Genomic DNA, 57,143 nt, shown 5'->3' on the forward strand with positions numbered 1-57,143 from the left:
CCTGTCCCTCGACCCGGCCATGCGTGGCTGGATGAACGAGGGCAAGTCCTACATCCCACCGGTCGGCATCGGTGAAGTCATGCGTGCGCTCGGCGTAGGAAAAGTGCTCGCGTCGAACAACCCGGGCTTTGCCGTCGGGGACTACGTCAACGGAGCCATCGGCGTGCAGGATTATTTCCTCGGCGAGCCAAGAGGTTTCTACAAAGTCGATCCGAAACTGGCGCCGCTACCGGTTTATCTGTCGGCACTGGGCATGACCGGGATGACCGCCTACTTCGCGCTGCTTGAGGTGGGCGTGCCTAAGGCTGGCGACACGGTGGTGTTGTCCGGGGCTGCGGGCGCAGTGGGCAGCATTGCCGGACAGATCGCCAAGATCAAAGGTTGCCGTGTGGTGGGCATTGTCGGTGGCGCCGACAAGTGCAAATTCCTCATCGATGAACTGGGCTTCGACGGCGCTATCGACTACAAAAACGAAGACGTGGTGGCAGGGCTTAAACGCGAATGTCCGAAAGGTGTGGACGTTTATTTCGATAACGTCGGTGGCGACATCCTTGACGCTGTGCTGAGCCGCCTGGCGCCGAAAGCGCGAGTGGTGATCTGCGGCGCCATCAGTCAGTACAACAACAAGGAAGCGGTCAAAGGCCCGGCCAACTATCTGTCGCTGTTGGTCAATCGTGCGCGCATGGAAGGGTTTGTGGTGATGGACTATGCCGCGCAATACGCCAGTGCGGCACAGGAAATGGCCGGCTGGATGGCCAAGGGGCAGCTCAAAAGCAAGGAAGACATCGTCGAAGGCCTGGAGACCTTCCCCGAGACGCTGATGAAATTGTTCAGCGGTGAGAATTTCGGCAAGTTGGTGCTGAAGGTTTAAGCCACCAGAAACCAATGTGGGAGCGGGCTTGCTCGCGAAGGCGGTGTGTCAGTCAACATCTGTGTCGACTGATACGCCTACTTCGCGAGCAAGCCCGCTCCCACATTTTGGATCTTCAGCGTTTGATCAGGCGATTTCGGCCACGACAGCGGCCAGCGCCCTGGCCGGATCTGCCGCCTGGCTGATCGGACGGCCGATCACCAGATAATCGGAGCCGGCATCCAGCGCCTGACGCGGGGTCAGAATACGGCGCTGATCGTCCTGCGCGCTACCCGCCGGGCGAATTCCGGGGGTCACCAGTTGCAGCGACGGATGCGCGGTTTTCAGTGCGGTGGCTTCCAGCGCCGAGCACACCAGACCGTCCAGCCCGGCCTTCTCGGCCAGTGCCGCCAGACGCAGCACCTGCTCCTGCGGCTCGATATCCAGACCGATACCGGCCAGATCTTCGCGTTCCATGCTGGTCAGCACGGTCACGCCGATCAGCAACGGTTGCGGGCCGCTGCGCTTGTCCAGTTCTTCACGGCAGGCGGCCATCATGCGCAGGCCACCGGAGCAATGCACGTTGACCATCCACACACCCATCTCGGCGGCGGCTTTCACGGCCATCGCGGTGGTGTTGGGAATGTCGTGGAATTTCAGATCGAGGAAGACTTCAAAACCCTTGTCACGCAGGGTGCCAACGATTTCGGCGGCGCAACTGGTGAACAGTTCCTTGCCCACTTTGACCCGGCACTGCTTCGGGTCCAACTGGTCGGCCAGCTTCAGTGCGGCGTCACGGGTGGGAAAATCCAGGGCGACGATGATAGGAGTCTGGCAGGCGGACATGGATGGGCTCTCAGGCAAGTCGAAATCGGCGCGCATTGTAGCGGAACCGGCGGCGGCGCGGCACCCGATGATCGGTAATTCGTCGCGCCAAACGTGATCAGCATAGCGTTCGACGCTATTGTGTCGACTCCGATACACAACCGACATGTCGCCAACAAGCGCCCGCGCTAGCCTCGCCAGCCGAAACACGTCCTTACATCAGCACTTCCCGCTTCGCGGCCGGACACCTATGCTGAAACCACAACCTCGCAGCCCATCTTTGTGGTTGGCGGCCTACTGGCAGATGAACAGCCCCATGCACAACACCCAAACCACCGGAACGGATGAGCCCAAAGACGACAAGCGCTGGAGCATTCGCGCCCTGATCGTCGACGATGACGTGCCGATCCGCGAGCTGATGATCGATTACCTTGCCCGTTTCAATATCCACGCCAGTGGCGTCACTGACGGCGCGGCGATGCGCCAGGCGATGCAAGCCGAACATTTTGATGTGGTGGTGCTGGACCTGATGCTGCCCGGCGAAGACGGTTTGTCGCTGTGCCGTTGGCTGCGCGCCGAATCGGACATCCCGATCCTGATGTTAACCGCCCGCTGCGAACCCACCGATCGCATCATCGGCCTGGAACTGGGTGCCGATGACTACATGGCCAAACCGTTCGAGCCGCGTGAACTGGTCGCCCGGATTCAGACGATTCTGCGCCGCGTGCGCGACGATCGTACCGAGCAGCGCGCCAATATTCGTTTCGACAACTGGCGCCTGAACAGCGTTCTGCGCCAACTGATCGCCGACAATGGCCTGGTGGTGCCGCTGTCCAACGCTGAATTCCGCCTGCTCTGGGTCTTCATCGAGCGCCCGCGCCGGGTACTCAGCCGCGAACAATTGCTTGATGCCGCCCGAGGCCGTTCGATTGAAGCGTTCGACCGCAGCATCGACTTGCTGGTCTCGCGTCTGCGACAGAAACTCGGCGACGATCCGAAAGCACCGCAGTTGATCAAAACCGTGCGCGGTGAGGGTTACCTGTTCGACGCACGAGACATCGGCTGATGCGGGCGCGCTTCGACACCCTGTTCGGCCGCCTGTTTGGCGTGTTGTTCGTGGCGATCGTCCTGGCGCACCTGCTGGCGTTCACCTGGTTTCACCTCTACGGTCCGCCGCCACCTCCGCCGCCCCCGGCGTTTTCCCCAAATGCCGAGGGGCAACGGCCTCACCAGGATCCGCGCTATCCGCCACGGCCAGCGCGACCCTGGTTCGGCGGCCCCGTGGTGCCACTGACCTTTCAGTTCATTACCTTGATGATCGCCGCTTGGTATGGCGCCAAGCTGCTCAGTCGCCCGATCCAGCGCTTGAGTGACGCCGCCGAGCGCCTCAGTGAAGACCTCGACAGCCCACCGCTGGACGAATCCGGCCCGCGGGAAGCCCGGCAAGCAGCGCATACCTTCAACCTGATGCAACAACGGATACGCGAACAAATTCAGCAACGCGCGCGAATGCTCGGCGCCGTCTCCCACGACCTGCGCACACCGCTGTCGCGATTGAAACTGCGCCTGGAAAACATCAGCGACGACAAATTGCAAAGCCAGATGCGCCAGGATCTGAACGACATGATCGGCATGCTCGATGCCACCCTTACCTATTTGCACGAACAGCGCACCAGCGAAGCCTTGCAATTAATGGACGTGCAGGCGCTGGTCGAATCTCTGTGCGAAAACGCCCAGGATCAAGGCTCGGATGTGCAGGTCAGCGGCCATTGCGCACCACTTGCGGTACAGCCGATGGCGCTGCGCTCATGCATCAATAACCTGATGGACAACGCCCTGCGCTATGCCGGGCAGGCATGCATCGAACTGCTGGATCGGCGCGGCCAACTGCTGATCCGCGTGATCGACCATGGGCCGGGAATTGCCGAGGACAAGCGCGAGGCAGTGTTTGAACCGTTTTATCGCCTGGAAGGCTCGCGCAACCGCAACTCCGGCGGCGTCGGCCTGGGCATGACCATTGCCCGGGAAGCCGCGCAGCGTTTGGGTGGAGATCTAAACCTGGAACAAACCCCCGGTGGCGGCCTCACGGCAGTCATCCGCCTGCCTCGACCCTGAGAACTCCACCCTCGTGTGTACTCACCTGCCCCTTGAGGCTGCCTGCGCCGGTACACCCACCGGTTTTCCAGTTCAGGAGTGAGCCCGATGATCGGTAGCGTCAGCAGCTACACGAGCTATACCAGCACCCGCAGCGCCTCCACGCAAAACGCCCGAGGCCAGCAACTGCAAAAGCAACTGTTCGCCAAATTCGACAGCAACAGCGATGGCGCGGTGGATCAGGACGAGCTGAAACGTGCGGTGCCCACAGTCCGGACTGGGGACTCCTGCCAGAGACAGGTCAGTCCTCAGGCCCGCGCATACCGTCCCATTCCAAAAAACTAACGGCGGTCTTCAACCCGAGCCTGACTCTTGCTCCAGTCCGTCAGCAAACTATAAGCAACAGCCAACAGCGTAGGTCCGATAAACAACCCGATAAACCCAAACGCAATCAACCCGCCAAAGACACCCAGCAATACAATTACCAGCGGCAGATTCCCCCCGCGACTGATCAGGTACGGCTTGAGCACGTTGTCCACGCCACTGATGACGAACGTCCCCCAGATCCCGAGAAACACCGCCATCCCATACTCACCCTTCCAGGCCAGCCAAGCCGTGGCCGGCACCCATACCAGCGGTGGTCCCATCGGAATCAGGCTGAGCAGGAACGTCACAACCCCCAATACCAACGCCCCCGGTACGCCGGCAATCAGGAAGCCGATCAACGCCAGAATCGCCTGCGCCGCCGCCGTACCGATCACGCCGTTGACCACCCGCTGAACCGTGCCAGCGACCAATTCGATGTAGTACCCGGCGCGTTCGCCAATCAAGCGTTCCAGCAAGCGATGAGCAAACGCCGCCAGCCTCGGCCCGTCGCGATAGAAAAAGAAGACAAAGACAATGCTCAACGTCAGTTCGAGAATCCCGCCGCCGATCTGCGCACTGCGCGCCAGCAACCAGTTACCGACCTGCCCCAGATAAGGTTTGATCGACACCATCAACGCGGCGCCCTGCTCATCAATGCTGTTCCAGAGCCCGACCAGCCGCTCACCCACAAACGGCAAACCTCCCAGCCACGTCGGCGCCTGCGGCAAACCATCGACTTGCACATCCTTGATGAATGCCGTGGCATCGCGCACGTGATCCGCCAGGTTGAACCCCAGCCAGACCAGCGGCGCCGCCACCAGCAACATCCAGCCCAACGTCAGAATGGCGGCGGCCAGCGATTCGCGGCCATTGAGCCAGCGGGTCAGAAGACGCATCAGCGGCCAACTGGCAAACGCCAGCACTGCGCCCCAGAACAACGCCGACCAGAACGGCGCCATCACCCACAGGCTGGCACCAAACAGCACCAGCAGAAGGATTTGCACCAACAGCCGATCGTTATTGAGCATGTAAGGTCTCGAAAAAGTCAGTCAGACAAAAAAAAGGCGAACACACAGCGTGCCCGCCCGATACACCTTATCGCAACAGATTAATGTGCAAGCCAGGGCCTTCGACACTGCCGGCTTCCAGCCGCCTCGCGCGCACGCCCTGCTCGATCAGTGCTTGTCGCCAAGCCTCGGCCTTGGGGCCCGACACTGTCACCCGTTGCGTAATATCCAGGTTCAAGCCACGGGAAATCAGCCGCAGCCAGGTGTCGTCCGGATCGCCAACCAACTTTGGAAAGTCCAGTTCACCGGTGCTTTTGAGCTGCCGCAACAAGGTCGCAGACGTCGGCAACAACTCGCCCAGCGGCGCTTCGGCAACGAACTGTTCAACATGTAGATAAGCCCTGCGATTGCCGCGCGTAATGCTGTAGAGCGCTATCAGCGTGTTATCCCTTGGAGCCGCCAGCCTTAGCAACAGATAGGCCTGCTGCTCATCGGAACCAAACAGTTTCGAATTACCAAAGACCTCATTGGCCCACAGGCTGCTTTCGCCACAATCACGGGACTCGCACCAATACAGCAACTCGGCGCCCTGTTTTTTTTGCAACGCTTCACGGGCGGCAGTGAACGCTTCGTTGGCGGAGTGTTCCGGTGGCAGTTCGTAGGTCACTGACGTGGTTTGGCCTCTGGCACTGACCTGCCCTTCGAAGCGCAGCTTGCCGCTGATTTTGCGGATCGATCCGAGCGGATAGACACGCTCCAGTTCGGTCGGGGCACGATAGTCGACGATTTGTGCATCGGCCAGACGCGGCACGATCGGTAGATCCTGACTGCCCGGTACATCGTCGGCGATTGAAAAGGAACTGAAACAGCACAGTGCCAAGAGACTGAGTGAACGCATGGATAGGTTCATCGGACAGACATGGCCTGGGTGCCGCTTTGGCCATTCGGGGTCGTAGCGGTGTAAAGATCCATCATGGTTATCTCCCATTTCAACCCGCCCAGCCTCGACAGTTGCCCGCAGCAAGTCAAGGAATGGCGAAGAACCGATTGAAACAGTCTGCGACAAGATCGGCACCGGCCTCATCGTTGAGGTGCAAATGGTGTCCGCCGGGCAGCTGTTCCCGGTTAAAGGGTAGACGCTCCAGCAGTTCTGGGTGTTTGGCCAGCATGCCGTCGGCCGCGACGACCAATTGCGCAGGACAGTCGATGCGCTGGACGAAAGCCATCGCCTGTTCCAGGGTCAGGCGCAGCGGCGACGGCAGCGTCAGGCGATTATCGGTGCGCCAGGTGTAACCGCCGGGCACGGGCATCAATCCCCGTTGCGCCAACAGTTCCGCCGCCTCACGACTGACCGCCACCAGTCCTTTCATCCGCGCTTCGATGGCTCGGTCGAGGCTGTTGTAGACCGGTTTGCGCTTCTCGCGCAGTTCCAGTTGCGCTTGCAGGGCCATGCCCATGCGTTCGGCAGCGTTTTCGCCTTTGTCTGTAGGAGGAACCACGCCGTCGATCAACGCCAGATGCGAGATACGCTGCGGCAACGAACCGGCCAGCACCAGCGACACGATGGCGCCCATCGAATGCCCGAGCAGGCCGAAACGTTTCCAGCCCATCTGCTCGGCAACCTGCAGCACGTCATGGGCGTAGTCCCACAACGCGTAACCGGCGCCACTCGGTCGATGCCCGGAGTGCCCATGCCCGGCCATGTCCAGGGCCATGATGCGCAAGCCTTTGAGCTTCGGCGCCAGGCGGGCAAAGCTGTTGGCATTGTCGAGCCAGCCATGCAGGGCGATGACCGGCAAACCGTCCTCGGGACCGAACAAGTGCGCAGCCAACTCGATATGCGGCAGGTTCAGGCGTACTTCTTCGAAGGTCGGGCTCATGCGCAATCCTTGTCCTGAGGGTTTTCCCAGCGAGTGAACAGGCTCTTGAGCAACCGCGCCGTGTCTTGCGGGCGTTCAAGCGGAAACATATGGCCACCGGGCATGCTCAGCGCCTCGCCCTGGGCAAGACGCGAAACGAAACGGGTGTGATGACGCATCACCACCCGACTCTTGTGCCCTCGTACCACCGCCAGCGGCACTTGCAACTGTCGGGTAAGGCCGGGACTGGTGTGCGGCACCCCGCGATAGATGCTGATCTCGGTGGCCGGGTCGAAGCGCAACCGCAGCTTGTCGCCCACCTGATGCAAACCGTGTTGCAGATAGGCATCGAAACATTCGGGATCGAAACTGCGAAACAATGTCTTGCCGGCAAAGTAGCTGCGTGCGCTGTCGAGATCGGCAAACTCTTCGCGCCGGCCCAGGGTGCGTCCAGCCGGAGTCAGTCTGTCGATGAAGCCGAAGCGCTTGGCCGCACGGATCACCCATTGATCGGTACGGGTCAGCACAGGGGAATCGAGCATGACCACGCCGCGATACAACTCAGGGCAACGCAGCGCCGCATGCAGGTGCAGCACGCCGCCAAACGAGTGGCCGACGCCCCACACCGGTTGATCCTGCTGCTGCAAATGGTGAATCAACTCATCGACAAGGTTGTACCAGTTATCGTCCGCGGGAAATCGCGGGTCATGGGCATGCTGCTCCAGATGCGCGACCCGGTACTCGGGCGCCAGCGCCGCGAACAACTTGCCATAGGTACCCGAAGGAAATCCGTTGGCGTGGGCGAAAAAGATCGGTTGCGACATGCGGGTAGATCCATGAGCGGGAAACGTGGCGTTGATTGTCCGCAAGAGTGCGCCTCACAGCAATGACCGTAACGGCCAGGAATGATGACAGTCGCGCCATGGCTATATCCGACGCACCGCCGTGTGGGTGTTTTTGTCAACTGTCAGTTCTGTCAGTTGACCCACGCCGTGTTCAGGCTGATAAGAGGATTACCCTCATCAAAGCTGCCGGCGCCCATGACTCACGCGAATACACCCGCCATCCAGGCCTTCGACGCTCGAGGCCTGGTATTACGCAGCGTGAATTACCATCGTCGCGATGAGACTTTGGCACCCGAGAGTTACATCACTCACCAGACGCATGATGCAGCGGGGCGCACGGTATTGAGTCGCGATCCCAGACTGTTCCGCGAGCACACACCTGAAAAACCCGGCCCGGCGAATCAGAGCAATGTGTTCAGCCTGTCAGGCGCCATGCTGTCGAGTGAAAACAGCGATGCAGGCTGGCGCCTGAGCTTGCTCGCAGAGGACGGCGCTCACATTGACGGATGGGATCAGAAACGCAACCACAGCCGTATCGTCCATGATGCTCTGCGACGACCGAGCGCCACTTTCGAGCAGTCTGGCGACGAGCCTGAACACTGTACGGAGCGCTTCACCTATTTCGATGATCCGGATGAAGTCCACCATAACCGCCGTGGCCGATTGATTCGGCATGACGACACCGCAGGCACCCTGCACTTCACTGAACTCAGTATGAGCGGGCAACCACTGCAACTTTGTCGCACCTTCAGTGCCGATCCCGCGTGGGCGGTGGACTGGCCGGAAGTGGAAGTCGATCGCGATTTTTTTCTGGAAACCCGATCGGCCGCGACCCACTTCAGCTACAACGCCCTTGGCGAGTCGGTTGGTCAGACAGATGCCTTGGGAAATCGGCAGATACAGCTTCAAGACGTGGCGGGCCATGTGAAAGAAACCCGTCTGACACTGGCCGCAAACGACGACAGCCAGACGCTGGTCAGCGATATCCACTACAACGCCTTTGGGCTTATTGAGCAGCAACGCGCGGGAAATGACGTGATCTCCCAAGCGACATTCAGCCTCGACGATGGCCGCCTGCAACGTCTGAGGAGCCAGACCAGTCATGGCTCGATCCTCCAGGATCTGTCCTACGCGTACGACGCAGTCGGCAATATCACTCGCATCAGCGATAGCGCAGAGGCGGCTGTCTATCACCGTAACCAGCGAACAGACGCGATCTGCCGCTACCGTTACGACAGCCTCTCGCGCTTGATCGAGGCCAGTGGCCGGCAGATCCGCAACGCTGCGGGCGGGCCACAGCTGCCGGCATTTGCCTCTCCTGCCGACCCGGGTCAGTTGGAAAACTACACGCGCACTTACACCTATGATCCGTCCGGCAATCTGCTGTTGATGGAGCACCGCGCCGCCAGTGGAAACCGCACCGAGCGCACGGTTGTGGCCAGCGCCAGCAATCGCAGCCTGCCGGAAAGCCCCGACGGCCATCTGCCCGATGAGCAGGCGATTGCCGCCGCTTACGACGCCAATGGCAACCGCGTGTTTCTCCAAGACGAAGGGCAAACGCTGCAATGGGATCGACGCAATGAATTGCAACAGGTTGATCAGGTGGTTCGAGAGGGTGAACCGAATGATTGCGAGTTCTACATCTATGACGGCAGCGGTCAACGCCTGCGAAAAATCCGTCAGGCCTGTACCGCATCGGTGCAACGACTCAGTGAAACGCGCTACTTGCCCGGTCTGGAAATTCGCACCGATCCGAATCAGACCGTACACGTCATCACCGTCAAGGCCGGTCGCGCGACAATCCAGATGTTGCACTTTGAAAAACCGCCACCACACGGCATACCCCAGCATCAGCAGCGCTACAGCTTCACCGATCAATTGAACTCCAGCACCATTGAACTGGACGCCCAGGCACAGATGATCTCCCGGGAAAGCTATTACCCGTTTGGCGGTACCTGTTGGTGGGCGGGCCGAAGCCTGGTCGAAGCGAGCTACAAGACCCTGCGCTACTCGGGCAAGGAACGGGATGCCAGTGGCCTGTATTACTACGGTTTTCGTTACTACACGCCATGGCTTCAGCGCTGGCTCAATGCGGACCCGCTGGGGGTGCAGGACGGACTGAATCTGTTTGCCATGGTGCACGGCAACCCTGTCGGGAACGTGGACTTCCAGGGACTGGTCACACTGAAAGAAGGCGTGGGCGCCGCTCTGGCAACCTTTGGCCGGGACAGTGTGAGTGCACTGGCCGCAGGAGCGGTTAAATATTTTGCTGCAAGAGGGTTGGAGCAATGGGCAACCGGCGATCCGGACTCACCGCCAGACCCGGGTGTCAATCTGGGATTGACCCTAGCAGGCAGCATGGTGGGTGCGTTGGCCGGTGGTTCCATGGGGATAGGAGCAGGCAGTCGTATTGCCAGCAGCCGCAACTACAACCGCACCACACAGAAAGTCATGGCCGGTATCTTGGGGCTGGCGGGCGCTGCGGCGGGAGCCGCCGCTCCACTGTATGCGTACCTGTCTGAGCGGGAAACCTTGAACATGACAGCCATCAGCATACTTGCCAGTGTGCCCAAGAGCATGACAAGGGAAGCAGGCCAGCGCGCGTTCGCCAGCGTCGGCCCCAGTGTCACGATTGCGCCAAGCGGTACCACGACCGCTTGGCGCACCGCCTTCTATGGAGCCGTTCTTTTTGCTGACGGTGCGCTCGGGGCAAATCTGCCACCTGGCCTGGATATCACTGTCGCCGCTACCGTGGAAGGCCTGGATGGAGCGTCCACAACCACGATCAACTCATTGCGTGGAGGTGACTACAGCAGCCCGGAACGCAATCGGCTTTCTGTGCCGAATGCAGCGGAATGGCTATACGGCGTCGTAACACGTACCGCCGGCTCAACCTTGACCGCCTCACTGACATTGCTCGCCGAACCTCTAACGAACACAATCGAAAACGCCCACTTACAATCAGCAGTCGTCGAAAGCCTGGCCACCCCCACCGAGGCCCGCACATACCTGGGCCAGCATGTGCAGCGTGGCGCCTTCGAGCTGGCCAGGTACGACGATGGGGACTTCACTCTGGATCGTTTCACTCCAGCGAACCGGATTTGGAGAGATGCGACACCCGCCGGTTATCACTCGGAAACACCCGACGCGGGCGACCTGCCCATGAGTGTTATCAGACGACGTAGCGTATGACTCAACTCAAGGGTGGTGTCTGCCCCAACGGCACCACTGCCATGGTCAAGCGCGAGACACAACTGGCCTTGCCTTCATCGCTGGTCAGTCGAATATCCCAGACATGCGTGGTGCGACCGATATGAATCGGCTTGGCCACAGCCGTCACCCGGCCACTGCGCAAACCACGCAAATGGTTGGCGTTGATCTCAAGCCCCACGCAATAAAACTGGCTGGCATCGATACACAAATAACTGGCCATAGAACCGACAGTTTCAGCCAGCACCACCGAGGCGCCGCCGTGCAGCAGGCCGTAAGGCTGGTGGGTGCGATGGTCGATGACCATGCTCGCGGTCAGTGATTGTTCGTCGAACGCCTCGAAACGGATATCCAGCACTTCGCCGATGGTGTTTTTCTGGATTGCGTTCAACTGCTCGATGTCGGGAGTGGTGCGCCACAGGCTCATCACAGACTTCCTTTGTTGTTTTAGTGGTCGCTCAATCCTGCCACAGCACCGCCTCGCTGCGCTCGCTCCATTCTTCGAAGCGCGCGCCGTAGGTGTCTTCGATGACGTTGCGTTTGATTTTCAGGGTCGGCGTGAGAAACCCGTTCTCCACCGCCCAACTGTCCTTGACCACCACCAGTCGACGCAGGCGCTCGTGCTTGTCGAGCACCGCGTTGACCTCCTCCAGCAGTTTTTCCAGGCTCGAATGCAGACTCGCCCGCCCCTCTTCCTGATTGACAATGGAGAGCACGCACAAGCCCAGCGGCGCGCTCAAACCATCGCCCACCACGCAGACCTGTTCGATACGCGAATGCACCGCCAGCCGATTTTCGATCGGTGCCGGCGCCACATATTTGCCTTTACTGGTCTTGAAGATCTCCTTGAGTCGACCGGTCAGGCGCAGGCGCCCTTCGGCATCCTGCTCGCCCTTGTCACCGGTGCGCAGAAAACCGTCCTCGGTGATCGTTTCGGCGGTTTTCTGCGGCTCCTTGAAATAGCCGAGCATGTTCGCCTGACTGCGTACCTGCACTTCACCGGACTCATCGATACGCACTTCAACATCCGGGCACGGTTTACCGATCCAGCCCTGCTTGTATTGACCCGGCAGGCAGATGTGCGAATAGCCGCAGCTCTCGGTCATGCCGTAGACCTCCAGGACGTCGAGCCCGAGTTTCTGATACCACGCAAGCAAGGTTTGCGGCACTGGCGCGGCGCCCGACAGGGCGACGTGCAAGGCATCCAGCCCGAGGCCAGCAAGCACTTTGTGCCCGACCCGCTTGCCGATGAACGGCAGGCCGAGGAGCAAATCCAGGCGCTTTGCCGGAATCTTGCTGTAAACGCCCATCTGGAATTTGCTCCAGATTCGCGGCACACCAAACATTGCGGTCGGCCGCGCACGCTGCAAGTCAGTGATAAAAGTCTCGAGGCTTTCGGCAAAGAACACCGTCTGCCCGGTGTAGATCGACGCCAACTCTACAAACATCCGCTCGGCGACGTGGCACAGCGGCAGGTAGGAGAGCAATCGATCATGCTCGTTAAGCCCGAATAACTGCGTGCCATGGGTCGTCGCAAACCCGAGGTTGGCGAAACTGTGCATCACGCCTTTGGGCAGGCCAGTGGTGCCGGAGGTGTAGATGATGGTGGCCAGTTGCTCGGCGGCGGGACGCGGGTCGTCCTGGATCGGTGAACTGCGTTGCAGGTCGGCCCAGCTGAAATCGAAGTCGCCGGCCGGATGCAGCGGCAGGCTGATGGTCGGCAGGCCCAAAGGCATGCCTTTCGACATGCCGGGCCAATCATCCAGTTTGCCGATAAACGCCAACACACTTTCCGAGTGGTTGAGCACCTGAGCCACGGAGTCGGCGGTCAGGTTGGGATACAGCGGCACAGAGACGTGCCCGGCCATCCAGATGGCGAGGTCGGCGATGATCCAGTGCGCGCAGTTTTTCGAGATCAGCGCGATGTGGCTGCCCTGCGGCAACTCGCGCGCTCGCAGCCAATGCGCGGCGCAGCGGGCCTGATGGCCGACGTCGGCCCAGGTCAGCGTTTCGACCTGCCCGCCCCCGACTGGCTGTACGAGGAAGCGTTGGCGCGGGTGCCGCGCCTCGCGTTCGTAAAACACGTCCAGCGGCAAACGGAATGCGGCAGACATGCGACTCGCTCCTGTTTTTTAGGTCTGGAGCAAGCGTAGTCAACCAAGCAAGTGCTTGGTTGGAAAATTCAAACAAATAATTTCCACCGACACAGCGAAATGTGGGAGCGGTGTTTACAACGTTATGGATGCTTGAGGCTATTGAGCTTCATCGAGCCGATCAGCAACTCACTGTGTTCAAGCTCCGCAAGCCCGGCCGTGCTGACCCTCTCGGGCGGATACCCGGCGCCATGCTGCAGATAGCTGAGCAAATTGCCCACCAGCGGGTTATGGCTGACCAGCAGCACATTGCTCACCGAGACCAGTTGATCGGTGACCTTGTCCGGATCGACCTCTGGCGTCAGCCACTCGACCGTGCGAATCGGCGGCTCGAAACCCAGCGCCTCACGGACAATCTGCGCGGTCTGTTGCGCGCGCAGATAGGGGCTGGCGTAGATCGCGGTCAACGGCTGGCCCATCAGACGGGCCGCACTGCTCAAGGCTTCCTGGCGGCCATGCTCGGTCAGCTCCCGCTCGGCATCGGGGCACGCGCCATAAGGCACGGCTTCACCGTGACGCAATACCCAGAGTTTCATAGCTTGGGTTCCTCATCTCGGGCCGGATGCGGTGCTGGCGGCACGGCATGCGGCGCTTCGCCTTCGGGGGTACGCGGCGCAGGCCAGTCGGCGAACGGCCATGGTTTCTGGTCGCTGTGAAAGCTGCCGAAACGGCCGATCTGTGCCAGAAACTGGCTCAGGCTGTCGCCGAAATTCATCAGGCCGGCGCTCGGAGCGCCATAGATCAAACGATAGATCAGTTGCACCAGCACCACTGCGCCAAGGATGAACTGCGCCACTTGCCAGACCAGCACGTAAATGAGCATCCACAACACCCGCAGGAGGATGGACTCGTACTTGGTGTCGATTTTTGGATCGTTCATAGGTCGTTCCCTGCTGATTCAGTTGAAACCACTGGTGGAAATAAAGTCGACGTCGGTTTTCGGCTCGGCCCGCATCAACAACGCGATGACCTGGTCCAGCGTGCGCCCTTCGAACAGAATGGCGTGCAGCCCGGCGACCAGCGGCATGTAGACACCCACCTCCTGGGATTTGGCCTTGAGTACTTTCAAGGTATTCACCCCTTCGGCGACTTCACCAAGGCGCGACACCGCTTCGTCGAGGCTCAGCCCCTGACCGAGGGCGAAACCGACCTGATAGTTGCGGCTCTTGGGCGACGAACACGTCACGATCAAGTCACCGACGCCGGCAAGCCCCAGGAAGGTCATGGGGTTGGCACCCTGATTCACCGCAAACCGGGTCATCTCGGCCAGGGCCCGGGTGATCAGCATGCTCTTGGTGTTCTCGCCCATCTCCAGAGCCACCGCCATGCCGGCGATGATCGCGTAAACGTTTTTCAACGCACCGCCCAACTCGACACCGAAACGATCGGCGCTGGCGTAGACGCGGAAGGTGCGGCCATGCAGCGCGGCTTGCACTTGTTTGCACAGGTCTTCGTCTTCACTGGCAACCACGGTGGCGGTCAGTGCGTGCTCGGCGATTTCCCGCGCCAGATTCGGCCCGGACAACACGCCGATGCGCGCTTGCGGAGCGATCTCTTCGAGGATCTGGCTCATCAGCTTGAAGGTGTGGGCTTCGATACCCTTGGTCAGGCTGACCAGCATTTTGCCGCTCAGCCGTTCGGCGTGGGCGGCCAGCACCGTGCGCAACGCGCTGGACGGCAGGGCGACAAAGCACAGGTCACAGGCATCGAGGGTGGCTTGCAGGTCGGTGACGGCGGTCACGCCCGGCACAATCTTGATGCCTTTGAGGTAACGCGGGTTTTCGCGATTGACCCGGATGGCCTCGGCCTGCTCGGGGTCACGCATCCACTGCAAGACTTGATGGCCGTTCTCGGCCAGAAGATTGGCCACGGCGGTACCAAAACTTCCGCCTCCCAGGACCGCAATCGGGCGCTGTTCAGTCATATGCAATCCGTTAATCCATACCAGTGGCGATGTCGGCATTATACGGGGCGACCCCGTCGCGGCCAGCCCCCGCGTCAATTACCGATACTTGTAGGAAGAAGACCAACAAAACCTAGGAAAATGCCTATAACGTGACTGGAAAAGTCGCTGCCCTCGGTTAACATGCCCGCCAATTCTTCGCTCTATAGGCTGTGTCGTGCTCTTTGCTTCTCCCTCATCGCGCTCGTCCCTGTTGCTCGCGCTGCTGTTCAGCCCGGTCGTGCAGGCCGATGACCTGTTCATGGACAGCGAGTCGCTACCGCAGGTGCTGACGGCCACACGCCTTAAACAGACACCGGCGCAAGTGCCGGGAAGCATGACCGTCCTCGACAGCGAATTGATCAACGCCAGCGGCGCCCGCGACATCAGTGAACTGCTGCGCCTGGTGCCCGGGATGATGGTCGGCAACGTCAGCGGCAATCAGGCTGTGGTCAATTACCACGGCACCAACGCCAGCGAAGCGCGGCGCATGCAGGTGCTGATCGACGGCCGCTCGGTTTACCGCGCGGGTCTGGCCACGGTGGACTGGAGCGATATTCCGGTGGCCGTGGAAGACATTGAGCGCATCGAAGTCTTCCGAGGCCCGAACACTGTCAGCTACGGCGCCAATGCACTGATGGCGGTGGTCAACATCATCACGCGCCACCCGGCGAACAGCCACGGCACACGGCTGAAGATCACTCGAGGCCAGCGCGGCATCAACGATTTCCATGCCAGCCAGGGCACGGGCTGGAATGGCGGCGACCTGCGTCTGTCGCTGTCAGGTCAAGAAGACGACGGTTTCGACAGCGATCGCACAGGCGCCGATTACCGCGACAGCCGCCGCTTGAACCGTTTCAGTCTCGCGGTCAGTCATACCCTGAGCGACAGCCAGAGCCTCGACTGGCAGGTCAACGCGAAGGACGGCACCAACCAGCGGCCCTATACCTACCGACCGGTGTTCTCGGGGATTACAGACGCGGGGAACAACTCCGACGTGGTGGCCAAGGACTACGCCGGGTCGGTGCGCTGGAATCTCGACATCAATCCCGAACATAGCCTTTATGTACAAGGATCGGCGCAGCACTGGGACCGTCAGCAAACCTGGCGAGCTTGCGACGCCGAAGTGTCGTTCAGCCCGGAACTGACGCAGCTGTGGCAACTCGACCCCAATTACACCGAGCGCCTGGCGCGCAACATCACCCGGTTCACCGGCCCCGGCGCCGAGCCCGGCAGCCCGCAGAAAATGGCGCTGGCCAATCAGGTGCTTGATCAATGGCGCAACGGCGCCAGCCAAACCCTGTGCGGCGATATCGACCAGAGTGCCCGGGAGTCGCGTTACGACCTCGAATTGCAGGACACCCTCAGCCTGTCCGACAGCCTGCGTCTGGTCAGCGGCATGAACTATCGTTACGACCGGGCCGATTCCGAGACCTACTTCAACGGCACGCTGGACGACACCACTTGGCGCGCCTTCGGCCAACTGGAATGGCGCGCGACCGAACACTGGCTGTTGCAGGGCGGTGCAATGTTCGAAGACACGCAGCTGATCGGCAGTTCGCTGACCCCGCGCTTCGCGATCAACTACCTGATCAACCCGCGCCATGGTCTGCGTGCGGTGTACTCGGAGGCGATCCGCTCGCCGGACATGTTCGAGAACAACGTCAACTGGAGCTATCAGGTGACCAACCTGCGGCCCACGGCGTACGGCCAGTCGTCAGCGCGTTATTTCGTCAAGACCCGTGGCCCCGGCGATCTCGATCAGGAACACATGCGCTCGCGTGAACTGGGCTACAACGGCAATTTCGCAGAGTGGGGACTGGCACTGGATGTGAAGCTGTTCTACGACGAAATCACCGGGATGATCAGCGAGCCGTTGCGCAACAACCAATACATCGCCAGCAATGCCAACAGCTCACGTTTTCGCGGCACCGAAACCCAACTCGACTGGCGCGTGAGCAGGGTCGACCGCTTGCGTTTCACTTACGCCTACGTCGACGCCCAAGCGAGCAATCCGCTGGATCAGCAATTCACCTCGCGCAACAGCGGTTCGGCCGGTTGGCTGCGCGACTGGGGCCAAGGCTGGAACAGCGCCCTCTTCTATTACGGCGACAACGCGCTCAACGGCTATCGCTTTGAACGGGTCGACACGCGGATCGCCAAACGCATCCCGCTGGGCAAAGCCCAACTGCAACTGGCCGGCGTGCTGCAACAGCGCCTCGATCACGCGCCAACGACGTTCGTGGACAACCAATACGACGAACGCCGGGTGATGTATTTCAGCGCCGAGTTGGAGTTCTAGGGTGCGCCTCGGCCTGTCACGCAAGGCGCCAACCCTTGGCCACTGCCTGGCCGGGCTGTGCCTGTTTCTGGCCGCGTGGCTGCACGGCATCGCAGTGCAAGCGGCCGATATTCTGCTCACAGGGGCTGAAGAAAGTCCCGGCGTGCAGGCTTTCGTTCAGGCCCTCAGCGAGTTGCGTCCGACCGACAGTGTGCGTTTCCAGCCGCTGGCCAGTCTCCCGGCACCGGGAAAATTACCTTCCAGACTGCGCCTGATTCTGCTCGATCTGCCAAGCCTCGACTGGCGCCTGCAAGACTCAAAGGGCCCGGCAACGCTGGTGCTGCGTATCAGCCGCGTGCAAGCACATCAGCGTTTCGGCTCGGCACAACCCTCGCAGTTGACTCTGCTGTGGAGCGATCCACCACTGGGCCGTCAATTGCAGTTGATCCGGCGGATGTTGCCGCAGGCGCGCAGGGTTGGCGTGTTGTTCCACCCGCACAGCGAATTTCTGCTCAAGGAACTGCGCCTGACCGCTCAATCGCTGAATCTGCAAATCGTCAGCCAACGCTGGGACAACACCCACGACAACCGACCCCTGCAAGCTGTACTGAAAAACAGCGACGTGCTGCTGGGCCTCGACGATCCTGATCTGTACAACCCGAGAACCGCGAAAAACCTGCTGCTCAGCAGTTACTCGCAGCAAATGGCGCTGGTGGGGCCCAACGTTGCGTTTGTCCGCGCCGGTAGCCTGGTCAGCAGCTACAGCGATCAGAGCGACTGGCTGGCGGTACTCGACCAACTGCTCGACCAGCCGCCGGGCAATTGGCCGCCAGCCCTCTATCCCAAACGTTTTAAAGTCTCAAGTAATGCGCAGGTGGCTCGTTCCCTTGGGATCGAACCGTTAAATGACGCGTCAGTCGCCAGAGCGTTGGCTGAAGGAGAAAGCCGCCCATGAGTTTCCGTCGCCGTTGGGACATCAACACCCGGACCCAGTTGATCAGCCTGGGCCCGGCGCTGTTGCTGACCTTGTTGTTGATCAGCTTTTTTACCTTCGTGCGCATTCAGGATTTGCGCCAGGAGCTGAACCACACCGGCCAATTGATCGCCAACCAACTGGCACCCGCCACCGAGTACGGGGTGATTTCCGGCAATAACGAAGTGCTGGAGAGCCTGCTCAAAGCCTCGCTGGCAACACCCAACGTGCGCTTTATCGAAGTGCAAGACAGTGCTAACCGGATTCTGGTCTACGTCGAGCAACCGGCGAATGTCCATAGCCGTGCGCATCAGGTCGAAGTTTTTCAAGCGCCGGTAAGGCTGCAACGGATCGCCCTGCACAATGATTTTTTCCAGGACACCAAAGTCAGCAATGGCGCGGCCAACGAGGATTATCTGGGGCGAGTGATCGTCGGTCTGTCCAACGATGCCTTCAGTCAGCGTCAGCAGGAAATCCTGCTCAAGGCCGCTATTCTGGCGCTGTTTGCCCTGCTCTTCACCTTCATCGTCGCGCGGCGTCTGGCCGGCAGCCTGTCGCAGCCGATTCGCGATATCGGCAATGCGGTCAAGGCGATTCAGCAAGGCGACTATAAAACGCCGCTACCGATTGTCGACGACACCGAACTGGGCGCCCTGTCGCAACACATCAACAACCTCGCTCAGGCGCTGGAACAGGCCAGTCGTGAACAGCATCAAGCCATGGCCCAACTGATCCAGACCCGTGAGGAAGCGGAAAAGGCCAACTGCGCCAAATCCGACTTCCTGGCGATGATGAGCCATGAACTGCGCACCCCCATGAACGGCGTGCTGGGCATGTTGCAATTGCTCGAAACCACCGACATGACCGAAGAACAGGTCGAGTACGCCGCGCTTGCCTCGGAGTCCACCGAACACCTGCTCAAGGTCATCAACGACATTCTCGACTTCTCGCGCATCGAGCGTTCGGAACTGGAACTGGAGCATATCCCGTTCAACCTCGCCGAACTCATCGCAGCCTGCGCCCAGTCGTTCCAGCACAGCGCGGTTCAGCGTGGCCTGGCGCTCAATCTGCGGATCCCTGAAGACATGCACGGTTTGCAGGTACAGGGCGATCCGACGCGGATCCGGCAGATTCTGGTCAACCTGGTCGGCAACGCCTTGAAATTCACTGAACAGGGTCGGGTCAGCATCGAGGCGCAGTGGCAGTCGCTGGATCACGAACTGCTGTGGTTCACCTGTTCGGTGCGCGACAGCGGCATCGGTATTTCGTCCGAGAGCCTGGAGTTGATGTTCAACGCTTTCCAGCAGGCCGACAGTTCTATTTCAAGGCGTTACGGTGGCACCGGCCTCGGTCTGCCGATTGCCCGCACTCTCGCCGAGCGCATGGGCGGGACATTGCGCGCGCAGAGCGAAGAAGGTCGCGGCTCGGTATTCACCCTGGAAATTCCGCTGGCTCTTTATAAGCAGGCGTTGCCGCAACTGGCAGCGCCACGCGCATTGAACAGCAGCGGTCACGGCGAGGGGCGTCATGTGTTGCTCGTGGAAGACAATCCGGTGAATCAGACCGTGATTGAAGCGATGCTGCGCAGTTTGGGCTTTACTGTCAGTGTTGCCACCGATGGCGCACAAGCGGTGCAAAATGCCGAAGCAAGCGATTTCGAAATGATTCTCATGGATTGCCGTTTGCCGATCATTGATGGCTACGAAGCGACCCGGCAGATTCGCCGCTTGCCCGGACGCAGCGCGGTGCCGATCATCGCATTGACCGCCAATGCCTTGCAGGGCGACCGCGAGGCCTGCCTGTCGGCGGGCATGAACGATTATCTGGCGAAGCCGTTCAAACGCAATGACCTACAGCAGATTCTGCAGCGCTGGGTGTCGTAGTGACGGCTTTTCGACCATCTGCGACTGGCGTGAAAAGCGAAAGTGCGGCAGTCTTAGGCACCCGAACGAGCCTCAAAAGGGGCTTGAATAAAAATTTCAGTGCACAAGTGTACATTCATGTCCTTGGTGCTGTGACTTTCACCACAACGCAATAGTCTATGAGTAGGCTGCCGGTTCGAGGCATGAACGCTTCGAACGGTCGGGAAGATTTGCCCCACCTGCCGCATGGGATTATTGAGGAGCTCGCATGACCAAACAAAACGCCTTTACTCGGGAAGATCTGCTGCGCTGCAGTCGCGGTGAGCTGTTCGGCCCAGGTAACGCGCAACTGCCCGCCCCGAACATGCTGATGGTGGATCGAATCACCCTGATCAGCGAAGAAGGCGGCAAGTACGGCAAAGGTGAATTGGTCGCCGAACTGGATATCAATCCTGACCTGTGGTTCTTCGCGTGCCACTTCGAAGGTGATCCGGTCATGCCGGGCTGCCTGGGTCTGGATGCCATGTGGCAACTGGTCGGTTTCTTCCTGGGCTGGCAAGGCCTGCCGGGCCGCGGCCGTGCGCTGGGTTCGGGCGAAGTGAAATTCTTCGGTCAGGTGCTGCCGACCGCCAAGAAAGTCACCTACAACATTCATATCAAACGCGTCCTCAAGGGCAAGCTGAACCTGGCCATTGCCGATGGTTCGGTGACTGTCGACGGTCGCGAAATCTACACCGCCGAAGGCCTTCGCGTCGGCGTGTTCACCTCCACTGACAACTTCTAAGGGTTATTCGCATGCGCCGCGTCGTTATCACTGGTCTGGGCATTGTTTCGTGCCTGGGCAATGACAAAGAGACCGTCTCCGCTAACCTGCGTGCAAGCCGCCCTGGCATCCGGTTCAACCCGGAATATGCCGAAATGGGTCTGCGTAGCCAGGTTTCCGGCTCCATCGACCTCAACCTTGAAGAGCTGATTGATCGCAAGATCTATCGCTTCGTCGGCCACGCAGCGGCTTACGCCTACCTGGCCATGAAAGACGCTATCGCTGACTCCGGTCTGACCGAAGAGCAAGTGTCCAACCCGCGTACCGGTCTGATCGCCGGTTCCGGTGGTGCTTCCACGCTGAACCAGATGGAAGCGCTGGACATCCTGCGCGAGAAAGGCGTGAAGCGCGTTGGCCCATACCGCGTCACGCGGACCATGAGCAGCACCGTTTCCGCTTGCCTGGCCACGCCCTTCAAGATCAAGGGCCTGAACTACTCCATCGCTTCTGCCTGCGCCACCAGTGCTCACTGCATCGGTACCGCCATGGAACAGATCCAGATGGGCAAGCAAGACATCGTCTTCGCCGGTGGTGGTGAAGAAGAGCATTGGAGCCAGTCGTTCCTGTTCGACGCGATGGGCGCCCTGTCCAGCAAGCGCAACGACACCCCGCAACAAGCCTCCCGTGCCTACGACGCTGACCGTGACGGTTTCGTCATCGCTGGCGGTGGCGGTATGGTCGTGGTTGAAGAGCTGGAACACGCTCTGGCCCGTGGCGCGAAAATCTACGCCGAAATCGTTGGCTACGGCGCGACGTCCGACGGCTACGACATGGTCGCTCCAAGCGGCGAAGGCGCGATCCGCTGCATGCAGATGGCGATGTCCACCGTTGATACCCCGATCGACTACCTCAACACCCACGGCACTTCGACTCCGGTCGGTGACGTCGCGGAAATGAAAGGTGTGCGTGAAGTGTTCGGCGACAAGGCTCCGGCCATCAGCTCGACCAAGAGCCTGTCCGGCCACTCCCTGGGCGCCGCCGGCGTTCACGAAGCGATCTACTGCATGCTGATGATGGAAGGCAACTTCATTGCCGGTTCCGCCAACATCGACGAACTCGACCCAGAAGTGGCCGATATGCCGGTGCTGACCAAGACCCGCGAGAACGCCACCATCAACACCGTGATGAGCAACAGCTTCGGCTTTGGCGGCACCAACGCCACGCTGGTACTGAAGCGCTGGGAAGGCAAGTAATTCCCCGCTGCTGAGCCTCACATGAAAACGCCCCGACTGGTTCGGGGCGTTTTTTTGGCCTGAAGTAAATGGCAGTTACACCGTAAAACCCTGTGGGGGGAGCCTGTTCGCTCCCACAAGTGGGCTTGCGGAGCTTCTGAAAATGAAACATCTGTCATGCAATTTCCCACCCTGCGATCGAATGTCGCGGTTTTAGCGGCCTCCAGCACTGTTGCAGAATTCGCAACTATACCTTGCACGAATCAGCCGTTTACTTAGCAAACTAACAAATCATATAAAAGAGTCCTGCACACGCCTTGCTGCAGATAACTTGAGATTTGGAGCTAGCAGATGACTGTAAAAGTAACTGAACGCGACGATTCACACATGTCCCATGAAGGCGTAGCCGCCGGTTTACGAATCTGGGATGTGCATCAACAAGACTTGCTGGTCGGCATGTTCCATAACGAAATCGATGCCCACAACTACAAGGCCGAACTGGAACTGCAAGAACAGCAACGGGATTTACGATCCGCCTGAACCAACCACAGCATTGAAAACGACAAACCCCGCGATCGCGGGGTTTGTCGTAGTGACAGCACTACCGATTTACCACATCAGATCGTCAGGGATCTGGTAGGCCGCGTACGGATCGTCCTCGGTGATGATCTCTTCGGTCTGCACGTTGAGCTGCACGATGCGCTGTGGATCGCGCTCCTGGATCTTCAGGGCCGCTTCACGGGGGATCACTTCATAGCCGCCGGCATGGTGCACGATCGCCAGCGAACCGCTGCTGAGCTTGTTGCGCATCAGCGTGTTGACCGAGAGGCGCTTGACCTTCTTGTCGTCGACGAAGTTGTAGTAGTCCTCGGTGGTCAGCTTCGGCAGACGCGAGGCTTCTATCAACTGCTTGACCTGTGCCGCACGCGCCTTGGCCTCGGCTTTCTCTTTCTGCTGACGATTCAGCTCCTGGTCGCGCTTGACCTTCTCGGCCATGGCTTCCTGTGCGGCGCGCTGCTGCGAGTCATCCAGCTCGATCTGGCCTTTGTGGGCCAGACGCTGCTGCTTCTGTTTGTCCTTGCTGACCTGTTTGGCCTGCTTCTGGTTGACCAGCCCTGCTTTGAGCAACTGATCGCGAAGGGAAATACTCATGGTGCTTACTCACTTGGGCAGTTGCTCAGCCGCAGCTGGGCAAGTTCTTTTCCTGACGTTTGGCTTCACCCCAGAGGGCGTCCAACTCTTCGAGGGTGCAATCTTCCATGGGACGGTGGGTGTCGCGCAATGCCTGTTCGATAAATCGGAAACGTCTTTCGAACTTGCCGTTGGCACCACGCAGTGCGGTTTCCGGATCGACCTTCAGATGCCGGGCCAGATTGACCACGGAAAACAGCAGATCACCGATCTCGTCAGCCACCGCGACGGGATCGTTCTCGGACATGGCCTCAAGCACTTCATCAAGCTCTTCGCGCACCTTGTCGAGCACTGGCAAGGCGTCTGGCCAGTCGAAACCGACCTGCCCCGCACGCTTTTGCAACTTGGCTGAACGCGACAGCGCAGGCAGCGTCGCCGGTACGTCATCAAGCAGCGAAAGTTGCTCTGGCGCAGCGGATTTCTCGGCGCGCTCTTGCGCCTTGATCTCCTCCCAGCGCTGCTTGACTTGCTCTTCACTCAAACGCGGTACGTCGAGCGGCGCATACAGATCGCCGGTGGGGAAGACGTGGGGATGACGGCGGATCAGCTTGCGGGTGATGCTGTCGATCACCCCGGCAAACTCGAATCGCCCTTCCTCCCGCGCAAGCTGGCTGTAATACACCACCTGGAACAACAGATCGCCCAACTCGCCCTGCAAGTGATCGAAGTCGCCACGCTCGATGGCGTCGGCCACTTCGTAGGCTTCTTCGAGGGTGTGCGGGACGATGGTTGCGTAGGTTTGCTTGATGTCCCACGGGCAACCGTACTGCGGATCGCGCAGGCGGCTCATCAGGTGGAGCAGGTCTTCAAGGCTGTACATCATTTATCTCTCACCACAAAACCCATGTGGGAGCGGGCTTGCTCGCGAATACGGTGTGTCAGCAACAATGATGTCGACTGACATGCCCTTTTCGCGAGCCACCCCGCTCCCACAGTTGATCGGCGTTGGTCTTCACGGAGTACGGTTACGCCGCGTTTCGATGATGTTCGGCAACTGCGAAATCCGCCCCAGCAACCGCCCCAACGCATCCAGCCCCGGAATCTCGATGGTCAGGGACATCAGCGCGGTGTTGTCCTCCTTGTTCGAGCGGGTGTTGACCGCCAGCACGTTGATCCGCTCGTTGAGCAATATCTGCGAAACGTCGCGCAGCAGACCGGACCGGTCGTAGGCTCGGATGACGATGTCCACCGGATAGGTGAGCACCGGCACAGGGCCCCAACTGACCTGGATGATCCGCTCAGGTTCGCGCCCGCCCAGTTGCAGCACCGAAGCGCAGTCCTGGCGGTGAATGCTCACGCCACGGCCCTGGGTGATGTAACCGACAATCGCATCGCCCGGCAGCGGCTGGCAGCAACCGGCCATCTGCGTCATCAGGTTGCCGACGCCCTGGATCTGTATGTCGCCGCGCTTGCCCGGCTTGTAGCCAGTGGCTTTGCGCGGGATCAGCTCCAGTTGTTCGTTGCCGCGTTCCGGCTCGACCAGTTGCTGCGCCAGGTTGACCAGTTGCGCCAGACGCAAATCGCCAGCACCGAGCGCGGCGAACATGTCTTCGGCGGTTTTCATGTTGGCCTTGTCCGCCAACTTGTCGAAATCCACCGCAGGCAGCCCCAGACGCGCGAGTTCGCGCTCGATCAGGGTTTTGCCCGCCGCAACGTTCTGATCACGGGCCTGTAACTTGAACCAGTGAACAATCTTGGCCCGAGCCCGGGAAGTGGTGACGTACCCCAGGTTCGAGTTCAGCCAGTCGCGACTCGGCGTCCCGTGCTTGCTGGTGATGATCTCGACCTGCTCACCGGTTTGCAGGCTGTAGTTGAGCGGTACGATGCGCCCGTTGATCTTCGCGCCACGGCAGTTGTGACCGATTTCCGTGTGCACGCGGTAAGCGAAGTCCAGCGGCGTCGCGCCTTTGGGCAAGTCGATGGCGTGACCGTCGGGGGTGAAGATGTAGACCCGGTCCGGCTCGATATCGACGCGCAGTTGTTCGGCCAGGCCCCCGATATCGCCCAGTTCCTCATGCCACTCGAGCACCTGACGCAGCCAGGAGATCTTCTCTTCGTAGTGATTGGAGCCGGATTTGACATCGGTGCCCTTGTAGCGCCAATGCGCGCAGACGCCGAGTTCGGCCTCTTCGTGCATGGAATGGGTGCGGATCTGCACCTCCAGCACCTTGCCTTCCGGGCCGATCACCGCGGTATGCAACGAGCGGTAGCCGTTCTCTTTCGGGTTGGCGATGTAGTCGTCGAACTCTTTCGGAATGTGCCGCCACAGGGTGTGGACGATGCCGAGCGCGGTGTAGCAATCGCGCATTTCCGGCACCAGCACGCGCACCGCACGCACGTCGTAGATCTGGCTGAATTCCAGACCCTTGCGCTGCATTTTGCGCCAGATCGAATAGATGTGTTTGGCCCGGCCGCTGATGTCGGCGTCGACCCCCGTGGCCTGCAATTCGTCTTTGAGCTGGGTCATCACGTCGGCGATGAAACGCTCGCGATCCAGACGTCGCTCGTGGAGCAACTTGGCGATCTGTTTGTATTGATCGGGTTCCAGGTAGCGGAAGGACAAGTCCTCCAGCTCCCATTTGATATGACCGATGCCGAGCCGGTGCGCGAGCGGCGCATAAATGTCGAAGACTTCCCGGGCGACACGGTTACGCTTCTCGTCGTCGGCGGTTTTCACCGCGCGGATCGCGCAGGTCCGTTCGGCCAGTTTGATCAGGGCAACGCGCACGTCGTCGACCATTGCCACGAGCATCTTGCGCAGGTTTTCCACCTGCCCTTGCGCCCCCATGACCATCGACTGACGCGGGCTCAGACTGGCACTGATGGCGGCCATGCGCTGCACGCCGTCAATCAGCTTGGCGACCACGGAACCGAAGCGCTGGCTGACGGCTGCCAGTTCGATCTGACCTTCGCGCACACCGCGATACAAGACCGCAGCGACCAGCGAATCCTGATCGAGCTTGAGGTCGGCGAGAATCTCGGCAATCTCAAGCCCGGTGCGGAAACTGCCGGAGCCCTCGGCCCACAGGTTCTTGGCGGCGTTGGACTGTTGTTCAGCCTCGCGAGCGAACTCGCAGGCTTCTTTCAAGGCTTCGCGATCCAGTGCCAGATCGACACTGACCGCGTGATCGAGCCAAGCCTCGAGATTGATACTGCCGTCATTGTTGATCGGCTGGTGTGCTCTCACCTGTACCATCTTGCTTTACCTTCCCTACGACGCAGATTCAATGCGTCAAATCGCTGGTCTTCTATGCCCGTGGGCACTCGCGGGGCTAACGCGAGCGCGTCACGGACAGACCGGACGGATCAGACGAGCCATCCTGGCTCGCTTCAAATAACGCCATGGCTTCGACATGCGCCGTCTGAGGAAACATATCGAGAATCCCGGCACGTTTTAACCGGTAGCCCTGCTTGATCAATTCGACCGTATCGCGCGCCAGCGTTGCCGGGTTGCACGACACATACACCAACCGCTTGGCACCCAGGGTCGCGAGCTTGCGCACCACCTCGAAAGCACCGTCACGCGGTGGGTCCAAGAGTACCGCAGAAAAGCCGTTTCCGATCCACTGAGCATCGGTCAAAGGCTGGGATAAATCGGCTTGAAAAAACTTTGTGTTATGCAAATTGTTACTAGCGGCGTTCGCGGCGGCACGCTCGACCATGGTCTGCACACCTTCGACCGCCACCACTTCGCGCACGGTTCTGGCCAGCGGCAAAGCGAAATTGCCCAAGCCGCAGAACAGATCCAGCACACGCTCTTCGCTCGTCGGTTTCAGCCAATCCAGCGCCTGCGCAACCATCGCGTCGTTAATACCGGCGTTGACCTGAATGAAATCCCCCGGCCGGTAAGCCAGATCCAGTCCCCATTGCTCCAGGCGATAACCCAGCGACTGGTTCGCATCAATCGGTTGCGGTCCGCCTTCGCCATGCAGCCACAATTGCGCTTCATGGCATTGGCAGAAATCCTTGAGGATCGTCAGATCCGCTTCCGACAGCGGCGCCATGTGCCGCAGCAACACCGCCAGCGATGAACCGCTGAACAACTCGATATGGCCCAGCGCTTGCGGTTTGCTCAAACGACGGAGCATCTGCGGCAAAGCGGTCATGATCGGCTGCAAGGGCTGTACCAGCACCGGGCATTCGTTGATCGCAACAATGTCCTGGCTGCCGGCAGCACGCAAACCCACCTCAAGTTGCCTGGCTTTGATGTCCCAGCGCACGGCAATGCGGGCGCGACGGCGATAGCCGAACTCGGGGCCGGTCAGCGGCGGCGCCCACTCTTGCGGTTCGACACCGGCGACCTTCGATAATTGCTCGGCGAGCATGCGCTGTTTCAGGGCAAGCTGTTCGCCGTGGGGCAAATGCTGAACGCTGCAACCGCCACAACGGCCCGCGTGCTGACACGGCGCAGGACGGCGCAACTCACTGGTCTTGAACACGCGTTCGGTACGCGCCTCGACCACTTTGCCGTGGGCGCCGAGCACCCGCGCCTCGACCTCTTCACCGGCGAGGGCGCCGAGGACGAACCAGGTGCGGCCTTCGAAAAACGCGATGCCGCGACCGTCATTGGCCAGACGCTCGATGCTCAAGCGCTGTTTTTTGCCGGTCGGGATTTGCGGGGCCTTGCTGCCACCCGTGGGCTGGAAGCGCAGGCCTCTCTCGTGTTTGGCCATCAGTTGGGCGCGTCGAAAATGCCGGTCGACAGATAACGGTCGCCACGGTCACAGATGATCGCGACGATCACCGCGTTTTCAACTTCCTGGGACAGACGCAGCATCGCTGCCACCGCACCGCCCGAGGACACACCGCAGAAGATACCTTCTTCGCGGGCCAGACGACGGGTCACGTCCTCGGCTTCGCTTTGTGCCATGTCGACGATGCGGTCGACGCGGTCGGCCTGATAGATCTTCGGCAGGTATTCCTGCGGCCAGCGACGGATGCCGGGAATGGCCGAGCCTTCCATCGGTTGCAGACCGACGATCTGCACGTTGTCGTTCTGCTCTTTCAAGTAGCGCGACACGCCCATGATGGTGCCGGTGGTGCCCATAGAGCTGACGAAATGGGTGATGCTGCCCTGGGTCTGACGCCAGATTTCCGGGCCGGTGGTGGTGTAGTGCGCCTCAGGATTGTCACCGTTGGCGAACTGATCGAGCACCTTGCCACGACCTTCGGCTTCCATGCGCTGGGCGAGATCGCGAGCGCCTTCCATGCCTTCTTCCTGGCTGACCAGAATCAGCTCGGCACCGTAGGCGGTCATGGCCGCTTTGCGCTCGGCGCTGGAATTGTCCGGCATGATCAGGATCATTTTGTAACCCTTGATCGCTGCAGCCATGGCCAGAGCGATCCCGGTGTTGCCCGAGGTCGCTTCGATCAGCGTGTCGCCGGCGTGGATCTGCCCGCGCAACTCGGCACGGGTGATCATCGACAGCGCCGGACGGTCCTTGACCGAACCCGCCGGGTTATTCCCTTCGAGCTTGAGCAATAGGGTGTTGCTGGTGGCTCCGGGCAGGCGCTGCAAACGCACCAGCGGAGTGTTGCCGACGCAATCGGCGATGGTTGGGTACTGCAAGGTCATGGCGTATTCGCAATCCAGACGTGCGGGGGCGCCTATCATACCGGCAAACCCGCGCAGGCCATATCACGCAAAGTGCGGTGCTTATGGTTTATGGGAATAAGGAGACGCTAGTCCGTGTTTTCTGCGTGCGCCGTATCCAATGCATAAAACTCGTGCAGTTTGGCTTGCAACAATTGTTTATCCGGCAAGCACGTTTGGTATTCAGCAATCAAGGCAGGCGAAAGGCTGCGATTAAGGGCGTACTCGACGACCTCGTCCTCTTTGCTGGCGCAGAGCAGCACACCGATGGCCGGGTTTTCGTGGGGCTTGCGAACAGTGCGGTCCAGCGCCTCCAGATAAAAATCCAGCTTGCCGAGGTACTCCGGCTCAAAGCGCCCAACCTTGAGTTCGATGGCCACCAGGCAGTTGAGCCCACGGTGAAAGAAGAGCAAATCGAGCGCGAAATCCCGACTGCCGACTTGCAGGGGGTATTGAGAGCCAACAAAGCAGAAGTCGCGACCAAGCTCGGTCAGGAACGCCTTCAGCCGCCCCAGCAATCCTTGGTGCAGATCGGTCTCGGCATGGACGCCGGGCAAGTCGAGAAATTCGACCATGTAGGCGTCGCGAAATATCTCCAGTGCTGCTGGGTGAGCCTGCTTTAAAGCAGCAGATGCCTTCGCCGGATCGGTGACACTTCGTTCGAACAGGGCTGCCTTGAACTGGCGCTCCAGTTCGCGCTTCGACCATTTTTCCTGAACCGCCATTTTCAGGTAGAACTCCCGCTCTTCCGGGCGTTTGCTTTGGCCGAAAATGATCACGTTGTGCGACCAGGATAATTGTCGCGCCAGTGGTGCGACTTTTTCTTCGCCGCGATAAATTTCATAAAACTGACGCATACGAAATAGATTGGACCGGGTAAAACCTCGCAGTCCCGGTTGGGTCAGAGCCAAATGTTCAGCCAATTGACCAACCACTGAATCCCCCCACTCCGCCCGCTCAATCTTGCGACTGATATGTGCACCGACCTGCCAATACAGCTCAATCAGTTGTGTATTGACGGTCTGCATGGCCTGGTGCCTAGAACTGTTGATCAGCGCTAACACTTCGTTAAAACGATCGCCATCCGAGATACCGGTAACGCTGGAGGCATTCATGCGCAATTCCTTGAAGATGAGGTGAAGCGCGAGCTTAAACGCTCAACGAACCTTCAAATGACCGCCGATCCTGCTTGGGAAATATCGTACAAAAATACGAGAGCACTCCCGCAAAGTCGGCGGAAATGGACATTCCATAGGACTACATCGCGAGCAGGCTCACGCCTACAAGAGAACCGTTTCCTTCACACAGTCAGCGGCGAACACAACCCCAATGCAGGAGCGAGCCTGCTCGCGAAGGCGTCAGTCGAAGCAATCCCCTCATCAGCAACCAACCGAAAATTCAGTCGCAACCCCGTCCCGCTGTTCTCCGCCCACAACGTCCCGCCCTGGCGCTGCACCGCATTCCTGGCAATGCTCAACCCCAACCCGAACCCGCCATTGCCCGGCCGCGCCCCATCCAGTCGGATGAACGGATCAAAAATCCGCTGCAGATCCCCGCCAGCCACCCCGCCCCCCTGATCCTCCAGACACAGATGCCAATAACTCCCCTCCCGTCGCCCATCCAAGCGCACGATCCCGCCCTCAGGCGAGTGACGAATGGCATTGCGCAAAATGTTTTCCAGCGCCTGCGCCAGCGTATTGAGATTGCCGCGCACCCAGCACGACGCTTCGACGGAGCACTGCAATTGCAGACTTGACCAGCCGCTTTCATAACAGGCGTTATCGGTGAGCATTTCCCACAGCGCCTGGATCTGGATGGCCTCATCCGGCAACGGTGAGCGGTCAGTATCCAGCCAGGCCAGTTGCAGCGTGTCTTCGACCAACCGTTGCATGCCGTCGACTTCACGCCCGATGCGCTCGCGCAATTGCACCAGGCTTTGCTCGCTTTCGCTGGCCACGCGCAGTCGACTCAGCGGTGTACGCAGTTCATGGGAGAGGTCGCGCAGCAATTGCTGTTGCAGCGCGACGCTCGATTGCAAACGTTCGGACATCGAGTCGAACGCCCGGGCCAGTTCGCCGAGTTCGTCCGGTCGCTGGGTGATACCGCTCGACAGTCGCACATTCAATTGATCGGCGCGCCAGGCGTTGGCCTGTTCACGCAGGTTGTTCAGCGGCACCACCAGCAGGCGATACAGGCCAACGCACAGTAATAAAGTGAACAGGCCGGGAATCACGCCGTTGGTGATCACCCGCCAGAACACTCGATATTTGCCCGGCAGAAAACGCTCGGGGAGTTCGATCACCAGACTGCCAACGGAGGGGGCTTGGGGAAACGGTATGCGCAGCCACGGCCGCCCCTGCTTGTGGATCGGCCAATCGAGCCCGCGCAGAAAAGTCAGGTGCTGGATTTCCCGGTCATTGAGCGGCTCATTGCTCAACGATTGCAAGTTGCTGCCGATCACGCCGACCCAGGCGGCTTCGCGCAACTCCATGCTCTGCAACCAGCTATCGACGCCTTCGCGCCGGCCCCGCTGCCAAGCCTGCTCGGCTTCGCTGGCATAACGCATCAAGGTGCCACGCGCCTCGCTGGAGAGAAACTGATTGCGTTGCTCCATGTACCGGCCCCATGACCAGCTCAGCCAGATCATCAGCAAACAGAACGCCACCAACAGAAAGGCCAGCTTCCAGAACAGCGAATGACGCCCCGGCAGTTCAGACACTTTCATCAGCGGCACTCAACACATAGCCCTTGCCCCAGACCGTGCGCACTTCGCGCTCGGTATAACCGATGGCCTTGAGTTTGCGGCGGATCTGGCTGATGTGCATATCGAGGCTGCGGTCATGGGCCGCGTAGCCGCGTTGCAGAACATGCTGATAAAGGAAGGCCTTGCTCAGCACCTCCTCATTATTGCGATCGAGGGTTTCCAGCAGGCGGAATTCGCTGCGGGTCAGCCCCGCCGGTTGTTCGCGAAAAAACACATCGCTCTGTTGATCGTCGAAGCGCAGCGTACCCGGCGCCACGGGCACGGCTACAGGCGCCGGGCGACGATCCAGGGCCACCCGCCGCAGAATCGCTTCGATGCGCACATGCAATTCGGCCATGCTGAACGGTTTGGGCAAATAGTCATCGGCGCCCAAGCGGAAACCACTGATGCGATCAGCCTCGGCCCCCAGCGCCGACATCAGCAGCACTGGCGTCGAATGACTCTGGCGCAACTGGGTCAGCACCTTGAGACCGTCCAGCCCGGGCAGCAGAATATCCACCAGCACCACGTCGAACGGTTGGTGCTGAGCGATGTTCAGACCTTCCTGGCCGTTCTGGCACCACGTCACCTGAAAGCCGCTGCGGCCCAGGTGTTCGTGAACGTAGGCCCCCAGGACCGGATCGTCTTCGATGGAAAGAATGCGTGGCTGAACGACGGAAACAGGATTCATGAGTATCTGCAAATAATTCTCAGTTGAGCGCGATTATTCAAGATTGAGGGACATCGGGCAACCCAAGCCTGGCCTGCCGGACAAACGCGCACCGATGCACAGACCGACCACGACACCATTTTTCCGAAGATTGCCCGCGAGCAAATCGCTACACTGCGCCCATGCCGCGTGCCGGATGCACGCATGAGTCAACAGATCAGCGGGATGCAGGAGACAGGTGTGCTCAAGAAACTGGGAATCAAAGGTCGCGTGATGCTGCTGACCTTGTTGCCGACCAGCCTGATGGCGCTGGTGCTGGGTGGTTATTTCACCTGGACGCAGCAGTCCGACTTGCAGACCCAATTGATGCAGCGTGGCGAAATGATCGCTGAGCAACTGGCGCCGCTGGTAGCTCCCGCCATGGGCCATGGCAACAACGAATTGCTCGAACGCATTGCCACCCAGTCGCTCGAACAACCGGACATGCGCGCGGTGACCTTCCTCGCGCCGGATCGCACGCCGCTGGCCCACGCCGGCCCCACCATGCTCAATCAGGCGCCGAGCGGCGACAGCGCCCAACTGCAAAGACGCAGCGGCAATGACGCGACTCGTTACCTGATGCCGGTCTTCGGCAGACACCGCAACCTTGCCGGTGAGGTGATCCCCGAAGAGTCCGACCGCCTGCTGGGCTGGGTCGAACTGGAGCTGTCCCACAACGGCATGCTGCTGCGCGGTTATCGCAGCCTGTTCGCCAGCCTGCTGCTGATCGCCGCAGGCCTCGCTGGTGCGGCTTTGCTCGCATTGCGCATGGGGCGCACCATCAACCGCCCGCTGGGCCAGATCAAACAAGCCGTCGCGCAACTCAAGGATGGTCATCTGGAAACCCGCCTGCCACCCCTTGGCAGCCAGGAGCTCGATGAGCTGGCGTCGGGCATCAACCGCATGGCCGGCACCCTGCAAAACGCCCGCGAAGAATTGCAGCACAGTGTCGATCAAGCCACCGAAGACGTGCGCCAGAACCTGGAAACCATCGAGATCCAGAACATCGAACTGGACCTGGCCCGTAAGGAGGCGCTGGAGGCAAGCCGGATCAAATCCGAGTTCCTCGCCAACATGAGCCACGAGATTCGCACGCCGCTCAATGGCATTCTCGGCTTCACTCACCTGTTGCAGAAAAGCGAACTGACGCCGCGTCAGCTCGATTATCTGGGCACCATTGAAAAGTCCGCCGACAGCCTCCTGGGCATCATCAACGAGATCCTCGATTTCTCGAAAATCGAAGCCGGCAAACTGGTGCTCGACCATATCCCGTTCAACCTGCGCGATCTGTTGCAGGACACCTTGACGATTCTTGCCCCGGCCGCCCACGCCAAACAGCTTGAACTGGTCAGCCTGGTGTACCGCGACACGCCACTGTCGCTGGTCGGCGACCCGTTGCGCCTGAAGCAGATCCTCACCAACCTAGTCAGCAACGCGATCAAGTTCACCCGCGAAGGCACCATCGTCGCGCGAGCCATGCTTGAGGAAGAACACGAGGACAGCGTGCAACTGCGCATCAGCATTCAGGACACCGGCATCGGCTTGTCGAGCCAGGACGTACGGGCGTTGTTCCAGGCCTTCAGTCAGGCTGACAACTCGCTGTCGCGCCAACCCGGAGGCACCGGTCTGGGTCTGGTGATTTCCAAGCGACTGATCGAACAGATGGGCGGCGAAATCGGCGTCGAGAGCACGCCGGGCGAAGGCTCGGAATTCTGGATCAGCCTGAGCCTGCCCAAGGCCCGCGACGATGCCGAAGACCTGCCCTCGGCGCCGCTGCTCGGACGTCGGGTGGCGGTGCTGGAAAACCACGAACTGGCGCGTCAGGCGTTGCAGCATCAACTGGAAGACTGCGGCCTCAATGTCACACCGTTCAACACCCTGGAAAGCCTGACCAATGGCGTCACCGGTGCGCATCAGACCGATCAGGCGATTGATCTGGCGGTAATCGGCATCACCAGCAACGACATGTTGCCGGAACGTCTGAACCAGCATATCTGGGATCTCGAACACCTGGGTTGCAAAGTGTTGGTGCTGTGCCCGACCACGGAACAGACGCTGTTCCATCTGTCGGTGCCCAATCCGCACAGCCAACTGCAAGCCAAACCGGCCTGCACGCGCAAACTGCGCCGGGCGCTATCGGATCTGGCCAACCCGCGCCAACCGCGCACCGAACCCGGCGAGCCGCTGTCGAGTCGCGCGCCGCGAGTGCTTTGCGTCGATGACAACCCGGCCAACCTGTTGCTGGTGCAAACCCTGCTCGAAGACATGGGCGCCAAGGTCCTCGCCGTGGAAAGCGGTTACGCCGCAGTCAAAGCGGTACAGACCGAATCCTTCGACCTGGTACTGATGGACGTGCAAATGCCGGGCATGGACGGCCGCCAGAGCACCGAAACCATCCGCCAGTGGGAAAGTGAGCGGCATTGCACGCCGCTGCCGATCGTCGCCCTCACCGCCCACGCCATGGCCAACGAAAAACGTGCGTTACTGCAAAGCGGCATGGACGACTACCTGACCAAACCGATCAGCGAACGGCAACTGGCGCAGGTCGTGTTGAAGTGGACCGGTCTAGCCCTGCGCAATCAGGGGCCGGAGCGGGCCAGCGAAAGCACTGCCGGCCAAAACGAACTGCCGGTACTCGATCACGAGGAAGGTTTGCGCCTGGCTGCCGGTAAAGCAGATCTGGCGGCGGACATGCTGGCGATGTTGCTGGCCTCGCTGGAGGCCGACCGCGAAGCCATCCGCAATGCACGCGACAGCCACGATCAGAATGCACTGATCGAACGAGTCCATCGCCTGCACGGCGCCACACGCTACTGCGGCGTACCGCAATTGCGCGCCGCCTGTCAGCGCAGCGAAACCCTGCTAAAACAGGACGACCCGAAAGCCGCGCAAGCGCTCGATGAACTGGAGCGAGCGATGAACCGACTGGCAGCGCAAGCGAGGATCAGCGCCTGATCCAGCGCAATGCCGGTCGACGCAGACCCGGCTAAAGTGGATTCGGGTGCTTCAACCCGGGTCGATGTTCCAGGAGGATTCAATGCGCACAATCGTTTTCAGCAGCCAGGCCTACGACCGCGACAGTTTTCTCGCGGCCGACTGCCCGACGGACATCGAACTGCATTTTCAACCTGCCCGGCTCAGCCTCGACACCGCCGCACTGGCCGACAGGCACGAGGTGGTTTGCGCGTTCATCAATGACGATCTCGGCGCGGCGGTGCTGGAGCGACTGGCCGCCGGCGGCACCCGATTGATTGCCTTGCGCTCGGCCGGTTACAACCATGTCGATCTGGCCGCAGCCAAACGTCTCGGCCTGACCGTCGTGCGTGTCCCGGCCTACTCGCCCCATGCCGTGGCCGAACATGCTGTCGCACTGATCCTGGCCCTCAACCGACGCTTGCACCGCGCGTACAACCGCACCCGCGAGGGCGATTTCAGCCTGCACGGGCTGACCGGTTTCGATCTGGTCGGCAAGACCGTCGGCATCGTCGGCACCGGGCAGATCGGCGCCACGTTCGCGAAAATCATGCACGGTTTCGGCTGTAAATTGCTGGCCTGTGATCCGTATCCAAACCCCGACGTCCTGGCACTCGGCGCACGCTATCTGAGCCTGCCGGAGTTGCTCGCGCAATCGCGAATCGTCAGCCTGCACTGCCCGCTCAACGAGCAAAGCAAACACCTGATCAACCGTGATTCACTGGCGCACATGCAAGCCGGCGCCATGCTGATCAACACCGGGCGCGGCGCTTTGGTCGACACGCCAGCGTTGATCGACGCCTTGAAGGACGGGCAGCTCGGCTACCTGGGGCTGGATGTGTATGAAGAAGAAGCGCAGTTGTTTTTCGAGGATCGCTCCGACCTGCCGTTGCAGGACGACGTGTTGGCGCGATTGCTGACCTTTCCGAACGTGATCATCACCGCGCATCAGGCGTTTCTGACGCATGAAGCGCTGGGCGCGATTGCCGCAACGACCCTGCACAACATCGCGACCTGGGCGGCGGGATCGCCGCAAAATCAGGTCGAGGGTTGAGGGTTTAACGTTTTATTTCGGTGATAGCGAGGACGCCAGAATCAGTAGCGCCAGCCAGCCGAAGCCGAAAAGCCGCTGCTTCGCCGAGTGCCCGCTGCGCAGCAGAAACCAGACGAAAACCATCGGCAACAGGAACACCATGATCTTCAGCCAGCTTTCCACCGGACGGCTGCCATCTTCATTGATGGGCCGCGCAACCGTTTGTTCGGCCTGTTGCCGACGCCGACGCCCCGCTGCGGCCGGCATGACTTTTGGCAAAGGCTCAGGCGCCGGAGGGACAAATGCCTCGGGCACGGCCTGGTTACGCGGCAGACTGCCGAAAGAAATCGTCGAAGGCTGAACGGGGGCCGCTGCGGTCTGGGCTTGTGCGTGGGTTGGCTGCTCTGCCATCGGAGCCCCGCAATGAATGCACGCCGAGGCTTCTGAGCTGATGCTGCGCTTGCATTCATAACATTCGATAAGCGCCATGTTCCGTTCCTTCAGAGTCGAGGGCGGCAGTTTGCCATGTGTGCAAGCCGATTTGAACCTGATCGAAGGTCACAAGCGTGCGTCATTCTGCAACGTGGCCCGTGCTAGCATGTCGCGCATATTTGGAGGACCCATGGTCGAACACGATTTCCGCTACAACCTGATGAACCCGCAACACACCCTCACCGAATGCCGCGCCCTTGTTCCGGGCCGCTATCAGGTCACCGGCAATGGTGGCTCGATCCGCATCGGTGACGCCCTGTTGGTCACCCTCAAAGGCAGCAAGGACTTGTCCATGCGCCTGACCGTCGAAACCGTCCGCCACCTGATCAATCCGCCGGGCCAATGGACCGCGATGACCACGGGCCCGGTGTTCGGCGAACTGGCGATTCACACCTGGCAGGTCAACTGCGACAGCTGCGCCAAAGAGCTGAGCTTTGAATTCGCCGTCGACGCCAAGCTGGGCAAAACCGCAGAAAAACCAGCGGCTACGGCGCGCATCGCCGAACTGGGCTGGAAAGCCGTTGGCGACAAGCACCTGTGCCCGAAATGCCAGGAGCCTGCGTGATGAAACGCCTTGCCCTGGCCGCTCTGGTCGGTGTTGGCCTGATGGGCTGCGCCGCGGAGCCTGTGCAGTTGCAACAGAACCGCAGCTACATTCTGGAGTGGATCGGCGAGCGGCCGTTGATGGATTACAGCCATCTGACCGTGACACTTGGCGATGATGGTCGCGCCTATGGCAACGGCGGCTGCAACCATTGGTTCGCGCCTTACACGCTCGATGGCAACAAGTTGAGCTTCGGCAAGATCGGCAAGACCCGCAAGCTGTGCGCACCGGCACTGATGGAGCAGGAGCAGCGTTTCCTGCAGGCATTGGAAGGCGTGCAGCGCTGGGACATCTCGCCCATCGAGCAGATGCGCTTCTGGCCGGCGCAAGGCAAACCGCTGCGCTGGTGGCTGGAAGAGGGTTGATCATTTGTGGTGAGGGGACTTATCCCCTCACCACTGAAGCTCGCTTTCGGCAAAAGCTCGGCGTGCCTACTGGGTAGCCTGCAACGCCTCAAGCCTGGCCATCACCCCGGCCGCCGTCTGCTCACCCAGCAACTGCTCCCGCACCTTGCCTTTGTTGTCGATGATGTAAGTCACCGGCAACGCCTCGCTGCGCGGCAACTCGAACAACTCCGCCGGATCCTGCGCCAGCACGGTGAACTGGATGCCCAGTTTTTCGCTGGCGCTCTTCAGCTCTTCCCCCTGCACGTTGTCGAAGTTGACCCCGAACACGCCGACGTTCTTGCTCTTGAGCTCGTCTGCCAGATGGTTGAGCTCCGGAATTTCGGTCCGGCACGGCCCGCACCATTCGGCCCAGTAGTTGAGCACCACCCATTGTTTGTCCAGGCGCTCGGACGCCACCTTCTGACCATTCTGGTCGATGCCGTAATCATTGCCGCAGCCCCCCAGCATCAACGCCCCGATCATGGTCAATGCCGCTGCCAATCGCCGTGTCATGTCGTGTTCCTTGTGAAAATTTGAATGCGCCTGCGACCCATCGTCTCTGAAGGTTCTGGATTGTGCGCTGCACAGTTAGAATAGCCGCCACTTTACGCCAGAAGCGACCCGCCATGACCGATCTGACGCTTTATCACAATCCGCGCTGCTCGAAATCCCGCGGCGCACTGGAACTGCTGGAAGCCCGCGGCCTGACCCCGATCGTCGTGCGTTACCTTGAAACCCCGCTGGATGCGGCGCACATCAAGGCGCTGCTCGGCAAGCTGGGGATCAGCGCACGGCAACTGCTGCGCACCGGGGAAGATGAATACAAAATGCTTCAGCTCGCCGACAGTAGCCTCAGCGAAGATCAACTGATCGCCGCCATCGCCCAGCATCCAAAACTGATGGAGCGACCGATTCTTGAAGCCGGCGACAAAGCCGTCATCGGCCGTCCACCGGAACAGATTCTGGAGTTGCTGCCGTGAGCGCGCCGTACATTCTGGTGTTGTATTACAGCCGCAGCGGCTCGACCAACGAGATGGCGCGGCAGATTGCCCGCGGCGTCGAGCAGGCCGGTCTTGAAGCACGCCTGCGCACCGTGCCGGCGATCTCCACCGAATGCGAAGCCGTGGCCTCGGACATCCCTGATGAAGGTGCGCTCTACGCCACCCTTGATGATCTGAAGAATTGCGCCGGACTGGCCCTCGGCAGCCCCACCCGATTCGGCAACATGGCCGCACCGCTCAAGTACTTCCTCGATGGCACCAGCAATCTGTGGCTGACCGGCGCACTGGTCGGCAAACCGGCCGGCGTGTTCACCTCCACCGCCAGCCTGCACGGCGGTCAGGAAACCACGTTGCTGTCGATGATGCTGCCCCTGCTGCACCACGGCATGCTGATCACCGGCCTGCCGTACAGCGAATCGGCGCTGCTGGAAACCCAGGGCGGCGGCACGCCTTACGGTGCCAGCCATCATGCCGGGGCTGATGGTAAAAGCGGTCTGGATCAGCACGAAGTGGCGCTGTGTCGCGCACTCGGCCTGCGTCTGGCCAAGACAGCCCAAAAACTGGAGGACTGACATGGCCAGGAAGCCGAAGATTCTACCCTCCGTCGCGTGGCTCGAGCCGCGCGTCAAAGCGATGCGGATTATCAGTCTGTTGTGCTTTTTCGGCCTGGCCGGATTGCTCGCCGCTTACTACCTGATCTTTGCCGACCTGCACGGTGCGCGACCGTGGGTGATTCTGCTGGTCGAACTGGTCCCGTGGATCGTCCTCGCGCCGGCCATGATCATGGGCAGCGCTCGCGGACATTCGTGGATGTGCTTTGTGGTGAATCTGTATTTCATCAAAGGCGCGCTGGCGGCGTATGACCCGAACCGGCAGTTGTTCGGCATTCTGGAGATGCTCGCGAGCCTGGCAGTGTTCTGCTCGGCGCTGCTGTATGTGCGGTGGCGGTATCAGTTGAATCGCAAACTGGCGGGTGAAGGCGAGATCTGCGGCGCCTGAGCCGGCGCCTTCGCGAGCAAGCCCGCTCCCACAATGGATCCGTCGCGTCCACAGATCCCCTTTGGGAGCGGACTTGCTCGCGAAGGGGCGGACTCGGTGTCAGTGATTGACGGTATAAGCCAGCATCATCGAAATCTGGCTCATCGGCCGGCCGCCACTCTCTTCATGCCACTGGTTGAACACATTCTGCACAATGGCCAGATCGCGCAGGCTGGTCGGCGCCTTGTCGACGATCTTCTGCGCATTCAACGCCGCGACCACGTCGTAGCTCGGCACAAACGTATCCTTGCCGACCATGCGCAAAAACCGTGGCGCCGATAGCCCGCCCAACTGATGGCCGTGCTTTTTCAGGTAGGTCCACAGACCGACAATATCGGTCACCGGCCAGTCGGCAATCAACGCGCCGAAACTGCCCTTCTCCTTCTCCACATCCAGAATGAACTGCGCATTGCGCGGCACACTCTTGAGCTTGCCCAAGTGGCGGATGATCCGCGCGTCCTGCATCAAGCGTTCAAGGTGCTCGGCGCTCATCAGCACGACTTTTTCCGGGTCGAACTTGAAGAACACCTCTTCAAACGCCGGCCATTTGGCGTCGACCAAGCTGTGCTTGAGCCCGGCGCGAAACACGCGCAGGGCCATGGTCGAGAGGTAGCGATCATCGCTGATCTTGCGCAGTTGCGCCGGGGTCTTGGGAACGGGCAGATGGGCTTCCAGTTCAGCCGCTGAACCAAAACGGTTCAGACAGTATTCGTGCAGCCACTTGTAATCGCGCATGCCCTCTCCTGTTGAGTGAAGCGAAGAAACCAATGTGTGCGGGCAAGCCCGCTCCCACAGGGATGGTGTTTACAGGTTGACGACGTTAACGAAGCGCGAAGCCGCCGTTTCGTCGATCTTCAGGCTGGTGAAGTCGAACAGGTTGCGGTCAGCCAGTTGCGACGGCACCACATTCTGCAAACTGCGGAAGATGCTTTCGGTGCGCCCCGGAGTCTTGCGATCCCAGTCCTGAAGCATTTCCTTGACCACCTGACGCTGCAGGTTTTCCTGCGAACCGCAGAGGTTGCACGGGATGATCGGGAATGCCTTGAAGTCCGAGTACGCCTGAATGTCCTTCTCGTTGCAGTAGGCCAGCGGGCGGATTACCACGTTGCGACCGTCGTCGGCGCGCAGCTTGGGCGGCATCGCCTTGAGCGAGCCGTTGAAGAACATGTTGAGGAAGAACGTTTCGACGATGTCGTCGCGGTGATGACCGAGGGCCATTTTGGTCGCACCGATTTCATCGGCAAAGGTGTACAGCGTGCCACGACGCAGGCGCGAGCACAGCGAGCAGGTGGTCTTGCCTTCCGGAATCAGCTCTTTGACCACCGAGTAAGTATCCTTCTCGACGATGTGGTACTCGACGCCCAGTTCTTTGAGGTAGGCCGGCAGCACGTGCTCCGGGAAGCCCGGCTGCTTCTGGTCCATGTTCACGGCGACGATCTCGAACTTGATCGGCGCAACCTTCTGCAGGTGCATCAGTACGTCGAGCATGGTGTAGCTGTCCTTGCCCCCGGACAGGCAGACCATGACCTTGTCGCCGTCTTCGATCATGTTGAAATCGGCGACCGCTTCGCCGGCCAGGCGGCGCAGGCGCTTTTGCAGTTTGTTCTGATTGACCGTAAGAGTGCCCATGACGCGAAATCCGTGAGGTGTGACGAAAGGCCGGCATTTTACGCAAAAACCCTGAGGTTGTGGTCACAGGTTGTCGCCACTGGCCGATTCGCCTTTTACAGACCCCACGGCGATTAACCCGTGTGTTTACAGCGCGATTTGCTCTAACCCCCTGGTCCCGGTGCGGTTCAGACCTTTCTATACTGCGACGTAAGGTCGCACGCATTTGAAGACCTGAACTTGCTCGGCCTCATTGGCCCGTAGGCGCTCCGCTGGGGGGCGATGGCAATAACAAGAGGAGTGACTGGCATGATCCATCACGTAGTGGGACTTTTTACCCACCCCGATCAGGAATGGAAAGAAATCCGTGGCGACCAAGAGGAAAGCATCAGCCACATGTACCTGACGCACACGCTGATCCTGGCGGCCATCCCGGCTGTCTCGGCCTTCATCGGCACCACTCAGGTCGGCTGGGTGATCGGCAACCGCGCCCCCGTGATGCTCACGGTCGAAAGCGCGATCTGGATGACGGTCATGTCTTATCTGGCGATGCTCGGCGGCGTCGCGGTCATGGGGGCCTTCGTGCACTGGATGGCGCGCACCTATGACGCCAACCCGAGCCTGGCCCGTTGCGTTGCATTCGCCACTTACACCGCGACACCGCTGTTCGTCGGCGGGTTGGCGGCGTTGTATCCGCATATGTGGCTGGGGATGATCGTCGGTACGGCGGCCATCTGCTACACGGTGTATCTGCTCTATGTCGGTCTTCCGACCTTCATGAATATTCCATCCGACGAGGGTTTTCTGTTTTCCAGCTCGGTGCTGGCGGTGGGCCTGGTGGTGCTCGTGGCCATCATGGCGTTCACCGTGATCATCTGGGGGCTGGGCGTCGGCCCGGTCTATACCAACTAGAAAAGCGTCCTGCCTGAGAAAAACCAGACCTGCCAATAGAGGCCGCCGCAAGGCGGCCTTCTCGCGTGCAGGATGACCATTCGGCAGTTCGGCGATTCGCAAGTCCCAAGGGTTGCGGCATACTCGACACCTCTGGAGATCCATCAAGCATGCCCGAGCAACTCAATACCCGCGTCGAAGACTGCTACCAACTCGCTGAATCCTTTTTCAAACGTCACTTCCAACGCCCTGTGGTGAGCCTCAAGCTGCGCGGGCAAAAAGCCGGGGTCGCGCATCTGCACGAGAACCTGCTGCGCTTCAACCCACAGCTGTACCGGGAAAACACCGAGCATTTCCTCAAGCAGACCGTGGCCCATGAAGTCGCGCACCTGATCGCCCATCAACTGTTTGGCGACCGCATTCAGCCCCACGGCGAGGAGTGGCAACTGATCATGCGCGGCGTTTATGAACTGCCGCCGGATCGCTGCCATACCTATCAAGTCAAACGCCGCAGCGTGACGCGCTATATCTATAAATGCCCGTGTGCAGACAGCGATTTTCCGTTTTCGGCGCAGCGTCACAGCCTGGTGCGGCAGGGGCGGCGGTATTTGTGCCGGCGGTGCCGGAACACGTTGGTATTCAGTGGTGAAATGCGGGTGGAATAAGTGTTGTTACAACTGGCCCCATCGCTAGCACTGGCTCTAAAGAATTACTTTGGCAACACGCCATTCGGTAATCCGCTGCGCACTAAACCCCAACGCCCCCAACACCTGATCCGTATGCTCCCCCAACCCCGCCCCGACATGCCGCGGCGCCGGTAAAGCCTCGGAAAACTTCAGCGGACACGCCATCTGCGCCTGCGTCGTGCCATCTCCCCGCGGCACCTGCGTCACCAGTTCCCGCGCCTGCAACTGTGGATGCTGCAGCGCCTCACCCAGGCTCAACACCGGCTCGACACAGGCATCGAGCCCGGCAAACAGCGCGCACAGTTCGGCAAAGTCATGCTTCTCGAATTCAACCTTCAACGCCTCCTTGAGCGCCTGCTGTTGCTCAGGCTTGGGTGACAGGCCGTACGCCGCCAGCTCCGGCCGGCCCAGCGCCGTACACAGTGGCTGCATGAAACCCGGCTCCAAACTGCCCACCGACATCCAGCGCCCATCGCGGGAACGATAATAGTCGTAGAAGCTGCCGCCATTGAGCATCTGGTCTTCCCACCCCGGCTCCTCGCCGCAAGCCAGATAGCCGGCGCCGGCCATGGCATTGAGGCTGAAGGCGCAGTCCGTCATGCTCACGTCCAGATGCGTGCCCTGCCCGGTTTGCTGACGCGCAATCACCGCCGCCAACAGACCGACAACCCCATGCAGCGAGCCGCCGGCGACATCGGCCACCTGCATGCCCAGCGGCAGAGGCCCGCTGTCGGCGCGGCCGGTGTAACTGGACAGCCCGGCCAGGGCCAGATAGTTAATGTCGTGGCCGGCGCGATCCTTGTAAGGCCCGGTCTGGCCGTAACCGGTGATCGACACGTAAATCAGCTTCGGATTGATGGCTTTCAACGCCTCGTAACCCAGCCCCAAACGCTCCATCACACCGGGGCGAAACTGCTCAAGCACAATGTCGTAATCGCCCAGCAACTGCTTGATCACGTCCAGCGCCGCGGGCTGTTTCAAGTCCAGCGCCAGGCTGCGCTTGTTGCGATTGAGATACGCGTGGCTGGCTGATACCCCGCCGTCATGGGGCGGCAGCACCCGCAGCAGATCCATGCGCGTGGGCGACTCGATGCGCAGCACGTCGGCGCCCATGTCCGCCAGCAGCAGCGAGGCGAAGGGCCCCGGCAACAACGTCGAGAAATCCAGAATCTTCAGTGAGGCCAGCGGTGCGGACATGGGCGATCTCCTTGTGCGATGCACTCAGCCTAGGCAGCTAACCGCCATGCGGCAATCACCGGATGTGTCAGTAAACATGACCGTTGTGCTCAAATCGCAGGCCAAAAAAAACCCGCCGAAGCGGGTTTTTTCATGCAAGCACGAGTTAGCTGACGCTGTTAGGGGTTGGGCCTTCAGCCACACCCAGGTCATCTTCTTCACGCACATCGGAGATACCACGACCGCCCGAGGCCAGCTCGGATTGCAGCACGTCGGTGTCCAGCTCATTCACCCACTTGGCCACAACGAGGGTGGCAACGGCGTTGCCGACCAGGTTGGTCAGCGCGCGAGCTTCAGACATGAAGCGGTCGATACCCAGGATCAGCGCCAGACCGGCCACCGGCAGGTGACCGACCGCCGACAGCGTGGCCGCCAGCACGATGAAGCCCGAACCGGTGACACCGGCAGCGCCTTTGGAGGACAGCAGCAGCACCAGCAGCAGGGTGATCTGGTGAGTGATGTCCATGTGGGTGTCGGTCGCTTGAGCGATGAACACGGCCGCCATGGTCAGGTAGATCGAAGTACCGTCGAGGTTGAACGAGTAACCGGTCGGGATCACCAGACCCACAACGGATTTCTTCGCGCCCAGACGCTCCATCTTGATCAGCATGCGTGGCAGCGCCGACTCGGACGAGGAAGTACCCAGCACGATCAGCAGTTCTTCACGGATGTAGCGAACCAGTTTCAACACGCTGAAACCATGCGCGCGGCAGATGGAGCCCAGCACCACGACGACGAACAGTACGCAGGTGATGTAGAAGCAGATCATCAGTTGACCCAACTGCACCAGCGAGCCGACACCGTAAGCACCGATGGTGAAGGCCATGGCACCCAGCGCACCGAGCGGCGCCAGTTTCATGATCATGTTGATGATGTTGAACATCACATGCGCGAAGCGATCAATCAGGTCCAGCAGCGGACGGCCGTAGGAACCGAGGCGATGCAGGGCGTAACCGAAAATCACCGAGAACATCAGCACTTGCAGGATATCGCCGGTGGCGAATGCACCGACAATGGTGTTCGGGATGACGTTAAGCAGGAAACCGACGATGCTCTGGTCTTTACTGGCCGTGACATAGGAGGCGATTTTCGAGGCATCCAGCGTTGTCACGTCGATGTGCATGCCGGCGCCCGGCTGCACAACGTTGACCACCACCAGACCGATCAGCAAGGCGATGGTGGAAACCACTTCGAAGTACAACAGCGCGTAGCCGCCGGTCTTGCCCACCGACTTCATGCTCTGCATACCCGCGATACCGCTGACAACGGTACAGAAGATGATCGGCGCGATGACCATTTTGATCAGTTTGATGAACCCGTCACCCAGCGGCTTGAGCGCCACACCGGTCTGCGGATAGAAGTGACCGACCAGAATGCCGATGGCGATGGCAACGATCACCTGGAAATACAGGGATTTATACAGTGGCTGACGAGTCGTCATTGCAAGTGTCCTCAAGCGTCTCGCTGGGCAACATCCATCTGTTGTCCGCAAAACCTTAAATTGCGAACCCTCCTGCACTGGAGGGATTTGTTGTGTCGAATGGCGCTTTATCCTGCGGATCAACGCACGCTTCTGACACTCCTATCGCAAGCGTCGTGCCACGTTGGTGCATTTCGCGGCAAGCCTTTTGATATCAGGGATTGCAGGCTCATCGATGCCAGCGTTCGTCGCCCCTGCCCTGGCGGATTTCCGCCAACCCACCGCTTCTCGTCCTACAATTTGGCGGAAATCCGCCTTGTTGCCCTTGATGCACCCCGGCTACCATCCGGCGCCTGAGAAAGGATTTGCCGCTTATGCGCGAACGCACCATTGCCAGCCATTTCGCCCGTGCCGCCCTCGGCGGCGCACGTCGCTCAGGGTTCGACTATTCGGGCCTGTTGCAGCAACTGGGGATCAGCCCTGAATTGCTCGACGAGCCTCGTGCACGCATTGCCCCGGAGCAGTTCACCCGTTTGATCCAGGGCCTGTGGCTGGTGCTGGACGACGAATACCTGGGATTGGGCAACGCACCAAGCAAACCCGGCAGCTTCGCCATGATGTGCCACGCCTCGATTCATTGCCGCAATCTGGAGAAAGCCCTGCAACGCGGTTTGTTGTTCTACAGCCTGTTCCCCCAGGCCCCGCGCCTGACCCTGAGCCGCGAAGACGAATGGGTGCGGCTGAGCCTTGACGATTCGCAGCTATGGGACCCGGATCACTTTCTCAGCGAGAGCCTGCTGGTGATTTGGCATCGCCTGGGCAGTTGGCTGATCGGCCAGCGCATTCGCCTGGAACACGCCACGTTCAGCTATGCGAAACCGGCGCATGGCGCTGAATACGATCTGCTGTTCCCCTGCCCCACGACGTTCGGCACCGCGCAAAGCAGCCTGCTGTTTCACAGTCGCTACCTGCCCATGCCCTTGCTGCAGGACGAACGCACCCTCAAGCATTTCCTCGAACGCTCCCCGGCGGATCTGCTGTCACGCCCGGATGACGGCGACAGCCTGAGCAGCCGCTTGCGTCGCTTGCTCAGCCGCGACACGGCGAACTGGCCGGATCTGGAAGCGGTGGCCGCGCACCTGCACGTCAGCCCGCAGACCCTGCGTCGGCATTTGCGCGAGGAAGGCAGCAGTTTTCAGGAGTTGAAAGATCAGTTGCGGCGGGATATCGCCATCTACCATTTGGGGCGGGCGGATCTGTCGTTGCAGCAGATTGCCGAACAACTGGGGTTTTCCGAACCGTCGGCGTTTCACCGCGCGTTCAAGAAATGGACAGGGCTGACGCCGGGGGCTTATCGGGCGCAGGAGCATTGAGCGTAAAAGATCACAGATCTTCAGCAGTTCCTGCGAATTGGAATGCAAACTGCTGTAGTCGCCGAGACTGCGATCCTTTGACTTCAGATCACCCCGGCAGACCGAGATACTCGTCCCCCGGAACCGGTTTCACAGAACCTGGTTCAACATGCTCGAGAACGCCTCCAAAAGGGGTATCGAGTCCCCCCGCTAATACCGGCTGCAAAGAGATCACCCAAACGGTCCCGTCCTCATGACAGGAAACATACCCGAGTGAATCATCGGGACTGATCGCCATACGAAGTGGCAGCCGTCCTACGGGTATTCTCTGGATGACAGCGCCAGATTGAATATCAATGGTCGAGACGGTATGCGTATGAGGATTACAGCAGTAAGCACGTGTACCGCGATGGTTGACCACGATGCCCCTGGCGAGCCCGGTAACGGGTATAGCCCTGATCAATGCGCCATTGTGAGCATTGACCTGCACGATTTCCTCCGTCGTGCTCACTACAACATCAGCAAAAATGCTGTTCCCGTCAGGACTCATTGCGAGACCGATAGGCGGCGCCTTCAAGCGGAATGCGGCAATTTGCGTCAGTGACCGGGAATCGATGACGACAATCGAGCTGCTGCTTACTACAGCGACATAAATTCTGCTGCCATCGGGATGAACAACAATCTGGTTCGGTGCCTGGCCAACCGTAATGGTTTTTAGCGATTGCAAGTTGCGCACATCTATCACGTTAACAGTGGCGTCATGCGAGTTACTGACAAACGCAAGCGCTTCGTCCTGGCTCAGGGTGACATTGAAGCAGGCTCTACCTACCGGAAAGCTCGCGATGGTCCGCTCGCTCTCCAGGTCGAGGATTTCCATTAGTTGAGTCTGGTAAAAGCCTGCAAAAGCCCGAGTACCGTCGCGACTCAATGCATGCTGACTCGATGAATCCTGACCGTTGATCGGGATATACCGTTCAACCTTGGCTTTTTCAGTGTCGATCACCGCCAGCGATCTCCCGTTAGCAGGCCCCACGTAGGCTCGTCTGCCATCGCTACTGATGGTAATTCCCTGAATCAGAGCGCCGACGGCAATTACGCCCGGTTGCGCATACGCCATGACAGTCAAAGTCTCGGTTGTCGTATGCCCGCCACTGGAGGCCATCAGAGTGTAAACCCCGCCAGCAGTCGCTCCTTTAATGCCCTCGATGATCAGGGTGCCGTCCGGCTGTGTCGAAAATTCGCGGGTACCGCCTGCCCCATCGGCATATTGGCTGCCTACTGGAAGCACTACCGTGATCTTGCCTACAGCTGGCTGCCCTGATCGCGTAAGGCTGAGTTTGACGTCTTTGACGCGTCCGCCAGGAGCGACGTCATACGGTCCGTTACTGAAGGCGACTTGAGTATCAAGTCGGCCAAGATGAACATCTATCAGCTTGGTTGATGACCGATTGAAATTTCCCAAATGATCGAATACCAGGTAGTCCAGCTGTACGTAACGGCTGTCCCCAATGCGCCGAAACGTGTCCTCGAAAAGCGTTCTGGTCACCGGTGCCGAAGCATCGGTGATCTCCCACTCATCCGTCTCATCACCGGTCTGAAAACGAATACGGTTATAGGGGCGTGGGTTGGAAAAGTTAAATCCGAACTCCACACCTTGCGCAGCCCGTGCAGCGTCGACCCCATCCTTCAGCACATCGGGGGGGATTACCAGATCCAGCCCCTGTGGCGCCGGTTCTCCCGGCGAGCGCAGGTAATACAACACGTTCAAATCCCGTGAGTCTTCGCTATTCCCACTGGGACGAGTGACTTTGTAATGAAACCTGGAAACTCCATTGGGCAACCGTCCGTGCGGTACGTACAGACGGATACGTGACTGCTCCTCTCCCTGTACGATGGTTTTTCCTGCAACCGGAGTGGTCTCGCTATTGATGTACAAGTCAACGCGATCATCGACAGCCATTTTCCACGAACGACTCTGGAGCTCCGCCCATGGATCGACCAGGCACTCCAGGCCCTGCGGCTGTTCATCGTAGAGCGATTTGGGAATGCCACCGTCAGCGGGATCGGCGGTTTTCAACGGAGAGATCCATCCTGGAATGATTACGGGATAAAGTACAAACAACTGGTTCAGCGCCGATGACTGGATATCCATCATGTTCTCCCGCAAGTGTGATTCAACCGAGCCCTCTCGGAGGCGCAACCATCACACACCTACCCCGTCCGACTGACAACTGTCACATCTGACAGGTAAGGTCTGATTTCCGACAGACGGTTATCCTCGTTATACCGCCGGAAAATGAATCCTGAACGCCGCCCCACCCATCGGCGAATCACCCAGCGCCAGTTTGGCGTTGTAGCTTTCGATGATGTCCTTGACCACCGCCAACCCGATGCCCTGCCCCGGATGCTGACGATCCAGCCGCTCGCCACGCTCAAGAATCCGCGCACGCTGATCCGGCGGTACGCCCGGGCCGTCATCTTCGACGCACAACTCAACCCCGGCCAGGGTCTCGCGCACGCTGATGCGCACTTCGCCCAGGCACAGGCGATAGGCGTTTTCCAGCAAGTTACCCATCATCTCCAGCAAGGCGCCCTGCTCGATCGGTACATAACAATGCTCAGGCAGATCGAATGCCACCCGCACACGCTTGTCGCGGTAGACCTTGTCCAGCGTGTCGCACAGGCTTTTGAGCACCGGTTGCAAGCGCACCTGATGCCGCACCAGTCCGCTTTTGCGCAAACTCGCGCGCTGCAGTTGATAGCTGATCTGTTGGCTCATGCGTTCGATCTGGCTTTGCAGCACCCAGGCCTGATCGCGTTCTTCGGGACGTTGAGCCATGTCCTCGCTGACGCCTTGCAGCACCGCCAGCGGCGTTTTCAGACTGTGGGCCAGGTCATCGAGAGAGTCGCGATAGCGGCTGCGTTGCTGGCGCTCACTGAGCAGCAAGCGGTTGAGCGAACCGGTCAGTCGCAGCAGTTCACGCGGGTGTTGTTCGGTGAGGCTTTCGCGGGTGCCGCCTTCGATTTCATCGAGTTCCTGACTGAGTTGGCGCAAGGCTTTAAGGCCCCAGGTCAGACCGATCCACAACAGCGCCAGCAGTACCAGCAAGGCGGCGCCGAAACCCAGGTAAAGATTTTCGCGCAGGCCTTCAAGGGTGCTTTCGTACTCGCGCACCGGTTGCAAGGCAACGATGCTGAACGCAGCGCTTTTGCCGCCGAGCAGTTTGACTTCCACGTCGTAGACGAAGAATTCCTGGCCGCTGGCCTCGCGAATCCGCGCGAACTCGTTGCCGAGGCCGTCATAACGCGGTTTGTAGTTGATCTGCTCTTCCTGGGTGGCTTTCGAACGCCAGACCAGATGCCCTGAACGGTCGTAGATGTAACCGAGCAGGCGCAGGTCAGTGAGGTTGAAGCGCTCATCCGGCAACTGCGTAGGCATCACCAGCCGGCCGTTTTCAATGCGTGCGGCGGAGATCAGCGTGGTGACGTCCGACGCCAGACGCTGCTCGATGGAATCCTGCAGCGCCAGGCTGAACGCGCCTTGCATCGCCGGCAGCAAGGCGAGCATGAACAACACCGCCAACGTGGTGGCGGCGAGCATCAAGCGAACACGAAGGGAACGAATCAAGTGCAGCGCTCATTGAACAGGTAGCCGAGACCACGCACGGTGTCGATTGGCTTGAACCCGGCCGGACCTTCGAGCTTGCGGCGCAGGCGGCCGACCAGCACTTCGATCACGTTCGGATCGCGCTCGTCATCGTCCGGATAGAGCTGTTCCATCAAGCGGTCCTTGGGCACCACTTGCTGGTGGTGCCGCATCAGGTATTCGAGGATGCGGTATTCGTAGGCGGTCAGCGCCAGCGGTTGCTCGTCGAGGGTGGCCTGTTTGCGATTGAGATCAAGCAGCAACGGGCCGGCGACGATGGTCGATTGCGTGAAACCGCTGGAGCGTCGCAACAAGGCATTCAGGCGCGCGTCGAGTTCTTCGAACTGGAACGGTTTGACCACGTAGTCGTCAGCACCGGCGGCCAGGCCTTCGACCTTGTCCTGCCAGTTACCGCGCGCGGTGAGGATCAGGATCGGGAAGGTCTTGGCGCCTGAGCGCAACTGGCGGATCAGGTCGAGGCCGCCCATGCCCGGCAGACCGAGGTCGATCACCGCCAGGTCAAAATTGAACTGCCCGGTCTGGTACAGCGCCTCTTCGGCATTGGCCACGGACTCGACCACGTGACCGCTCTCCGTCAGACGGGTTTGCAGGTGATGACGCAACAGCGCTTCATCCTCGACGACCAACAGTTTCATATCGCTCTCCTGGGTAAATCAAAATCTCCAACAACACACCTGTGGGAGCGGGCTTGCTCGCGAAGGCGATGTACCAGTCGTCATCTTCATTGACTGATCCACCGCTTTCGCGAGCAAGCCCGCTCCCACATTCAGGCTGACTGCTCTATCAGAAAGAGTAGTTGGCCGACAGGTACGTCTGGGCGCTGCTGGTCAAGCCCAGCGAACCCTGTTTGCTGCCGCCGCGCTCGCTCATCTCGGTGCTGGCGTTGCTACGCAGGTAACGGTAACCGAGTTCTACCGAAGTGTTTTGCGACACTTGCTGCAAAACACCGAACTGGCCGCCGACCGCATAACCGATGTCACTGTCGCGACTGTAGCCTGGCGATTCCTGAGTCAGCTTGGTCAAACCGGCCGTCGCACCGCCGAACAATTTGGTGGTGTTGCCCACCGGATAGAACAGATCGTAGCTACCCAGCAGGTTTTCCTGACGCAGTTTAATGCCATTGTGCGAACCCGACACATTGTCGTAGGTGGCGTAGTAGCGACCCTGACTGTTTTGCTGACCGAGGCGTACGCCGTAGGTATTGTTGCCGTCGATCGCGCCAGTGGCGTCAGGGTGATCGAGGTTGTCGTTCAGGGCATGGGATTTTTTGATCTTGTCGCTGGTCTGGCCGAAGGTCAGGCCGGCGAAGTTCGAAGTCGTGTCGGCATGGGCCGCGATACTGGCGCTCATTACGGTAAATGCCAGCAGCAGTTTGTTTAAACGAGTCATGGTATTTCCTCTTTCACAGTGCTGTTTGGGTATGGCGCAAGGTTACTGCCCCTGTCCTGTACCGCCCCTGAACACTCTCTGAACCTGACCTGAACCAAATCGACTAGGCTGCTCTGACCACTTTTCGATATGGAGACCGACCATGCGCCTGTTCCTCGCCCTCACCCTGCTGGCCGCAAGCTGCCTCACCCACGCGGCGATCAAGACCGAAGAAATCCCCTACCAAAGCGCCGACGGCAGCAAGCTGATGGGTTACTACGCCTACGACGACGCGATCAAAGGCGCCCGTCCCGGCATTGTCGTGGTGCATGAATGGTGGGGCTTGAACGATTACGCCAAGCGCCGCGCACGCGACCTGGCTGAGCTCGGCTACAGCGCGCTGGCGATTGATATGTACGGCGAAGGGAAAAATACCGAGCACCCGAAAGATGCGATGGCGTTCATGCAGGCAGCGACCCAGGACGCCGACGCCGCCAGTAAACGCTTCTCTGCCGGTTTGGACTTGTTGAAAAAACAGCCCCAGACCGACGTGAACAAACTCGCAGCCATCGGCTATTGCTTCGGCGGTGGCGTCGTGTTGAACGCGGCGCGCCAAGGTGTACCGCTGGCGGGGGTGGTGAGTTTCCATGGCGCGCTGGCAACCAAGACGCCGGCCACGCCCGGCAGCGTGAAGGCGAAAATTCTGGTGGAGCATGGTGCGCTGGACAGCATGGTCACGCCGGACAACGTCACCGCGTTCAAGTCGGAAATGGACAAGGCGGGGGCTGACTACAGGTTCGTCAGTCTGGAGGGCGCCAAGCATGGTTTTACCAATCCGGATGCCGATCGCTTGAGCCATGGCGAACACGCAGGGCCGGACATTGGTTACAACAAGGCTGCGGATGAAAAATCCTGGGCGGACATGAAAGCGTTCTTCCAGAAGATCTTTGGTTAAGCCAGCGTTGAGCGTGGTGTGGCCTTCACGCTTGCTCGCGAAGGCCACACCATTGATCTCGACCTTGCCTCGGCTAACCGGCAAAATGCCCGCCATGAATCTCACCCCAACCCTCCCCGCTTGCTGCACCCCGCTCGACGCCCACTGGCCCTTGCCGACGGCGTTGCCCGACACGGTGCTGCTCAGCACTCATTTCGATCCGTCGCAACTGCTCGGCGATGACTTTCAACGCAGCGCCATCGATCCACCGCCAAGTATTCAGCGTTCGGTGGCCAAGCGTCAGGCCGAGTTTCTCGCCGGACGCCTCTGCGCGCGGGCGGCGCTGCAACAGTTGCAAGGGAGTGGCATGGTTCCAGCAATTGGCGAAGACCGGGCCCCCGTGTGGCCGGCGCACATCAGCGGCTCGATCACCCACAGCACCGGCCGTGCGGCAGCGATTGTCGCCAATAAGCAACATTGGCGCGGCTTGGGTATGGATCTGGAAAACCTGCTCAACATCGAGCGCGCCGAGCGCCTGGCCGGGGAAATCCTCACTCCGGCGGAAATGCAGCGCATGGCCGCTGGCGCGCGGGATCAATTGGCGTTGCTGGTCACGCTGACATTCTCGGTGAAAGAGAGCCTGTTCAAAGCGCTGTACCCGATCGTGCAAAAACGCTTTTACTTCGAGCATGCCGAACTCCTGGAATGGACTGAACAGGGTCAGGTACGTTTACGCCTGTTGACGGACCTGTCCGGCGAATGGCGCAACGGGACAGAACTGGATGCGCAGTTCGGGGTGCAGGATGGGCAATTGTTGAGTCTGGTCAGTATCAAAGCCTGAAGATCTTTATGGGCTTTCAGGGAGACCACATCGCTGGCAAAGACGACACAACATTCAGCGCCGCTCCTGATTCCTCGGCCAGCTCAAGCTAAAGCAGGCCCCTCCCAGACTCTTGCTCCGGCCAATGATGGCCCGCCCGTCATGCCAATGGATGATCCGTCGCACAATCGACAAGCCCAACCCATGCCCACCCGATGCCCGGGTGCGGCTGTCGTCCAGGCGTAAAAACGGCGTGAAGATCCGCTCCCACGCCACTTCCGGCACTCCCGGCCCGTCATCCTCGACATCCACCCGACAGCGCAGTTGCCCGACCTGATAACTCACCGTGACCGTCGAGCGTGCATGGCGCATGGCGTTGCTCACCAGATTCTGCAAGGCCCGATGCAGATAACGCGGCTCAGCCTCGACCCAGGCATCGTCGTTATCGGCGGCGGCCAGACACAAGCCACGCTGCACCGTGACCTCGGCGCGCAACGGCGCCAATTCCTCGATCACCTGATTGACCAACGCGTCGAGGTCGATGCGTTGAAACGTCAGCGCCGGTGCCCCCTGCTCCAGACGCGCATACGTGAGCATTTCATCGACCAGCTTATCGAGGTCCTCAATGTCGTGATCCATGCCCTCACGGTACTTTTCCAGGGCTTGCGGCGTGGTTGCCGAGCCGATCATTTCCAGGCCAAACCGCAACCGAGCCACCGGCGTGCGCAGTTCATGGGACACCGCACGCACCAGTTCACGCTGGATCGCCAATAACTGTTGCAGGTGTTCGGCCATGCCATTGAACGCCGAAGCCAGTCGCCCGACCGAGTCAGCACCGCGCGCCGGCACGCGGGTTTCCAGACTGCCCTTGGCGATGCGCGTAGCCGCTGCTTCAAGGCCTCGCAAACGGCGCTCGAGTTGGCGCACCAGCAGATAAACGATAAGGCCGATCAAGGTCAGCCCGAGCGCGGCGATCAACACCAGCCATTGCGGTGGATACGGATTCATCTGGTACAGCGGCCCGATTTCCAGCACCCAGGGCGTACCAACCATGCCGGCAAACACGCGGATCGAATCGCCGCCCTTGCCCAGCGCCATCACCGTATCGCCCTCGGACACCCGTCGGCTCTGGTCTTCGTCCATGTCGGCGTCATTCACTGTGACCAATCGCAGATCGAAACCGAAGCCCTTCTCTTTCTTTATCTGCGCCAGCCGTTTGGGCTGCTCGCCCACCGGTACGCGCACCAGTTCATCGGCCAGCAGGTAAATAGTCGCCCGGGCCAGTTGTTCGCTGATTTGTTGCACCTCGCCGGTGAGTACGAGTTGTTCTTTGTCGCTGACCAGCCGATAGACCTTCGCCGCATGCGGCCCGGTTTGCTCGACCAGCGCTTGGCCGCGCAGAACGCGGGTGCGCTGGGTGAGGTCGAGGCCCGTTTCGGCAAAGGTCTTGAGCGCCAGCGGAATCCCGAGCAATCGCTCCCAAACCAATAGCGCACGATGACGCTCGGTTTCATTCATCGGTTGCAGGTTGTCGGCCATCAGCGAGAACGTGCCGTGGGCCAGGCGCTCGCGGTACTGCTCGCTGCGCACCTGATTGAGCAGGTTCAGTGCGAGCACACCGAGCACGGCCACCAGAATCAAGGCTGCGCACATGCCGCCATAGATACGCAGGAAGATCGAGTTCACAGCGCCAGGTCTGCGCAGGCCTCAGGGACGAACAGGTAGCCTTTGCTGCGGATGGTCTTGATCAGACGCGGATGGTCGGGGTCGTCGCCGATTTTGGGGCGGATGCGCGATATGCGTACATCGATCGAGCGGTCCTGCCCGTCGTAGCCAATACCGCGCAGCGCGGTGAAAATCTCTTCCCGTGACAGAATGCGTCCGGCGTTGGAGACCAACAACCAGAGCAGGTCGAACTCGGCGCTGGTCAACTCGATGCCGCTGTCGCTCAGCCAGGCCTCGCGCAAGGCGTTGTCCACCACCAGCGGGCCGAATTGCAGGCGCCGGGATTTCTCCGTGGTCGGCTCGGGCGTGTCACTGCGTCGCAGCAACGCCTGAACCCGCGCCAGCAACAGTCGCGGGCGTACCGGCTTGCACACGTAATCATCGGCGCCGAGGTCGAGGCCATGGATCTGGTCGGCGTCGTCGGTTCTTGCCGTAAGCATCAGAATCGGCCCGTCATAACGGTCGCGCACCTTGCGGCAGATGCTCAGGCCATCTTCGCCGGGGAGCATCAGGTCGAGGATCACCAGATCCGGTTGCTCCTTGATGATCCGCGCCGCCGCCAGCGCACCGTTGCCTTCGATGTCCACGCGCAGTCCATTGGCTTGCAGGTAGTCGCGAGTGAGTTCGGCCAGACGCTGATCATCCTCGACTATCAATACCTGAAAGGCTTGTTGCTCCACCGGTGACCTCTGCTTGCCAGAATTACGAATAAAGGAAGGATCCTCCGGTCTTTTTGTCATCTTTTCGGAGGATAAGAATGCGTACGCATGGGCCGATTGTATAAACGGCGTCCAGCCAGAACACAAGTCGGTAAATGCGTTCGGACAAGGCCGTTTTTTGTGATAGGGTTCGCGCCCTTAAAAATCCGCTGAAGCGTTTTTCCAGGCGAAAAAACAGTGACAAACGGTCTAGCTCAGCAGGTTCGCGGCCTACACGGGAATTCCCTGTTTCACACACAATTTACGCACAGGGTTATCCACAAGCTGTGCGTTGCAATCCGCCCCTGAAACGCATTATCTTGTAGCCCGTTCGCAAAAAAACCCTACATGTAGGGTTTTGCGTAAAAAACCAAACACAAACCGGACAGTGAATTCAAGGCTTTTTATTGCCATTGTCGGGTTGAACCAAACGTATTTTTACAAGCCCAAACCGCGCCTGCGGATGGCTACCGTTTTTCAGTCGATCACGACGATAACGGTACGGGTGTTGCAGTGGCGAAACTGCTCCCCGAAAGGAATGCGGTCTCACGCGTATCGCGCGAGCCGAAGACTTCGGCATGGAAGCGGCGCCCACAAGGCCTTCTTCCTGAACTGTCCCGAAGTCGTTATACCCGGCACGTGCCGGTTGTAGTGCTTCAGGACGGAACGGTGGGCACCGTGATGGTGCCCAAACAAACATAGAGAACGTGGAG

General features: G+C 60.0%; 52 protein-coding genes and 1 pseudogene (1 of these 53 cut by a window edge). 23 read left to right on the forward strand and 30 right to left on the reverse strand.

The window, feature by feature from the left end; all coding sequences use genetic code 11:
- Positions 1-871: the 3' portion of an NADP-dependent oxidoreductase gene (locus AACY02_RS03780; RefSeq protein WP_339430815.1), read on the forward strand. It extends 134 nt beyond the left edge of the window; only the last 871 of its 1,005 coding nucleotides appear in the window; its start codon lies off the left edge, out of view; its stop codon occupies positions 869-871.
- A gap of 126 nt (positions 872-997) precedes the next feature.
- Here AACY02_RS03780 and pyrF read toward each other — a convergent pair whose 3' ends face one another.
- On the reverse strand, positions 998-1,696 hold the full coding sequence (pyrF, locus tag AACY02_RS03790) for an orotidine-5'-phosphate decarboxylase (protein ID WP_339430816.1): 699 nt from the start codon (positions 1,694-1,696) through the stop codon (positions 998-1,000).
- A 295-nt stretch (positions 1,697-1,991) separates the two neighbouring features.
- Between pyrF and AACY02_RS03795 the strand changes: the two genes are divergently transcribed.
- The 3 genes and pseudogenes from AACY02_RS03795 to AACY02_RS03805 form a co-directional block, all read left to right on the forward strand.
- Positions 1,992-2,741 carry a response regulator gene (locus AACY02_RS03795; RefSeq protein ID WP_445261463.1) on the forward strand — a complete coding sequence of 250 codons (750 nt, stop codon included), beginning with the start codon at positions 1,992-1,994 and terminating at the stop codon, positions 2,739-2,741.
- Positions 2,741-3,790, forward strand: a complete 1,050-nt coding sequence (locus AACY02_RS03800) for a sensor histidine kinase (protein ID WP_339430817.1) — start codon at positions 2,741-2,743, stop codon at positions 3,788-3,790. Before AACY02_RS03795 ends, AACY02_RS03800 begins: the two co-directional genes overlap by 1 nt.
- A gap of 87 nt (positions 3,791-3,877) precedes the next feature.
- Positions 3,878-4,033 (forward strand): annotated as a pseudogene (locus AACY02_RS03805) (histidine kinase); the annotation flags it as partial.
- A gap of 77 nt (positions 4,034-4,110) precedes the next feature.
- Here AACY02_RS03805 and AACY02_RS03810 read toward each other — a convergent pair.
- The 4 genes from AACY02_RS03810 to AACY02_RS03825 all read right to left on the reverse strand — a co-directional run bounded on the left by AACY02_RS03810 (position 4,111) and on the right by AACY02_RS03825 (position 7,825).
- On the reverse strand, positions 4,111-5,163 hold the full coding sequence (locus AACY02_RS03810; RefSeq protein WP_339430818.1) for an AI-2E family transporter: 1,053 nt from the start codon (positions 5,161-5,163) through the stop codon (positions 4,111-4,113).
- A 67-nt stretch (positions 5,164-5,230) separates the two neighbouring features.
- Positions 5,231-6,040, reverse strand: coding sequence for a DUF4892 domain-containing protein (locus AACY02_RS03815; RefSeq protein WP_221732995.1), 810 nt, complete (start codon positions 6,038-6,040; stop codon positions 5,231-5,233).
- A gap of 127 nt (positions 6,041-6,167) precedes the next feature.
- Entirely contained in the window at positions 6,168-7,022 is an 855-nt protein-coding gene (locus AACY02_RS03820) for an alpha/beta hydrolase (RefSeq protein ID WP_339430819.1), read from the reverse strand.
- Positions 7,019-7,825, reverse strand: coding sequence for an alpha/beta fold hydrolase (locus AACY02_RS03825; protein WP_339430820.1), 807 nt, complete (start codon positions 7,823-7,825; stop codon positions 7,019-7,021). The genes AACY02_RS03820 and AACY02_RS03825 overlap by 4 nt, the downstream gene beginning before the upstream one ends.
- A 216-nt stretch (positions 7,826-8,041) precedes the next feature.
- Here AACY02_RS03825 and AACY02_RS03830 point away from each other — a divergent pair, with 216 nt between their 5' ends.
- Positions 8,042-11,038, forward strand: a complete 2,997-nt coding sequence (locus tag AACY02_RS03830) for an RHS repeat-associated core domain-containing protein (protein ID WP_339430821.1) — start codon at positions 8,042-8,044, stop codon at positions 11,036-11,038.
- A gap of 1 nt (position 11,039) precedes the next feature.
- Here AACY02_RS03830 and AACY02_RS03835 read toward each other — a convergent pair whose 3' ends face one another.
- The 5 genes from AACY02_RS03835 to AACY02_RS03855 all read right to left on the reverse strand — a co-directional run bounded on the left by AACY02_RS03835 (position 11,040) and on the right by AACY02_RS03855 (position 15,133).
- Complete coding sequence (locus AACY02_RS03835; RefSeq protein ID WP_339430822.1) at positions 11,040-11,483, reverse strand: hotdog fold thioesterase; 444 nt, start codon at positions 11,481-11,483, stop codon at positions 11,040-11,042.
- A gap of 31 nt (positions 11,484-11,514) precedes the next feature.
- Positions 11,515-13,170 carry an AMP-binding protein gene (locus tag AACY02_RS03840; RefSeq protein WP_339430823.1) on the reverse strand — a complete coding sequence of 552 codons (1,656 nt, stop codon included), beginning with the start codon at positions 13,168-13,170 and terminating at the stop codon, positions 11,515-11,517.
- A gap of 122 nt (positions 13,171-13,292) precedes the next feature.
- A complete protein-coding gene (sixA, locus tag AACY02_RS03845; RefSeq protein WP_339430824.1) occupies positions 13,293-13,745 on the reverse strand; it encodes a phosphohistidine phosphatase SixA in 453 nt (150 codons plus the stop codon).
- The gene (locus AACY02_RS03850; protein ID WP_339430825.1) at positions 13,742-14,089 is read right to left on the reverse strand and encodes a DUF4389 domain-containing protein; all 348 of its coding nucleotides are present in this window, start codon (positions 14,087-14,089) and stop codon (positions 13,742-13,744) included. The genes sixA and AACY02_RS03850 overlap by 4 nt, the downstream gene beginning before the upstream one ends.
- 18 nt (positions 14,090-14,107) lie before the next feature.
- Positions 14,108-15,133, reverse strand: a complete 1,026-nt coding sequence (locus tag AACY02_RS03855; protein WP_339430826.1) for an NAD(P)H-dependent glycerol-3-phosphate dehydrogenase — start codon at positions 15,131-15,133, stop codon at positions 14,108-14,110.
- 196 nt (positions 15,134-15,329) lie between these two features.
- On the opposite strand from AACY02_RS03855, the gene AACY02_RS03860 reads away from it, so the two are divergent.
- The 6 genes from AACY02_RS03860 to AACY02_RS03885 all read left to right on the forward strand — a co-directional run bounded on the left by AACY02_RS03860 (position 15,330) and on the right by AACY02_RS03885 (position 22,802).
- Positions 15,330-17,453 (forward strand): TonB-dependent receptor plug domain-containing protein, encoded by a 2,124-nt coding sequence (locus tag AACY02_RS03860; RefSeq protein ID WP_339430827.1) that lies wholly within the window; start codon positions 15,330-15,332, stop codon positions 17,451-17,453.
- Between the two features lies 1 nt (position 17,454).
- Positions 17,455-18,387, forward strand: coding sequence for an ABC transporter substrate-binding protein (locus AACY02_RS03865; RefSeq protein ID WP_339430828.1), 933 nt, complete (start codon positions 17,455-17,457; stop codon positions 18,385-18,387).
- Positions 18,384-20,288: a response regulator gene (locus AACY02_RS03870; protein ID WP_339430829.1), complete on the forward strand. Its 1,905-nt coding sequence runs from the start codon at positions 18,384-18,386 to the stop codon at positions 20,286-20,288. Before AACY02_RS03865 ends, AACY02_RS03870 begins: the two co-directional genes overlap by 4 nt.
- Before the next feature lie 247 nt (positions 20,289-20,535).
- Complete coding sequence (fabA, locus tag AACY02_RS03875) at positions 20,536-21,051, forward strand: 3-hydroxyacyl-[acyl-carrier-protein] dehydratase FabA (protein ID WP_003227150.1); 516 nt, start codon at positions 20,536-20,538, stop codon at positions 21,049-21,051.
- Between the two features lie 11 nt (positions 21,052-21,062).
- Positions 21,063-22,283: a beta-ketoacyl-ACP synthase I gene (gene fabB / locus AACY02_RS03880; RefSeq protein ID WP_221733008.1), complete on the forward strand. Its 1,221-nt coding sequence runs from the start codon at positions 21,063-21,065 to the stop codon at positions 22,281-22,283.
- 330 nt (positions 22,284-22,613) lie between these two features.
- Positions 22,614-22,802 (forward strand): hypothetical protein, encoded by a 189-nt coding sequence (locus AACY02_RS03885; protein WP_339430830.1) that lies wholly within the window; start codon positions 22,614-22,616, stop codon positions 22,800-22,802.
- A 69-nt stretch (positions 22,803-22,871) separates the two neighbouring features.
- Here AACY02_RS03885 and AACY02_RS03890 read toward each other — a convergent pair whose 3' ends face one another.
- From AACY02_RS03890 to AACY02_RS03925, 8 genes are all read right to left on the reverse strand, one after another.
- The gene (locus AACY02_RS03890; RefSeq protein WP_339430831.1) at positions 22,872-23,414 is read right to left on the reverse strand and encodes a DUF2058 domain-containing protein; all 543 of its coding nucleotides are present in this window, start codon (positions 23,412-23,414) and stop codon (positions 22,872-22,874) included.
- A gap of 25 nt (positions 23,415-23,439) precedes the next feature.
- Positions 23,440-24,273 carry a nucleoside triphosphate pyrophosphohydrolase gene (gene mazG, locus AACY02_RS03895; RefSeq protein ID WP_339431010.1) on the reverse strand — a complete coding sequence of 278 codons (834 nt, stop codon included), beginning with the start codon at positions 24,271-24,273 and terminating at the stop codon, positions 23,440-23,442.
- A gap of 132 nt (positions 24,274-24,405) precedes the next feature.
- Positions 24,406-26,649, reverse strand: coding sequence for a GTP diphosphokinase (relA, locus tag AACY02_RS03900; RefSeq protein WP_339430832.1), 2,244 nt, complete (start codon positions 26,647-26,649; stop codon positions 24,406-24,408).
- A 76-nt stretch (positions 26,650-26,725) separates the two neighbouring features.
- A complete protein-coding gene (rlmD, locus tag AACY02_RS03905) occupies positions 26,726-28,126 on the reverse strand; it encodes a 23S rRNA (uracil(1939)-C(5))-methyltransferase RlmD (RefSeq protein WP_339430833.1) in 1,401 nt (466 codons plus the stop codon).
- Positions 28,126-29,028 (reverse strand): cysteine synthase CysM, encoded by a 903-nt coding sequence (gene cysM / locus AACY02_RS03910; RefSeq protein ID WP_221733057.1) that lies wholly within the window; start codon positions 29,026-29,028, stop codon positions 28,126-28,128. Before cysM ends, rlmD begins: the two co-directional genes overlap by 1 nt.
- Before the next feature lie 107 nt (positions 29,029-29,135).
- Entirely contained in the window at positions 29,136-30,161 is a 1,026-nt protein-coding gene (locus AACY02_RS03915) for a PDDEXK nuclease domain-containing protein (RefSeq protein ID WP_339430834.1), read from the reverse strand.
- A 185-nt stretch (positions 30,162-30,346) separates the two neighbouring features.
- Positions 30,347-31,771 carry a sensor histidine kinase gene (locus AACY02_RS03920; RefSeq protein WP_339430835.1) on the reverse strand — a complete coding sequence of 475 codons (1,425 nt, stop codon included), beginning with the start codon at positions 31,769-31,771 and terminating at the stop codon, positions 30,347-30,349.
- The gene (locus AACY02_RS03925; protein WP_339430836.1) at positions 31,758-32,480 is read right to left on the reverse strand and encodes a response regulator transcription factor; all 723 of its coding nucleotides are present in this window, start codon (positions 32,478-32,480) and stop codon (positions 31,758-31,760) included. Before AACY02_RS03925 ends, AACY02_RS03920 begins: the two co-directional genes overlap by 14 nt.
- A 219-nt stretch (positions 32,481-32,699) precedes the next feature.
- Between AACY02_RS03925 and AACY02_RS03930 the strand changes: the two genes are divergently transcribed.
- Positions 32,700-35,453: a response regulator gene (locus tag AACY02_RS03930; RefSeq protein WP_339431011.1), complete on the forward strand. Its 2,754-nt coding sequence runs from the start codon at positions 32,700-32,702 to the stop codon at positions 35,451-35,453.
- An 82-nt stretch (positions 35,454-35,535) separates the two neighbouring features.
- Entirely contained in the window at positions 35,536-36,525 is a 990-nt protein-coding gene (locus AACY02_RS03935) for a 2-hydroxyacid dehydrogenase (RefSeq protein ID WP_339430837.1), read from the forward strand.
- A 12-nt stretch (positions 36,526-36,537) separates the two neighbouring features.
- On the opposite strand, the gene AACY02_RS03940 is transcribed toward AACY02_RS03935, so the two are convergent.
- Positions 36,538-36,993 (reverse strand): hypothetical protein, encoded by a 456-nt coding sequence (locus AACY02_RS03940; RefSeq protein ID WP_339430838.1) that lies wholly within the window; start codon positions 36,991-36,993, stop codon positions 36,538-36,540.
- A 133-nt stretch (positions 36,994-37,126) separates the two neighbouring features.
- Between AACY02_RS03940 and AACY02_RS03945 the strand changes: the two genes are divergently transcribed.
- A complete protein-coding gene (locus AACY02_RS03945; RefSeq protein WP_008079168.1) occupies positions 37,127-37,561 on the forward strand; it encodes a hypothetical protein in 435 nt (144 codons plus the stop codon).
- On the forward strand, positions 37,561-37,965 hold the full coding sequence (locus AACY02_RS03950; protein ID WP_339430839.1) for an META domain-containing protein: 405 nt from the start codon (positions 37,561-37,563) through the stop codon (positions 37,963-37,965). Before AACY02_RS03945 ends, AACY02_RS03950 begins: the two co-directional genes overlap by 1 nt.
- Before the next feature lie 66 nt (positions 37,966-38,031).
- Here the strand turns inward: AACY02_RS03950 and AACY02_RS03955 are convergent, their stop codons facing one another.
- Positions 38,032-38,499 carry a TlpA disulfide reductase family protein gene (locus AACY02_RS03955; RefSeq protein ID WP_339430840.1) on the reverse strand — a complete coding sequence of 156 codons (468 nt, stop codon included), beginning with the start codon at positions 38,497-38,499 and terminating at the stop codon, positions 38,032-38,034.
- A 113-nt stretch (positions 38,500-38,612) separates the two neighbouring features.
- Between AACY02_RS03955 and arsC the strand changes: the two genes are divergently transcribed.
- The 3 genes from arsC to AACY02_RS03970 are packed head-to-tail and all read left to right on the forward strand — an operon-like array spanning position 38,613 to position 39,986.
- Entirely contained in the window at positions 38,613-38,966 is a 354-nt protein-coding gene (gene arsC, locus AACY02_RS03960; RefSeq protein WP_339430841.1) for an arsenate reductase (glutaredoxin), read from the forward strand.
- Positions 38,963-39,559, forward strand: coding sequence for an NAD(P)H:quinone oxidoreductase (gene wrbA, locus AACY02_RS03965; RefSeq protein WP_221733022.1), 597 nt, complete (start codon positions 38,963-38,965; stop codon positions 39,557-39,559). Before arsC ends, wrbA begins: the two co-directional genes overlap by 4 nt.
- A gap of 1 nt (position 39,560) precedes the next feature.
- On the forward strand, positions 39,561-39,986 hold the full coding sequence (locus AACY02_RS03970; RefSeq protein WP_339430842.1) for a DUF2069 domain-containing protein: 426 nt from the start codon (positions 39,561-39,563) through the stop codon (positions 39,984-39,986).
- A 99-nt stretch (positions 39,987-40,085) separates the two neighbouring features.
- Here AACY02_RS03970 and AACY02_RS03975 read toward each other — a convergent pair whose 3' ends face one another.
- Together AACY02_RS03975 and ttcA are read right to left on the reverse strand one after the other, a co-directional pair.
- The gene (locus AACY02_RS03975; protein WP_123534540.1) at positions 40,086-40,760 is read right to left on the reverse strand and encodes a DNA-3-methyladenine glycosylase I; all 675 of its coding nucleotides are present in this window, start codon (positions 40,758-40,760) and stop codon (positions 40,086-40,088) included.
- A 69-nt stretch (positions 40,761-40,829) separates the two neighbouring features.
- Positions 40,830-41,654, reverse strand: a complete 825-nt coding sequence (gene ttcA, locus AACY02_RS03980; protein WP_339430843.1) for a tRNA 2-thiocytidine(32) synthetase TtcA — start codon at positions 41,652-41,654, stop codon at positions 40,830-40,832.
- Positions 41,655-41,942: 288 nt separating this feature from the next.
- On the opposite strand from ttcA, the gene AACY02_RS03985 reads away from it, so the two are divergent.
- Together AACY02_RS03985 and AACY02_RS03990 are read left to right on the forward strand one after the other, a co-directional pair.
- A complete protein-coding gene (locus AACY02_RS03985; protein WP_339430844.1) occupies positions 41,943-42,545 on the forward strand; it encodes a Yip1 family protein in 603 nt (200 codons plus the stop codon).
- Between the two features lie 149 nt (positions 42,546-42,694).
- Complete coding sequence (locus AACY02_RS03990; RefSeq protein ID WP_221733026.1) at positions 42,695-43,189, forward strand: SprT family zinc-dependent metalloprotease; 495 nt, start codon at positions 42,695-42,697, stop codon at positions 43,187-43,189.
- A 36-nt stretch (positions 43,190-43,225) separates the two neighbouring features.
- Here AACY02_RS03990 and AACY02_RS03995 read toward each other — a convergent pair whose 3' ends face one another.
- Both AACY02_RS03995 and AACY02_RS04000 read right to left on the reverse strand, forming a co-directional pair.
- Complete coding sequence (locus tag AACY02_RS03995) at positions 43,226-44,407, reverse strand: CaiB/BaiF CoA transferase family protein (RefSeq protein WP_339430845.1); 1,182 nt, start codon at positions 44,405-44,407, stop codon at positions 43,226-43,228.
- Between the two features lie 145 nt (positions 44,408-44,552).
- Entirely contained in the window at positions 44,553-45,887 is a 1,335-nt protein-coding gene (locus AACY02_RS04000) for a dicarboxylate/amino acid:cation symporter (RefSeq protein ID WP_339430846.1), read from the reverse strand.
- Positions 45,888-46,240: 353 nt separating this feature from the next.
- Between AACY02_RS04000 and AACY02_RS04005 the strand changes: the two genes are divergently transcribed.
- Entirely contained in the window at positions 46,241-47,239 is a 999-nt protein-coding gene (locus tag AACY02_RS04005) for an AraC family transcriptional regulator (RefSeq protein WP_339430847.1), read from the forward strand.
- 88 nt (positions 47,240-47,327) lie between these two features.
- Here AACY02_RS04005 and AACY02_RS04010 read toward each other — a convergent pair whose 3' ends face one another.
- From AACY02_RS04010 to AACY02_RS04025, 4 genes are all read right to left on the reverse strand, one after another.
- Positions 47,328-49,370 carry a YncE family protein gene (locus tag AACY02_RS04010; RefSeq protein WP_339430848.1) on the reverse strand — a complete coding sequence of 681 codons (2,043 nt, stop codon included), beginning with the start codon at positions 49,368-49,370 and terminating at the stop codon, positions 47,328-47,330.
- A gap of 129 nt (positions 49,371-49,499) precedes the next feature.
- Entirely contained in the window at positions 49,500-50,846 is a 1,347-nt protein-coding gene (locus tag AACY02_RS04015) for an ATP-binding protein (protein WP_339430849.1), read from the reverse strand.
- On the reverse strand, positions 50,843-51,520 hold the full coding sequence (locus tag AACY02_RS04020) for a response regulator transcription factor (protein ID WP_339430850.1): 678 nt from the start codon (positions 51,518-51,520) through the stop codon (positions 50,843-50,845). The genes AACY02_RS04015 and AACY02_RS04020 overlap by 4 nt, the downstream gene beginning before the upstream one ends.
- A gap of 148 nt (positions 51,521-51,668) precedes the next feature.
- Positions 51,669-52,274: a hypothetical protein gene (locus AACY02_RS04025; protein WP_339430851.1), complete on the reverse strand. Its 606-nt coding sequence runs from the start codon at positions 52,272-52,274 to the stop codon at positions 51,669-51,671.
- A 142-nt stretch (positions 52,275-52,416) separates the two neighbouring features.
- Between AACY02_RS04025 and AACY02_RS04030 the strand changes: the two genes are divergently transcribed.
- Entirely contained in the window at positions 52,417-53,208 is a 792-nt protein-coding gene (locus AACY02_RS04030) for a dienelactone hydrolase family protein (RefSeq protein WP_339430852.1), read from the forward strand.
- A 94-nt stretch (positions 53,209-53,302) separates the two neighbouring features.
- Positions 53,303-54,028, forward strand: coding sequence for a 4'-phosphopantetheinyl transferase family protein (locus AACY02_RS04035; protein WP_339430853.1), 726 nt, complete (start codon positions 53,303-53,305; stop codon positions 54,026-54,028).
- A 54-nt stretch (positions 54,029-54,082) separates the two neighbouring features.
- Here AACY02_RS04035 and AACY02_RS04040 read toward each other — a convergent pair whose 3' ends face one another.
- Together AACY02_RS04040 and AACY02_RS04045 are read right to left on the reverse strand one after the other, a co-directional pair.
- Positions 54,083-55,693: an ATP-binding protein gene (locus tag AACY02_RS04040; RefSeq protein ID WP_339430854.1), complete on the reverse strand. Its 1,611-nt coding sequence runs from the start codon at positions 55,691-55,693 to the stop codon at positions 54,083-54,085.
- On the reverse strand, positions 55,690-56,412 hold the full coding sequence (locus AACY02_RS04045; RefSeq protein WP_339430855.1) for a response regulator: 723 nt from the start codon (positions 56,410-56,412) through the stop codon (positions 55,690-55,692). The genes AACY02_RS04040 and AACY02_RS04045 overlap by 4 nt, the downstream gene beginning before the upstream one ends.
- Positions 56,413-57,143: the final 731 nt, after the last annotated feature.

Origin of the sequence: Pseudomonas sp. EA_65y_Pfl2_P78 (genome assembly GCF_963970495.1) — a bacterium.
Lineage (GTDB): Bacteria > Pseudomonadota > Gammaproteobacteria > Pseudomonadales > Pseudomonadaceae > Aquipseudomonas > Aquipseudomonas baetica_A.

Excerpts from the sequence above, each read along its gene's own strand:
- pyrF (WP_339430816.1), bottom strand. The coding sequence starts at position 1,696 with ATGTCCGCCTGCCAGACTCCTATCATCGTCGCCCTGGATTTTCCCACC.
- AACY02_RS03795 (WP_445261463.1), top strand. The coding sequence starts at position 1,992 with ATGCACAACACCCAAACCACCGGAACGGATGAGCCCAAAGACGACAAG.
- AACY02_RS03800 (WP_339430817.1), top strand. The coding sequence starts at position 2,741 with ATGCGGGCGCGCTTCGACACCCTGTTCGGCCGCCTGTTTGGCGTGTTG.
- AACY02_RS03810 (WP_339430818.1), bottom strand. The coding sequence starts at position 5,163 with ATGCTCAATAACGATCGGCTGTTGGTGCAAATCCTTCTGCTGGTGCTG.
- AACY02_RS03815 (WP_221732995.1), bottom strand. The coding sequence starts at position 6,040 with ATGCGTTCACTCAGTCTCTTGGCACTGTGCTGTTTCAGTTCCTTTTCA.
- AACY02_RS03820 (WP_339430819.1), bottom strand. The coding sequence starts at position 7,022 with ATGAGCCCGACCTTCGAAGAAGTACGCCTGAACCTGCCGCATATCGAG.
- AACY02_RS03825 (WP_339430820.1), bottom strand. The coding sequence starts at position 7,825 with ATGTCGCAACCGATCTTTTTCGCCCACGCCAACGGATTTCCTTCGGGT.
- AACY02_RS03830 (WP_339430821.1), top strand. The coding sequence starts at position 8,042 with ATGACTCACGCGAATACACCCGCCATCCAGGCCTTCGACGCTCGAGGC.
- AACY02_RS03835 (WP_339430822.1), bottom strand. The coding sequence starts at position 11,483 with ATGAGCCTGTGGCGCACCACTCCCGACATCGAGCAGTTGAACGCAATC.
- AACY02_RS03840 (WP_339430823.1), bottom strand. The coding sequence starts at position 13,170 with ATGTCTGCCGCATTCCGTTTGCCGCTGGACGTGTTTTACGAACGCGAG.
- sixA (WP_339430824.1), bottom strand. The coding sequence starts at position 13,745 with ATGAAACTCTGGGTATTGCGTCACGGTGAAGCCGTGCCTTATGGCGCG.
- AACY02_RS03850 (WP_339430825.1), bottom strand. The coding sequence starts at position 14,089 with ATGAACGATCCAAAAATCGACACCAAGTACGAGTCCATCCTCCTGCGG.
- AACY02_RS03855 (WP_339430826.1), bottom strand. The coding sequence starts at position 15,133 with ATGACTGAACAGCGCCCGATTGCGGTCCTGGGAGGCGGAAGTTTTGGT.
- AACY02_RS03870 (WP_339430829.1), top strand. The coding sequence starts at position 18,384 with ATGAGTTTCCGTCGCCGTTGGGACATCAACACCCGGACCCAGTTGATC.
- fabA (WP_003227150.1), top strand. The coding sequence starts at position 20,536 with ATGACCAAACAAAACGCCTTTACTCGGGAAGATCTGCTGCGCTGCAGT.
- fabB (WP_221733008.1), top strand. The coding sequence starts at position 21,063 with ATGCGCCGCGTCGTTATCACTGGTCTGGGCATTGTTTCGTGCCTGGGC.
- AACY02_RS03885 (WP_339430830.1), top strand. The coding sequence starts at position 22,614 with ATGACTGTAAAAGTAACTGAACGCGACGATTCACACATGTCCCATGAA.
- AACY02_RS03890 (WP_339430831.1), bottom strand. The coding sequence starts at position 23,414 with ATGAGTATTTCCCTTCGCGATCAGTTGCTCAAAGCAGGGCTGGTCAAC.
- mazG (WP_339431010.1), bottom strand. The coding sequence starts at position 24,273 with ATGTACAGCCTTGAAGACCTGCTCCACCTGATGAGCCGCCTGCGCGAT.
- relA (WP_339430832.1), bottom strand. The coding sequence starts at position 26,649 with ATGGTACAGGTGAGAGCACACCAGCCGATCAACAATGACGGCAGTATC.
- rlmD (WP_339430833.1), bottom strand. The coding sequence starts at position 28,126 with ATGGCCAAACACGAGAGAGGCCTGCGCTTCCAGCCCACGGGTGGCAGC.
- cysM (WP_221733057.1), bottom strand. The coding sequence starts at position 29,028 with ATGACCTTGCAGTACCCAACCATCGCCGATTGCGTCGGCAACACTCCG.
- AACY02_RS03915 (WP_339430834.1), bottom strand. The coding sequence starts at position 30,161 with ATGAATGCCTCCAGCGTTACCGGTATCTCGGATGGCGATCGTTTTAAC.
- AACY02_RS03920 (WP_339430835.1), bottom strand. The coding sequence starts at position 31,771 with ATGAAAGTGTCTGAACTGCCGGGGCGTCATTCGCTGTTCTGGAAGCTG.
- AACY02_RS03925 (WP_339430836.1), bottom strand. The coding sequence starts at position 32,480 with ATGAATCCTGTTTCCGTCGTTCAGCCACGCATTCTTTCCATCGAAGAC.
- AACY02_RS03935 (WP_339430837.1), top strand. The coding sequence starts at position 35,536 with ATGCGCACAATCGTTTTCAGCAGCCAGGCCTACGACCGCGACAGTTTT.
- AACY02_RS03940 (WP_339430838.1), bottom strand. The coding sequence starts at position 36,993 with ATGGCGCTTATCGAATGTTATGAATGCAAGCGCAGCATCAGCTCAGAA.
- AACY02_RS03945 (WP_008079168.1), top strand. The coding sequence starts at position 37,127 with ATGGTCGAACACGATTTCCGCTACAACCTGATGAACCCGCAACACACC.
- AACY02_RS03950 (WP_339430839.1), top strand. The coding sequence starts at position 37,561 with ATGAAACGCCTTGCCCTGGCCGCTCTGGTCGGTGTTGGCCTGATGGGC.
- AACY02_RS03955 (WP_339430840.1), bottom strand. The coding sequence starts at position 38,499 with ATGACACGGCGATTGGCAGCGGCATTGACCATGATCGGGGCGTTGATG.
- arsC (WP_339430841.1), top strand. The coding sequence starts at position 38,613 with ATGACCGATCTGACGCTTTATCACAATCCGCGCTGCTCGAAATCCCGC.
- AACY02_RS03970 (WP_339430842.1), top strand. The coding sequence starts at position 39,561 with ATGGCCAGGAAGCCGAAGATTCTACCCTCCGTCGCGTGGCTCGAGCCG.
- AACY02_RS03975 (WP_123534540.1), bottom strand. The coding sequence starts at position 40,760 with ATGCGCGATTACAAGTGGCTGCACGAATACTGTCTGAACCGTTTTGGT.
- ttcA (WP_339430843.1), bottom strand. The coding sequence starts at position 41,654 with ATGGGCACTCTTACGGTCAATCAGAACAAACTGCAAAAGCGCCTGCGC.
- AACY02_RS03985 (WP_339430844.1), top strand. The coding sequence starts at position 41,943 with ATGATCCATCACGTAGTGGGACTTTTTACCCACCCCGATCAGGAATGG.
- AACY02_RS03990 (WP_221733026.1), top strand. The coding sequence starts at position 42,695 with ATGCCCGAGCAACTCAATACCCGCGTCGAAGACTGCTACCAACTCGCT.
- AACY02_RS03995 (WP_339430845.1), bottom strand. The coding sequence starts at position 44,407 with ATGTCCGCACCGCTGGCCTCACTGAAGATTCTGGATTTCTCGACGTTG.
- AACY02_RS04000 (WP_339430846.1), bottom strand. The coding sequence starts at position 45,887 with ATGACGACTCGTCAGCCACTGTATAAATCCCTGTATTTCCAGGTGATC.
- AACY02_RS04005 (WP_339430847.1), top strand. The coding sequence starts at position 46,241 with ATGCGCGAACGCACCATTGCCAGCCATTTCGCCCGTGCCGCCCTCGGC.
- AACY02_RS04010 (WP_339430848.1), bottom strand. The coding sequence starts at position 49,370 with ATGGATATCCAGTCATCGGCGCTGAACCAGTTGTTTGTACTTTATCCC.
- AACY02_RS04020 (WP_339430850.1), bottom strand. The coding sequence starts at position 51,520 with ATGAAACTGTTGGTCGTCGAGGATGAAGCGCTGTTGCGTCATCACCTG.
- AACY02_RS04025 (WP_339430851.1), bottom strand. The coding sequence starts at position 52,274 with ATGACTCGTTTAAACAAACTGCTGCTGGCATTTACCGTAATGAGCGCC.
- AACY02_RS04030 (WP_339430852.1), top strand. The coding sequence starts at position 52,417 with ATGCGCCTGTTCCTCGCCCTCACCCTGCTGGCCGCAAGCTGCCTCACC.
- AACY02_RS04035 (WP_339430853.1), top strand. The coding sequence starts at position 53,303 with ATGAATCTCACCCCAACCCTCCCCGCTTGCTGCACCCCGCTCGACGCC.